General features: G+C 63.7%; 57 protein-coding genes and 1 riboswitch. Of the genes, 34 read left to right on the top strand and 23 right to left on the bottom strand.

What is annotated here, in order from left to right:
* Positions 1-78: 78 nt before the first annotated feature.
* A complete protein-coding gene (locus U1E20_RS16360) occupies positions 79-663 on the top strand; it encodes an NUDIX domain-containing protein (RefSeq protein ID WP_409981696.1) in 585 nt (194 codons plus the stop codon).
* Here U1E20_RS16360 and U1E20_RS16355 read toward each other — a convergent pair.
* On the bottom strand, positions 644-949 hold the full coding sequence (locus U1E20_RS16355; RefSeq protein ID WP_409981692.1) for a TonB-dependent receptor plug domain-containing protein: 306 nt from the start codon (positions 947-949) through the stop codon (positions 644-646). The two genes, U1E20_RS16360 and U1E20_RS16355, sit on opposite strands and share 20 nt — an antisense overlap.
* A gap of 78 nt (positions 950-1027) precedes the next feature.
* On the bottom strand, positions 1028-1240 hold the full coding sequence (locus U1E20_RS16350; RefSeq protein WP_409981691.1) for a hypothetical protein: 213 nt from the start codon (positions 1238-1240) through the stop codon (positions 1028-1030).
* A gap of 202 nt (positions 1241-1442) precedes the next feature.
* On the opposite strand from U1E20_RS16350, the gene U1E20_RS16345 reads away from it, so the two are divergent.
* The 6 genes from U1E20_RS16345 to U1E20_RS16320 all read left to right on the top strand — a co-directional run bounded on the left by U1E20_RS16345 (position 1443) and on the right by U1E20_RS16320 (position 7178).
* Positions 1443-2219 carry a DUF1499 domain-containing protein gene (locus U1E20_RS16345; protein WP_409981690.1) on the top strand — a complete coding sequence of 259 codons (777 nt, stop codon included), beginning with the start codon at positions 1443-1445 and terminating at the stop codon, positions 2217-2219.
* Between the two features lie 237 nt (positions 2220-2456).
* The gene (gene pdhA, locus U1E20_RS16340; protein ID WP_409981689.1) at positions 2457-3461 is read left to right on the top strand and encodes a pyruvate dehydrogenase (acetyl-transferring) E1 component subunit alpha; all 1005 of its coding nucleotides are present in this window, start codon (positions 2457-2459) and stop codon (positions 3459-3461) included.
* A gap of 12 nt (positions 3462-3473) precedes the next feature.
* Complete coding sequence (locus U1E20_RS16335) at positions 3474-4874, top strand: pyruvate dehydrogenase complex E1 component subunit beta (RefSeq protein WP_409981688.1); 1401 nt, start codon at positions 3474-3476, stop codon at positions 4872-4874.
* A gap of 2 nt (positions 4875-4876) precedes the next feature.
* Positions 4877-5815 (top strand): 2-oxo acid dehydrogenase subunit E2, encoded by a 939-nt coding sequence (locus U1E20_RS16330; RefSeq protein WP_409981687.1) that lies wholly within the window; start codon positions 4877-4879, stop codon positions 5813-5815.
* On the top strand, positions 5815-6048 hold the full coding sequence (locus U1E20_RS16325) for a GDCCVxC domain-containing (seleno)protein (RefSeq protein ID WP_409981695.1): 234 nt from the start codon (positions 5815-5817) through the stop codon (positions 6046-6048). Before U1E20_RS16330 ends, U1E20_RS16325 begins: the two co-directional genes overlap by 1 nt.
* A 53-nt stretch (positions 6049-6101) precedes the next feature.
* Entirely contained in the window at positions 6102-7178 is a 1077-nt protein-coding gene (locus U1E20_RS16320) for an Mrp/NBP35 family ATP-binding protein (RefSeq protein ID WP_409981686.1), read from the top strand.
* Positions 7179-7209: 31 nt separating this feature from the next.
* Here U1E20_RS16320 and U1E20_RS16315 read toward each other — a convergent pair whose 3' ends face one another.
* The 3 genes from U1E20_RS16315 to U1E20_RS16305 form a co-directional block, all read right to left on the bottom strand.
* Complete coding sequence (locus tag U1E20_RS16315; RefSeq protein WP_409981685.1) at positions 7210-8541, bottom strand: OmpP1/FadL family transporter; 1332 nt, start codon at positions 8539-8541, stop codon at positions 7210-7212.
* Positions 8542-8865: 324 nt separating this feature from the next.
* Positions 8866-10251 carry an OmpP1/FadL family transporter gene (locus tag U1E20_RS16310; RefSeq protein WP_409981684.1) on the bottom strand — a complete coding sequence of 462 codons (1386 nt, stop codon included), beginning with the start codon at positions 10249-10251 and terminating at the stop codon, positions 8866-8868.
* A 208-nt stretch (positions 10252-10459) separates the two neighbouring features.
* Positions 10460-12976: a cation-translocating P-type ATPase gene (locus U1E20_RS16305; RefSeq protein ID WP_409981683.1), complete on the bottom strand. Its 2517-nt coding sequence runs from the start codon at positions 12974-12976 to the stop codon at positions 10460-10462.
* Positions 12977-13060: 84 nt separating this feature from the next.
* Positions 13061-13154: riboswitch (TPP riboswitch) on the top strand.
* Between the two features lie 96 nt (positions 13155-13250).
* On the opposite strand from U1E20_RS16305, the gene thiC reads away from it, so the two are divergent.
* Positions 13251-15077, top strand: coding sequence for a phosphomethylpyrimidine synthase ThiC (thiC, locus tag U1E20_RS16300; RefSeq protein ID WP_409981682.1), 1827 nt, complete (start codon positions 13251-13253; stop codon positions 15075-15077).
* Between the two features lie 3 nt (positions 15078-15080).
* On the opposite strand, the gene U1E20_RS16295 is transcribed toward thiC, so the two are convergent.
* The 3 genes from U1E20_RS16295 to U1E20_RS16285 form a co-directional block, all read right to left on the bottom strand.
* Positions 15081-15503 (bottom strand): type II toxin-antitoxin system VapC family toxin, encoded by a 423-nt coding sequence (locus U1E20_RS16295; RefSeq protein WP_409981681.1) that lies wholly within the window; start codon positions 15501-15503, stop codon positions 15081-15083.
* Positions 15500-15709, bottom strand: a complete 210-nt coding sequence (locus U1E20_RS16290) for a hypothetical protein (RefSeq protein ID WP_409981680.1) — start codon at positions 15707-15709, stop codon at positions 15500-15502. Before U1E20_RS16290 ends, U1E20_RS16295 begins: the two co-directional genes overlap by 4 nt.
* A gap of 160 nt (positions 15710-15869) precedes the next feature.
* A complete protein-coding gene (locus tag U1E20_RS16285; RefSeq protein WP_409981679.1) occupies positions 15870-16319 on the bottom strand; it encodes a septal ring lytic transglycosylase RlpA family protein in 450 nt (149 codons plus the stop codon).
* Positions 16320-16657: 338 nt separating this feature from the next.
* Here U1E20_RS16285 and mog point away from each other — a divergent pair, with 338 nt between their 5' ends.
* The 3 genes from mog to U1E20_RS16270 all read left to right on the top strand — a co-directional run bounded on the left by mog (position 16658) and on the right by U1E20_RS16270 (position 18783).
* Positions 16658-17203 (top strand): molybdopterin adenylyltransferase, encoded by a 546-nt coding sequence (mog, locus tag U1E20_RS16280; RefSeq protein ID WP_409981678.1) that lies wholly within the window; start codon positions 16658-16660, stop codon positions 17201-17203.
* Between the two features lie 134 nt (positions 17204-17337).
* Positions 17338-18144 (top strand): 4-hydroxy-tetrahydrodipicolinate reductase, encoded by an 807-nt coding sequence (dapB, locus tag U1E20_RS16275; protein ID WP_409981677.1) that lies wholly within the window; start codon positions 17338-17340, stop codon positions 18142-18144.
* 21 nt (positions 18145-18165) lie between these two features.
* Positions 18166-18783, top strand: a complete 618-nt coding sequence (locus U1E20_RS16270; protein ID WP_409981676.1) for a 2,3-bisphosphoglycerate-dependent phosphoglycerate mutase — start codon at positions 18166-18168, stop codon at positions 18781-18783.
* 7 nt (positions 18784-18790) lie between these two features.
* On the opposite strand, the gene U1E20_RS16265 is transcribed toward U1E20_RS16270, so the two are convergent.
* Positions 18791-19804: a class I SAM-dependent methyltransferase gene (locus U1E20_RS16265; protein WP_409981675.1), complete on the bottom strand. Its 1014-nt coding sequence runs from the start codon at positions 19802-19804 to the stop codon at positions 18791-18793.
* 171 nt (positions 19805-19975) lie between these two features.
* On the opposite strand from U1E20_RS16265, the gene U1E20_RS16260 reads away from it, so the two are divergent.
* The 5 genes from U1E20_RS16260 (at position 19976) to U1E20_RS16240 (ending at position 25414) form a co-directional block, all read left to right on the top strand.
* Complete coding sequence (locus U1E20_RS16260) at positions 19976-20599, top strand: alpha-ketoglutarate-dependent dioxygenase AlkB family protein (RefSeq protein WP_409981694.1); 624 nt, start codon at positions 19976-19978, stop codon at positions 20597-20599.
* A gap of 200 nt (positions 20600-20799) precedes the next feature.
* A complete protein-coding gene (locus U1E20_RS16255) occupies positions 20800-21198 on the top strand; it encodes a cytochrome c-554 (protein ID WP_409981674.1) in 399 nt (132 codons plus the stop codon).
* A gap of 113 nt (positions 21199-21311) precedes the next feature.
* Entirely contained in the window at positions 21312-22721 is a 1410-nt protein-coding gene (gene cysG / locus U1E20_RS16250) for a siroheme synthase CysG (protein ID WP_409981673.1), read from the top strand.
* Between the two features lie 42 nt (positions 22722-22763).
* On the top strand, positions 22764-24314 hold the full coding sequence (locus U1E20_RS16245; RefSeq protein WP_409981672.1) for a serine hydrolase: 1551 nt from the start codon (positions 22764-22766) through the stop codon (positions 24312-24314).
* Positions 24315-24493: 179 nt separating this feature from the next.
* On the top strand, positions 24494-25414 hold the full coding sequence (locus U1E20_RS16240) for a right-handed parallel beta-helix repeat-containing protein (protein ID WP_409981671.1): 921 nt from the start codon (positions 24494-24496) through the stop codon (positions 25412-25414).
* Between the two features lie 101 nt (positions 25415-25515).
* Here U1E20_RS16240 and U1E20_RS16235 read toward each other — a convergent pair whose 3' ends face one another.
* The 4 genes from U1E20_RS16235 to U1E20_RS16220 form a co-directional block, all read right to left on the bottom strand.
* Positions 25516-25983, bottom strand: coding sequence for a hypothetical protein (locus U1E20_RS16235; protein WP_409981670.1), 468 nt, complete (start codon positions 25981-25983; stop codon positions 25516-25518).
* A 34-nt stretch (positions 25984-26017) separates the two neighbouring features.
* On the bottom strand, positions 26018-26710 hold the full coding sequence (locus tag U1E20_RS16230) for a uroporphyrinogen-III synthase (RefSeq protein WP_409981669.1): 693 nt from the start codon (positions 26708-26710) through the stop codon (positions 26018-26020).
* An 11-nt stretch (positions 26711-26721) separates the two neighbouring features.
* Entirely contained in the window at positions 26722-27651 is a 930-nt protein-coding gene (gene hemC, locus U1E20_RS16225; protein ID WP_409981668.1) for a hydroxymethylbilane synthase, read from the bottom strand.
* A gap of 166 nt (positions 27652-27817) precedes the next feature.
* Entirely contained in the window at positions 27818-28114 is a 297-nt protein-coding gene (locus U1E20_RS16220) for a hypothetical protein (protein WP_409981667.1), read from the bottom strand.
* Between the two features lie 403 nt (positions 28115-28517).
* On the opposite strand from U1E20_RS16220, the gene tsaD reads away from it, so the two are divergent.
* The 3 genes from tsaD to U1E20_RS16205 are packed head-to-tail and all read left to right on the top strand — an operon-like array spanning position 28518 to position 31133.
* Positions 28518-29582, top strand: a complete 1065-nt coding sequence (gene tsaD / locus U1E20_RS16215) for a tRNA (adenosine(37)-N6)-threonylcarbamoyltransferase complex transferase subunit TsaD (protein ID WP_409981666.1) — start codon at positions 28518-28520, stop codon at positions 29580-29582.
* A gap of 13 nt (positions 29583-29595) precedes the next feature.
* On the top strand, positions 29596-30147 hold the full coding sequence (locus U1E20_RS16210) for a phospholipase D-like domain-containing protein (RefSeq protein ID WP_409981665.1): 552 nt from the start codon (positions 29596-29598) through the stop codon (positions 30145-30147).
* Complete coding sequence (locus tag U1E20_RS16205; protein WP_409981664.1) at positions 30144-31133, top strand: NAD(P)H-dependent glycerol-3-phosphate dehydrogenase; 990 nt, start codon at positions 30144-30146, stop codon at positions 31131-31133. The genes U1E20_RS16210 and U1E20_RS16205 overlap by 4 nt, the downstream gene beginning before the upstream one ends.
* Positions 31134-31159: 26 nt before the next feature.
* Here U1E20_RS16205 and U1E20_RS16200 read toward each other — a convergent pair whose 3' ends face one another.
* The 3 genes from U1E20_RS16200 to U1E20_RS16190 form a co-directional block, all read right to left on the bottom strand.
* On the bottom strand, positions 31160-33034 hold the full coding sequence (locus U1E20_RS16200; protein WP_409981663.1) for a CHASE3 domain-containing protein: 1875 nt from the start codon (positions 33032-33034) through the stop codon (positions 31160-31162).
* A gap of 61 nt (positions 33035-33095) precedes the next feature.
* Positions 33096-34928 (bottom strand): dihydroxy-acid dehydratase, encoded by a 1833-nt coding sequence (gene ilvD / locus U1E20_RS16195; RefSeq protein WP_409981693.1) that lies wholly within the window; start codon positions 34926-34928, stop codon positions 33096-33098.
* Between the two features lie 189 nt (positions 34929-35117).
* Positions 35118-35375, bottom strand: coding sequence for an acyl carrier protein (locus tag U1E20_RS16190; RefSeq protein WP_409981662.1), 258 nt, complete (start codon positions 35373-35375; stop codon positions 35118-35120).
* 238 nt (positions 35376-35613) lie between these two features.
* Between U1E20_RS16190 and U1E20_RS16185 the strand changes: the two genes are divergently transcribed.
* From U1E20_RS16185 to U1E20_RS16160, 6 genes are all read left to right on the top strand, one after another.
* Entirely contained in the window at positions 35614-36369 is a 756-nt protein-coding gene (locus tag U1E20_RS16185; protein WP_409981661.1) for a tetratricopeptide repeat protein, read from the top strand.
* Between the two features lie 18 nt (positions 36370-36387).
* Positions 36388-36996 (top strand): malonic semialdehyde reductase, encoded by a 609-nt coding sequence (locus U1E20_RS16180; protein WP_409981660.1) that lies wholly within the window; start codon positions 36388-36390, stop codon positions 36994-36996.
* 11 nt (positions 36997-37007) lie between these two features.
* Positions 37008-37397 (top strand): DoxX family protein, encoded by a 390-nt coding sequence (locus U1E20_RS16175; protein WP_409981659.1) that lies wholly within the window; start codon positions 37008-37010, stop codon positions 37395-37397.
* 90 nt (positions 37398-37487) lie between these two features.
* Positions 37488-38096, top strand: coding sequence for a CDP-diacylglycerol--glycerol-3-phosphate 3-phosphatidyltransferase (pgsA, locus tag U1E20_RS16170; RefSeq protein ID WP_409981658.1), 609 nt, complete (start codon positions 37488-37490; stop codon positions 38094-38096).
* Entirely contained in the window at positions 38093-38344 is a 252-nt protein-coding gene (gene moaD, locus U1E20_RS16165; RefSeq protein ID WP_409981657.1) for a molybdopterin converting factor subunit 1, read from the top strand. Before pgsA ends, moaD begins: the two co-directional genes overlap by 4 nt.
* 1 nt (position 38345) lies before the next feature.
* Positions 38346-38813, top strand: coding sequence for a molybdenum cofactor biosynthesis protein MoaE (locus U1E20_RS16160; protein WP_409981656.1), 468 nt, complete (start codon positions 38346-38348; stop codon positions 38811-38813).
* Here U1E20_RS16160 and U1E20_RS16155 read toward each other — a convergent pair.
* Complete coding sequence (locus U1E20_RS16155) at positions 38810-39388, bottom strand: Yip1 family protein (RefSeq protein ID WP_409981655.1); 579 nt, start codon at positions 39386-39388, stop codon at positions 38810-38812. The genes U1E20_RS16160 and U1E20_RS16155 overlap by 4 nt on opposite strands.
* Positions 39389-39525: 137 nt before the next feature.
* Here U1E20_RS16155 and U1E20_RS16150 point away from each other — a divergent pair, with 137 nt between their 5' ends.
* Positions 39526-40509 (top strand): YbhN family protein, encoded by a 984-nt coding sequence (locus tag U1E20_RS16150; protein ID WP_409981654.1) that lies wholly within the window; start codon positions 39526-39528, stop codon positions 40507-40509.
* 52 nt (positions 40510-40561) lie between these two features.
* Here the strand turns inward: U1E20_RS16150 and U1E20_RS16145 are convergent, their stop codons facing one another.
* The gene (locus U1E20_RS16145) at positions 40562-40837 is read right to left on the bottom strand and encodes a DUF1153 domain-containing protein (protein ID WP_014889772.1); all 276 of its coding nucleotides are present in this window, start codon (positions 40835-40837) and stop codon (positions 40562-40564) included.
* Positions 40838-41201: 364 nt separating this feature from the next.
* Between U1E20_RS16145 and mobA the strand changes: the two genes are divergently transcribed.
* Positions 41202-41813 carry a molybdenum cofactor guanylyltransferase MobA gene (mobA, locus tag U1E20_RS16140; protein ID WP_409981653.1) on the top strand — a complete coding sequence of 204 codons (612 nt, stop codon included), beginning with the start codon at positions 41202-41204 and terminating at the stop codon, positions 41811-41813.
* A gap of 41 nt (positions 41814-41854) precedes the next feature.
* The gene (locus tag U1E20_RS16135; protein ID WP_409981652.1) at positions 41855-42424 is read left to right on the top strand and encodes a hypothetical protein; all 570 of its coding nucleotides are present in this window, start codon (positions 41855-41857) and stop codon (positions 42422-42424) included.
* Positions 42425-42545: 121 nt separating this feature from the next.
* Here U1E20_RS16135 and U1E20_RS16130 read toward each other — a convergent pair whose 3' ends face one another.
* The 4 genes from U1E20_RS16130 to U1E20_RS16115 all read right to left on the bottom strand — a co-directional run bounded on the left by U1E20_RS16130 (position 42546) and on the right by U1E20_RS16115 (position 47610).
* Complete coding sequence (locus U1E20_RS16130) at positions 42546-44993, bottom strand: TonB-dependent receptor domain-containing protein (RefSeq protein ID WP_409981651.1); 2448 nt, start codon at positions 44991-44993, stop codon at positions 42546-42548.
* Positions 44994-45139: 146 nt separating this feature from the next.
* Positions 45140-45601 carry a hypothetical protein gene (locus U1E20_RS16125; protein WP_409981650.1) on the bottom strand — a complete coding sequence of 154 codons (462 nt, stop codon included), beginning with the start codon at positions 45599-45601 and terminating at the stop codon, positions 45140-45142.
* A gap of 63 nt (positions 45602-45664) precedes the next feature.
* Positions 45665-46696 carry a cysteine synthase A gene (locus U1E20_RS16120; RefSeq protein WP_409981649.1) on the bottom strand — a complete coding sequence of 344 codons (1032 nt, stop codon included), beginning with the start codon at positions 46694-46696 and terminating at the stop codon, positions 45665-45667.
* Between the two features lie 29 nt (positions 46697-46725).
* A complete protein-coding gene (locus U1E20_RS16115) occupies positions 46726-47610 on the bottom strand; it encodes an aldose 1-epimerase family protein (RefSeq protein WP_409981648.1) in 885 nt (294 codons plus the stop codon).
* Positions 47611-47755: 145 nt separating this feature from the next.
* On the opposite strand from U1E20_RS16115, the gene U1E20_RS16110 reads away from it, so the two are divergent.
* Positions 47756-48448: a MarC family protein gene (locus tag U1E20_RS16110; protein WP_409981647.1), complete on the top strand. Its 693-nt coding sequence runs from the start codon at positions 47756-47758 to the stop codon at positions 48446-48448.
* Positions 48449-48470: 22 nt separating this feature from the next.
* On the opposite strand, the gene U1E20_RS16105 is transcribed toward U1E20_RS16110, so the two are convergent.
* Positions 48471-49661, bottom strand: a complete 1191-nt coding sequence (locus U1E20_RS16105) for a hypothetical protein (RefSeq protein ID WP_409981646.1) — start codon at positions 49659-49661, stop codon at positions 48471-48473.
* 318 nt (positions 49662-49979) lie between these two features.
* Between U1E20_RS16105 and recJ the strand changes: the two genes are divergently transcribed.
* The 5 genes from recJ to U1E20_RS16080 all read left to right on the top strand — a co-directional run.
* On the top strand, positions 49980-51776 hold the full coding sequence (gene recJ / locus U1E20_RS16100; protein WP_409981645.1) for a single-stranded-DNA-specific exonuclease RecJ: 1797 nt from the start codon (positions 49980-49982) through the stop codon (positions 51774-51776).
* Between the two features lie 279 nt (positions 51777-52055).
* Positions 52056-53063 carry a septal ring lytic transglycosylase RlpA family protein gene (locus U1E20_RS16095; protein WP_409981644.1) on the top strand — a complete coding sequence of 336 codons (1008 nt, stop codon included), beginning with the start codon at positions 52056-52058 and terminating at the stop codon, positions 53061-53063.
* Between the two features lie 80 nt (positions 53064-53143).
* Positions 53144-54331, top strand: a complete 1188-nt coding sequence (locus U1E20_RS16090) for a D-alanyl-D-alanine carboxypeptidase family protein (RefSeq protein ID WP_409981643.1) — start codon at positions 53144-53146, stop codon at positions 54329-54331.
* Positions 54328-55005 (top strand): dTMP kinase, encoded by a 678-nt coding sequence (gene tmk, locus U1E20_RS16085; RefSeq protein ID WP_409981642.1) that lies wholly within the window; start codon positions 54328-54330, stop codon positions 55003-55005. The genes U1E20_RS16090 and tmk overlap by 4 nt, the downstream gene beginning before the upstream one ends.
* The coding region (locus U1E20_RS16080) for a DNA polymerase III subunit delta' (protein ID WP_409981641.1) at positions 55002-56032 on the top strand (1031 nt) is incomplete at its 3' end. The genes tmk and U1E20_RS16080, both read left to right, overlap by 4 nt.

Below are 56032 nucleotides of genomic sequence, written 5' to 3'. Positions count from 1 at the left end.
GATCGACGTGGGAGCGCGGCAAAACTAAAAGGGGGCAAGAGCAGCGCTCTTGCCCCCTTGTTTTTGGACCCGCGCGCCATGAAACCCGCCGTCGTCAAACTCGAACAAACGCACAAGCGCTGGGCGACCATGTCGATCGCCACAGTCCGCACGCCGGATGGAAAAATCTTCCTGCGCGACGTAGAGGATCACGGCTGCGCCGCCGCGGTGTTGCCTTATGATCCCTCGCGCAGGACGGCGCTGCTCGTCGAGCAGCTGCGCGCGCCGCAGCTCGTGGCGGTCGGCGCGACGCAGTCGCTCGAAGCGATCGCCGGTCTCGTCGAGGGCGAGGATGATTTTGCGGCGACAGCCGAGCGCGAGGCGTTCGAAGAAGCGGGGTTGCGACTCGGCGCGCTCGAACATGTCGCCACCGCCTGGACAATGCCCGGCATATCGACCGAGCGCATGGCGCTTTACCTCGCCGAATACCGGCCAGAGGATCGCGTCAGTGACGGCGGCGGCGTCGCCGATGAAAGCGAAGAGGTATGCGTCGTCGAAATGGGCCTGACCGATCTCGCCGCGATGATGGCGGCGGACGCCATTGTCGACATGAAGACGCTGGTTCTGGTCCAGGCGCTGCGTATTCGCCGGCCCGATCTCTTCCTCAGCAACCAGACGTGCTGACGCCAGGAGCAAGTCGCAGCGAGTCGCACAGGCTGCGTGACTGGAAGTCGTCCATCATCTTGCGGGTGATGACGCTTGCCGAGCCTGGCACCTGCATGATCGGCGTCGGCGCTCCCGTCGGTCCGGTCACATAATTGGAGAAATAACCGTCGTCGGAATATCGCGGCGACGGCGCGCGATGGACCGTGGCGCGAAAGCCTCGAACGCGCGGGTCGGCGGGGGCGGACGCCGTCAGACCGGCGCTAGCGATTGCGGTGAGCAGGAATAGGGCGACAGCCTTGCGCATGGCTTAGTCCTCCTGGCGCGAACATATAGCCGCCTAGGAGCAAGCGCCAGGCCTGTCGCTACAACCTCTCGCCGCAGGTCAAGCGGCGAGTTCGTCGCCCAGAAGGATGGCAGGCAGGCGGCGGTCCTCGAGACGCTCGATCGTGGCGGTCGGCTGCCGCACGAAGTGCTCGACCTCAAGCGCCGCGGCGACGGCCGAAATGCCGATTTCGCGGTAAAGACGCGCGAGCAGGTCGTGAGGATGGCCGCCGGCCTGAGCTTCGTTAAACTCGACTGAATACTTGTCAAACATGGGCGTGCTCGACGCTGGGAGGGTGAACTCAAAGTGCGTTTTGTCCAGAATTGTCCCCACAGGTTAACGATCCGCTAAGGAACCGAGCCGCTAACGCGGCTCGCGCGATTTTTTTTGAAATTTTCGAGAGCCATTGCATTCCCTATAAATTTGCGAAAAATGCGGTGCCGCCGCGAAGGCGGTCACATGAGCCGTTGATCCGATGCGACGCCATCTTCCGCCCGAACCTTGGTCCAAAGTCGCGCTGTGGAGCCGGCGCTTCGCGATTTTCGCTGCGACTGTGGCGATTTTGGCGATCCTTTTGGGGCGACTTGGCGCCATCGACCCGCCTTCGGCTTTAGCGTCGCTTGGCGGCGCCATGGCTCTGGCGCTGATCGCGCTGCTTTTGTTTTGCGCCGCCTGCCGGGTGATCTGGCGAGAGGGACGGCGCGGCGCGGGCGCGGCGACCGCGGCGCTTTTCATCGCCGCGCTGACTCTCGGCTATCCCGCCTATCTCGCCTTCGAGGCGGTGCGCCTCCCGGTGCTGTCCGACATTTCGACGGATATCGCCAATCCGCCTCATTTCTCTTTCTCGAAATCCGCCGTCGAGGCGCGCAACGGCTTCCAGCCGCCGGGCCTGCCGGCGCGTATGCGCGAAGCCCAACGTTCGGCCTATCCGGACGTCGAACCGATCGTCGTCGACCTCGACACCGACGAGGCTTTCGCACTGGTTCTCAAAACCGCCAATGCGCGCGGCTGGACGCTGGTCGACAAACGGCCGCCCGGCGGGCGCAGCGGCGACGGCCATATCGATTTCATCGACAAAACTTTGGTGATGGGTTTTGACGACGACATCACGGTCCGCTTCAAGCCGCTGCCGGGCCAGACCCGCATCGATCTGCGGTCGGCGTCGCGCTATGGGCGCCATGACTTCGGCGCCAACGCCAAGAGAATCACCGCCTTCGCCGAGGAACTGCAGTCGCAGCTCGACGCGCGCTGACGCGCTCCCCAAATTGAACTGCAGAAGGGCGAACTCGAGTGAACGTTGGTTTTCCTCACCCTCATCCTGAGGAGCCGCCCGCAAGTCGGGTTTACCCGACTTGCGCATTTAATGCGCACGCTCCTCAGGATGAGGAAGCCCTCCACCCATCGCCCTGGATTTGAAGGGCGAGGCGCTCGTTTTTCGCGGCGTCTTCGATTATCCTGCACGGCGAAGCTTGGCGACGGGAGCGGTGAAATGGTCGAGGAAGCAGGCGGCGTCGCGACGGGCGCGCCAATCGTCCCGCCCTTTACCCGCGAGCAGGAGCTTACCGCCTTTCGCGACATGCTGCTGATTCGGCGCTTCGAGGAGAAGGCCGGACAGCTCTATGGCATGGGCGTCATCGGCGGATTCTGCCATCTCTATATCGGCCAGGAGGCGGTCGTCGTCGGCGTCAAGATGGCGGCGCAGGACGGCGACCAGTTCACGACGAGCTACCGCGACCACGGCCATATGCTCGCCTCGGGCATGGAGCCCAGGCGCGTGATGGCGGAACTCGCCGGCAAGCGCGGCGGCTATTCCAAGGGCAAGGGCGGCTCGATGCATATGTTCTCGCGCGCCGCCAATTTTTACGGCGGGCACGGGATTGTCGGCGCGCCGGCGCCGATCGGCACGGGCGTCGCCTTCGCCAACGCCTATAGAGGCGATAACCGCGTCTCCCTGACGTTTTTCGGCGAAGGCGCCTCCAACCAGGGCCAGGTCTATGAGGCCTTCAACATGGCGGCGCTGTGGAAACTGCCGGTCGTGTTCATCGTCGAGAACAACCGCTATGCGATGGGAACCGAAATCCACCGCGCCTCGGCGCAGACCGACTTCGCGAAACGCGGCGCGGCTTTTGCCATTCCCGGCAAGAAGATCGACGGCATGGACGTGCGGATCGTCAAGGCCGCGGCGGACGAGGCGATCGACTGGTGCCGCAAGGGCAATGGCCCCTATCTCATAGAGGCGCAGACCTATCGCTACCGCGGCCACTCGATGTCCGACCCGGCGAAATATCGCTCGAAGGAAGAAGTGCAGAAAATGCGCGAGGAGCATGATCCGATCGAACAGGTCCGCGCGCGGCTGCTCGCCGACGGGGTGAGCGAGGACGAACTCAAGAAGATCGACGCCAATGCGCGCAAGATCGTCGCCGAGGCCGCCGATTTCGCCATGGCCGACAAGGAGCCGGACCCGAGCGAATTATGGACCGACGTGCTGGCGTGAGAGATTGATTGAATGACCGTAAACGTCCTCATGCCCGCCCTCTCGCCGACCATGGAGCAGGGCAAGCTCGCCAAATGGCTGAAAAGCGAAGGCGACGAGGTGAAGGCCGGCGACGTCATCGCCGAAATCGAAACCGACAAGGCGACGATGGAGGTCGAGGCGGTCGACGAGGGCGTGCTGGCGCGCATTCTTGTTCCGGGCGGAACCGAGAATGTCGCGGTCAATACGCCGATCGCGGTGATCGCCGAAGAGGGCGAGGAGGTTTCCGACGCGGTCGCGCCCGCGCCTGCTGCGGCTCCCGTGCAGGGCGACGACGCAGCGTCCGCGAAGGCTGACGTCGAAGCCGTCGCGCCGCCGTCTCCCGCGCCGGCGCCGAGCGTCGCGCCGCCTTCGGCGAGCGTCGCGCCGGAGGTGCCGGAAGGCACGGCGATGGTCGCCATGACCATGCGCGAAGCCCTGCGCGACGCGATGGCCGAGGAAATGCGCCGCGACCCGAGCGTCTTCGTGATTGGCGAGGAGGTCGCCGAATATCAGGGCGCCTATAAGGTCACGCAGGGCCTGCTGCAGGAATTCGGCGCGAAGCGCGTCGTCGACACGCCGATCACCGAATATGGCTTCGCCGGCGTCGGCGTCGGCGCCGCCTTCGCCGGTCTGCGGCCGATCGTCGAATTCATGACCTTCAATTTTTCGATGCAGGCGATCGACCACATCGTCAATTCGGCGGCGAAGACGCTTTACATGTCGGGCGGACAGATCAACTGCCCGATCGTGTTTCGCGGACCGAACGGCGCCGCCGCGCGCGTCGCCGCCCAGCACAGCCAGGATTACACCGCCTGGTATTCGCAGGTGCCGGGATTGATCGTGATCGCGCCGTCGAACGCCAGCGACGCGAAAGGCCTCCTAAAGGCGGCGATCCGCAACGACAATCCGGTGGTGTTTCTCGAAAATGAGATTCTCTACGGCAAGACGTCGGACGTGCCGGCGCTGGAGGATTTCGTCCTGCCGATCGGCAAGGCCCGCATCGCGCGGTCCGGCAGGGATGTGACGATCGTCTCCTTCTCCATCGGCATGGTCTATGCGCTGCAGGCCGCCGACGAACTCGCCAAGGAGGGAATCGAAGCCGAAGTGATCGATCTGCGCACGCTGCGGCCGATGGATAGCGCCACGGTTATCGAATCGGTGAAGAAGACCGGCCGCTGCGTCGCCGTGGAAGAAGGCTGGCCGCAATGCGGCGTCTCGGCCGAAATCGCGATGCGCGTGCAGCAGGACGCCTTCGACTATCTCGACGCCCCGGTGCTGCGCGTCACCGGTAAGGACACGCCAATGCCCTACGCCGCCAATCTCGAAAAGCTCGCGCTGCCGAGCGCGGCGGAGGTGGTCGCGGCGGCGAAGTCTGTCCTATACAGGTTGTGATAATGGCGCTCGTCACACCTGACACCGGCGCGCCGCGCATTTTCGCTTCGCCTCTCGCGCGCCGGCTGGCGAAGGAGGGAGGCCTTGATCTTTCCGCGCTTTCCGGCTCGGGCCCGCACGGCCGGATCATCGAGCGTGACGTGCAGACGGCGCTCGCGCGTGGGGGCGCTGCGAAGCCGGCGACGCTCGCCGTCGCGCCCTCTAGCGACGTCACCCGCAAATTCTTCGAAGCCGGCTCCTACGAGGAAATCCCCCACGACAATGTGCGCAAGGCGATCGCGCGGCGGCTGACCGAGGCGATCCAGACCATTCCGCATTTCTATCTCAACATCGACTGCGAGATCGACGCGCTCTTACGCCTGCGCGAGGATTATAATTCCGCCGCGCCGCTCGGCCAGGACGGCAAGCCGGTCTGGAAGACCTCGGTCAATGATTACATCGTCAAGGCGCTCGCCCTCGCGCTTCAGCGCAAGCCCGAGGCGAATGTCACCTATACGCCGGACGCCTTGCTGCGGCACAAATCCTCGGATATCGGCGTCGCGGTGTCGATCCCTGGCGGCCTCGTCACGCCGATCATCCGTAACGCCGAGGCGAAGTCGGTGCGAGAAATTTCCGACGAGATCAAGGAGCTGGCGGGCCGCGCCCGCGCCCGCAAGCTGAAGCCGCATGAATATGAAGGCGGCGTGTCGGCGGTCTCCAATCTCGGCATGTATGGCGTGCAGAGTTTTACGGCGGTGATCAATCCGCCGCAGACGACGATCCTGGCGGTCGGGCAGGGCGAGCAGCGCGTGATCGTCAAGAACGGCGAGCCGACCGTCGCGACGATGATGAGCGTGACGCTCTCCTGCGATCACCGCGCCGTCGACGGCGCGCTCGGCGCCGAGCTTTTGGCCGAATTCAAACATGTGATCGAACATCCGGCGATGATGTTCGCGCCATGATGGGCGGCTTGCGGCTTCAATCGACCCTGACCTGTCCGCTCTGCGCGCGCGCCGAAACGCTCGACATGCCGCAAGACGCCTGCGTCGTCGTGCATATTTGCGCCGGCTGCGGCGGACGGCTGACGCCAAAACCAGGCGACTGCTGCGTCTTCTGCTCCTATGGCGACATTCCGTGTCCGCCCGTGCAGAGCGCGGGAGATTGTTGCGGCCGCCCGATGGACGAGAGGCGCTAATCGCGGCATATGCCTTGCCTAGAATTGGTCTAAACTAGGCAAGGAGCGGGCGCGTGGCGACGGAAGCTGACATTCTGAAGGCGCTGGACGGGCTCTACGGGCCGGGCGGCGCGCCGCTTTCTGGCGCCGTGAGCGGGATCAATCTGTCCGGCGCCAAGGCCTTCGTCTCGCTCTCCGGCGATCCGAGCCAGGCGCAGGCGTGGGAGGCGGCGCGCATCGCCGCCGAACGGGCGATCAAGGCGGCGCCGGGGATCGAGCAGGCGGTCGTCACCTTGACCGCCGAGCGCGCGCCGCGCGCTGAAGCGCCGCCGCCGCCACAGCGCAGGGGCATTCCGGCGCTCGACAAAATTCGCTTCATCCTCGCGGTCGCTTCGGGCAAGGGCGGCGTCGGCAAATCGACGACCTCGGCCAATCTGGCGCTCGGCCTTGCTGCGCAGGGCTGGCAAGTTGGCCTGCTCGACGCCGACGTCTACGGCCCCTCGATGCCGCGGCTCTTCGGGCTTACCGAGAAACCGACGGTCGAGGGCGGCAAGCTCACGCCGCTCGAAGCTTATGGCCTGAAAATCATGTCGATGGGTTTCCTGGTCGACGAGAATATTCCGATGGTCTGGCGCGGACCGATGGTGTCGCAGGCGATTTCGCAAATGCTCGGCGAAGTCGTCTGGGGAGAGCTTGACGCGCTGGTCATCGACATGCCGCCGGGGACGGGCGACGTTCAACTCACCATCGCCCAGCAGGTCCCGCTCGCCGGCGCGGTGATCGTCTCGACGCCGCAGGATCTGGCGCTGATCGACGCGCGCCGCGCGGTGGCGATGTTCCAGAAGGTCGAAGCGCCGATCCTCGGCGTCATCGAAAATATGAGCTATTTCCTATGCCCCCATTGCGGCGGACGCTCGGAAATCTTCGCCCATGGCGGCGCCCGCCATGACGCCGAACAGATGGGCGTGCCCTTTCTTGGCGAAGCGCCGCTCGACATGAAAATTCGCGAGACGTCCGACGCCGGCCGCCCGGTGGTCGCCGCCGAGCCCGACAGTCCGCAGGCCGCCGTCTATCTCAATCTCGCCGCGAAAGTGAAGACGCTGCTCGAAACGCAGCAGCGGCGCGCGGCGCCGACGATCGTCGTCGGGTGAGGCGGCGCGTCGTCCCTGCGCCTTTGCCGAATCAAAAATGCGTCGGCAGCCAGGATTCGTCGTCAGCGTCGAATTTGTAATTGTAGCCGACGGTAAAGGCGCCGCCATAGGCCCACACATTAATGTTGGCGGCGGTGTTGATCCTGCCAAAAGGAAGCGTTGCGGTCTGGGGGATCGCCTCATATCCGGACACCGAGTTCTTGAACGCCCAAAGGAAGGCGAAATCGAAGGACGAGTTCCTGGTGACCGCGTAATTGAAGCCGGCGCCGAGATGATGCTTGGCGAGGCTCGGCGCGAGCGCCGCGAAGTTGAGCGACCGCGAACGCAGCGGGACGGTTGAGTAATGATAGCCTGCGCGGAGCGCGAGACCGGGCGTCGCGCGCCACTCGACGCCGAACGAAGCCGAGTCCGTGTCCTGGTAATCGAGGCCCGTGCCGGCGCCAAGCGAGCGCAATCGCAAGGGACCGCCTCCGTTGCCGATCGCCGGAACGGCCGAATAGAAGATGTGCCGCCAGTCCGCCATCAGCGTAAGGTCTGGCGTGAGGTCGTAGGCGAATCCGGCCTGTAGCTGGGCGGGGATGTCGAATCTGCCCTGTTCGGCGAAAAGGCCTGAATATTTGGCGAGAGGCGACATCAACATCGGCGTCGAGCCCGAAAAGCCGAAGCGAAGCTTGTCGGTGATCCCCCACAGCACCCCCAGTCGAACGCCGCCGCCAAAGGACCAGTCGAACCCCATGTCCGACATTTCCCAAGGATTGGTCGAATAGGGCGCGAGCGCCTGCAATCCTTGAATATTCACCATCTGAGCGGCGATTGTCGGCGCGAGTCCGATGGTGATCGGACCAATCGCGGTGTGAAAGCGACGCGCATAATCGATGCTGAAAAAGGCTTGTCTAATGTCGACGCCCGCGAAACCGCCGCCGTACGGTCCGCCGAGCGGCGCGCGAAAATTTCTGACGTCATAGGCGCTGTTGATTCCGCCATTCGAATAACTGACGAAGCTCCACGCCGAGTCGGCGTCGATCGGACGGATGCTGCCCGTGTTGGGGATGGGCGTCCAAGAACGGCCGCTGCGCACTTCTCCCGGCGCCACAACTCTGGGAAGCCCCGTGGTGCTGTAGCCGCGATAAAATAGATTGGCCGTAACGCCGATCGCGTACTGCCGATCAAGGCCAACAATGGTCGCAGGATTGACCGCCGCGGCCATGCCATCCCGTCCATCGGCCACGCTAGCGCCGGCAAGCGCTTTTTGCCTCGGGCCGTAGCCCGTCACAAAAAAACCGTCGGCGGCGAATGTCCCAGTGGGGATGGCGGCGGCAAGCGCAACGAACGTTACGAGGCGGCTTAGGGAAGTAATATGCATTGCTGGAATCCGGCTTGGTCATTTGATCGATGCAAACGATTGACGAAAAATGCCGCCTCCACGCCAAGATCGGCTTGCATCGGCGTTAGCAGACAAAACTAACAGTTCGCTTCGCTAAATGCAGTCCGACGCAGCGGGTTCGAACGAAATTCATTTGAGTAGTCGCCTATTTGCAACAATCGTTTACATTGAGCGGCCGCAGCAATAGCCGCTGCGTCGATGACGCAGGCTCGGCGCAAGCGAAGCGCGCAAAAAAGACGCGCCTCCAATTTAGGAGGCGCGCCAGGCAGGCCGGTCGCCGCCGGCCGTCAGGGAGCGCTAGTTTTAGAAATGACTTGGAATCCAGGAAGCGTCTCCTGCATCCCACTTGTAGTTGTAGCCGACCGTGAACTGCGTGGCGCGCCCCCATGCGGTGATGATCGCGTTGGTATTATAATGCGGAAGCACATTTAACGGAATCGCGGGAAAGAACGCGCGGCCGACGAAGGGCGCGTTTTCGAAATAGCTGACCGAATTCTTGAAGTCGTAAACCGCCGCGAAGTCGATCGACGAATTCTTGGTCAACTGATAGCCGAAGCCGCCGGTGACCGAGTGAGCGCCGACAAGCGGCGCCAGCGCCGCAAGCGTGGCGGCGCGCTGTCGCATCAGCAAGGTTGAGTAGTGGTAGCCGGCGCGCAGGCTCAGTTCGGGCGTAGCGCGCCATTCGGCGCCGAAGGAGGCGGAGTCGGTGTCGCGCCAATCGAAGCCGCTGCCGCCAGTTGAGCCGAATGATCCGTACCAGATCGGAAAACTCGCATTGCCGGCGGTGGTCGCCGAATAGAAAATATGCCTCCAGTCGGCCATCAGCGTGAGGTTGGGCAGCAGATCATAGGCGGCGCCGGCGATCAGTGTCGCCGGAATGTCGAAACTGCCTTGGTCCGCGATCAGTCCTCTATATTTATCCAACTTCGACATGAACATGGGCGTCGCGCCGGCGAGACCAAAGCGCAACTCATTCGTCGCGCGCCATTCGACGCCGACGCGGAACCCGCCTCCGACCGACCAGTCGTAGGCCATGTCGGAAAAATTGTACATGTTGGAGGAGTAGGGAGAGAGGATTTTCAGTCCCTGCGCGTTGAACATCTGAATCGCCAGCGTGGGTGAGAAGCCCACGGTGATCGGACCAAATTTTCTGGCGTAGGTGGCGCTCATAAAGGACTGTTGAAGGTCGAGGCCCGCCCAGCCGCCGCCGAGGATTCCGCCGAAGGAAGGAGAAACGGTGATTATGCCTCCTGGGCCCGCTTTGACCGGAGGCCTAAAATGCCCGAAGTCGTAGGACGTGTTGAGACCGCCATTGCCATAAGTGGCGACGCCCCATGCGGACTCGGCGTCGATCGGCTGGACATAGCCGCTGTTTGGCACCGGAAACAGCGGCCGGCCGCTCCGCACATCGCCAGGCGCGAGGACTAGCGGCTGACCGATGGTCGAATACCCGCGCTCGAGCACGGTCGCAGCGAGCCCCACTTGAAACTCTCGCTCGAGTCCCACAATGCCCGCCGGGTTGATCGACATCGCCATCGGGTCTCTGGAGTCCGCGACGCCGGCGCCACCCAAGGCTCTCTGACGGGCGCCATATCCAGTCAGGAAATAGCCGTCGGCGCCGAACGCGAGCGAGGGAGAAGCGACTGCCGCTAGGGCGAAGAAGAAGCTTGATGAAATCCGTCTCTTCATCGGCTGCAAGTCCCTAGGCGAAGCGTCTTATGAATTCGCCGGTAGCGTGCGCTCGCCTCTTGGAACTGTTTTACAGATTGCAAGACGCGTCCAGCCCTGGGACGCTATTATTTCTTCGCATCTACAGATTTCTGCTGCCTGTCACGTCTTTGCAACACAAGCGTTTTTTGCCTTTTCAGGCGCTCTGACCGGTGCGCGCCGGCCAAGGTCAAGCAATCGCGTTTTCTCGCAATCTCGCGGGCGCCGGAAAGAGCAGCCGACGCCAAACTTCGAACCAGCTTCCGGCGATCACGGCCAGCATCAGGGCCAAAACGAGTTTTGGCCATGTCGGCGGCTCGAAGCGCAGCAGCTCAGAGATCAGAGGAACGTAGAGGCTTGCCGCCAGCACCGAGGCGGCCGCTCCGGCAATCAGCCAAAATGCAAGATTGTCGCGTGAAAATAGCGAGACGCCGCGCGGCAACGCATCCGAGAGCGCGAGCACGAGATTGCTCACCACAAGCGTCGCGAAGGCGAGACCGCGCGCCTGCGCTCCGGGCGCGCCGAAACCATTGTCGATGACATAGACCGACATGACGGCCAAGAACACCACGAACCCCTGCAGAAAACCGAGCCAAAGTTGGCGCGATCCAAACAGCGGTTCGTCGCGCCGGCGAGGCGGTTTAAACATCGCGTCCGGGTCATTGGGCTGCGATTCGAAAACCAGCGCGCAGGTCGGGTCGATGATCAGCTCCATCAGCACGACATGCGCCGGCAGCAGCAGCGGCGGCAGACCCATGAGTATTGGCGTGAGAGCGACGCCGGCGATCGGAATATGAATCGCCGTCACATAGGTAAGCGCGCGCCGCAGATTGGCGAAAATGCGCCGGCCGAGCGCCACGCCCGCGACGATCGACGCAAAGCTGTCGTCAAGCAGCACGATATGGGCGGCTTCGCGCGCTACATCCGATCCGCGCCGGCCCATGGCGATGCCGATATGCGCGGCGGCGAGCGCCGGCCCGTCATTGACGCCGTCGCCGGTCATGGCGACGATTTGTCCGTCGGCTTTGAAGGCCTCGACGAGCGCCAGCTTGCTGGTCGGCGTCACTCTGGCGAAGACGCGCAGGTTGCGGATTTTTTCGGCAAGAAGGTCGCTTGGCGTCGCGGCGATCTCCGCGCCGGTGAATGCGCCGGCGTCACAATCGAGCCCCGCCTGGCGCGCGATCGCGATCGCGGTCGCGGGATAGTCGCCGGTGACCATCGCCACGGCGATCCCCGCGCGTCGCGCCGCCGCGACGGCGGCGGGGACGTCTTCGCGCAGCGGATCCTCGAAGGCCAGCAGTCCGACGAAGTCGAATGACGCCGCCTCGGGCGGCGGCGCTTGCGGCAGCGGCGCCGTCGTCGCCACGGCGAGCACCCGCAGGCCGCGACGCGCAAATTCGCCGATCTGAACGACGAGGCGTGCGCGATCTTCGACGCAGAGTCGCGCAAGGTTAGCGATCGCCTCCGGCGCCCCTTTCGCGGCGTAGCTCTCCCCTGATTCATCGCGCCAGCATTGAATGAAAGCGAGAAGGTCGGGACGGATCGGAAAGCTTCGCAGCGCTTCGCCATCGGGCGCGCAGCCCGCTTCCGCCGCGAAGGCGTGAACGGCGCGGTCCATCGGATCGACGGGGTTCAAAGACGACGCGCGCAAGGCGGCGCGGATGAGCTTGCGCGTTTCTTCGCCGAGCGTTTCGACGGCTCGTTCGTCCCCAGGAATCGCAAAGGCCACGCGCATACGATTCTGGGTCAGCGTGCCGGTCTTGTCGACGCAAAGGATCGATGTCGAACCCAGCGTTTCGGTCACCGACGTGCGGCGCACGAGCACATTGCGGCGCGCCAGCCGATAAGCGCCGAGTGCGAGAAAGATCGCCAGCACCATCGGGAATTCTTCCGGCAATAGTCCGATGGCGAGCGTGATGCCGGCGATGGCGCCTTCGAACCAATCGCCATGCACGAGCCAATAAGCGACAAACACCAGCAGACAAAACAGCAGGGCGAAGGCGCCAAGCGTCGCGACCAGCCGGCCGGTTCTCTGCTGCAGAGGGCTGGGCTCGCTCTCGATCGCCGCAAGCGATGCGCCAAGACGCCCCATCGCGGTATGCGCGCCGGTGCGGACGACCTCGGCCAGTCCCGAGCCGCGCGCGATCATGGTTCCGGCGAACAGGAATGGCGTATGCTCGCCGCCGGGATCGGGAGTTTCAGTTTGGCGCCGTTCGTCCGCGAGCGTCTTCGTCACCGGCGCCGACTCGCCGGTGAGCAGCGACTCGTCGACGATGAGCGCATCGCCGCCGATCAGCAACGCGTCGGCGGGCGCGCGCTCGCCTTCGCCGACCAGAATAAGATCGCCCGGCACGAGATCGCGCGCCGGCATGCGACACTCGACTCCGTCGCGACGGCAGATCGCGGTCGGCTCCGCCAGCCGGTTGAGCGCTTCCAGCGCCCGCTCGGTCCGCAGCTCCTGCATCACGACAAGCGCAATCGACGCGCCGGCGCCGGCCACCATGAACAGGCCCTCGCCAAGATCGCCGACGAAGAGATAAAGAAGCGCGGCCGAGGCGAGCAGAAAGAACATCGGTTCTTTCAGGGTGCGCAGCGTGATCGCCAATATCCCCGGCGGCGGCGGCTTCGGCTGCTCATTGGGGCCGAATTCGGCAAGGCGCCGGGCCGCTTCCTCGGATGAAAGTCCCTGAGAATTTAAATCCGGCATGTGTTCAAGCTCGTCAGGACCATACGCATTTTACCGGCGTCTCCGCGCGAACTTGCGACACGCATACGAACGCGCTAATTTTTTCATAATGGCGAGGGGCGCCGCAAGCGCGGCTGAGAAGCACCCGTCGAACCTGATCCGGGTCATGCCGGCGTAGGGAAGGCCAGCGAAATAGCGTATGGCGCACCCGCGTCCGACGCATTGACAGGTCGCCCCCTCCGTCTGCTGGCCCGCGTCCGCTTCCCTTGACGAAGCGCGATGAAGGAGCGCGAGCATGAATATTCACGACAAGCGCCTGCCAGCGAGCGTCACCACCGGCGCCATCGGCAAATCGCGCAAAGTCTATGCTTCGCCGAAAGGGCGCGACGACATTCGCGTTCCCTGTCGCGAAATCCCGCTGCACCCTTCTTCAGGCGAGCCGCCGCTTCGGGTCTATGATTCCTCCGGCCCCTATACATGCGCGTCCTTCACGCCCGACCTTTCGGCGGGCCTTCCGTCGGCGCGGCCCTGGCTCGCTTCGCGCGGCGGTCTGGAGGCCTACCAAGGCCGCGCCATCAAGCCCGAAGACAATGGCTTCGCCGAAGGCGAACGGCTTGTCCCGCCATGCCCGGCCGAGCGCAGGCTGTATCGCGCAGCGGGCGCGCAGCCGGTCACGCAGCTTGAATTCGCCCGCGCGGGGATCGTCACCGAAGAGATGATCTATGTCGCGCATCGCGAGAATCTCTGCCGCGAGCGCGCGCTCGATGTCGCGAAAGAACGCATCGCCGACGGCGAGAGCTTCGGCGCTTCTATCCCTGAATTCGTCACGCCGGAATTCGTGCGCGATGAAGTCGCGCGCGGCCGCGCCATCATTCCGGCCAACATCAATCACCCGGAGCTGGAGCCGGTCGTCATCGGCCGCAACTTCCTCGTCAAGGTCAACGCCAATATCGGCAATTCCGCCGTCAGCTCTTCCGTCGCGGAAGAAGTCGAGAAAATGGTCTGGGCGATCCGTTGGGGCGCCGACACCGTCATGGACCTCTCGACCGGCCGCAACATTCACAATATCCGCGACTGGATCATCCGCAACGCGCCGGTTCCGATCGGCACCGTGCCGATCTATCAGGCGCTCGAAAAGGTCGGCGGCGATGCGCTCAAACTCGATTGGGAAGTGTTTAAGGACACGCTGATCGAGCAGGCGGAGCAGGGGGTCGACTATTTCACCATTCACGCCGGCGTGCGCCTCGCCTATGTGCCGCTCACCGCGAGCCGCGTCACCGGCATCGTCTCGCGCGGCGGTTCGATCATGGCGCGCTGGTGCCTGTCGAAGCACAAGGAGAGTTTCCTCTATGAGCGCTTCGACGAAATCTGCGACATCATGCGCCGCTATGATGTGTCCTTCTCATTGGGCGACGGTCTGCGTCCGGGCTGCAACGCCGACGCCAATGACGCGGCGCAATTCGCGGAGCTAAAGACGCTCGGCGAACTCACCAAAATCGCCTGGGACAAGGGCTGTCAGACGATGATCGAAGGCCCCGGCCATGTGCCGATGCACAAGATCAAGGCCAATATGGAAAAGCAGCTCAGCGTATGCGGCGAGGCGCCGTTCTATACGCTCGGCCCGCTCGTCACTGACATTGCGCCGGGCTATGACCACATTACGTCAGGCATCGGCGCCGCGATGATCGGCTGGTTCGGCACGTCGATGCTGTGTTACGTAACGCCTAAAGAACACCTCGGCCTGCCGGATCGCGACGACGTGAAGACCGGCGTCATTACCTATCGCATCGCCGCTCATGCCGCCGATCTCGCCAAGGGCCATCCGGCGGCGCGCGAACGCGATGATTCGATGAGCCGGGCGCGTTTCGACTTCCGCTGGGAGGATCAGTTCGAGATCGGTTTAGATCCCGACACCGCGCGCGAATTCCACGACGAAACGCTGCCGAAGGAAGCGCATAAGGTGGCGCATTTCTGCTCGATGTGCGGCCCGAAATTCTGTTCGATGCAAATCACCCGCGACCTGCGCGAGGAAGCGAAAGAAATCGCCGCGCGCGAGAAGGGCCTGGCAGAGAAGGCGGAAGAGTTTCTGGAAAAGGGCGCGGAGATTTACGTGAGGGAATAGGCGCTACGGCGCCCGCCATTTCAGCCCGGGAAAGCGCGCGAAATCTCGGTCGAGCGTGATCCATTCGCAATCCCACTCGATGGCGAGCGCGGCGAACCATGCATCTGTCACCATTGGCCCGCGCGTCTGCGTGTCGAGGCACAGGCGCTCGAAGATGCGCCAATGGCTGTCGCCTGGCTCGACGATGCGACAGTTGGGCTGCGCCAATATGTCGGCGCAAAAACCAAATGCATCGTCGAGCGCGCTCGGCGATTGATAGAACCTCGCGTTGGTGGTGATTCTCACGACCGCGCTGAGAACGAGACGCGATACGGCGAAGGGCGCGCGACTGTCGAAGGCGTCGTTGAGCCATTTGCGACAGGCTCGATATCGCGGCGCATCGCTACGGAACGCTTCAACGAGCACATTGACGTCGGCGAGATTCAATTTTCGGCTTCGCGATCTTGCGATTTAAGGCGCGCGAGGCGCTCGACGTCGTCCTGCTCATCGATGTCGCGCATTCTTGGAAAATCGACGCCGGGCGCCGGGCCGCCCGTCGCTCGACTGACTCGCGCATAGCGCTGCGCCGTCGGCGCAGGGGGACGCTCTCCCGCGAGGATAAGGCGAAGTCCTTCCTCGATCATCGACGTCAAAGTGCGATCGTCGGCCGCCGCTTTTTTGCGTGCGCGGCGAAGGAGATCTTCAGGAAGACGGACGGTCGTGCGCTCAGTCACGCCGAGTGACATAACAATGATATGTCTATATGTCAAAGGAACGCGAGCGCCCGGAACGTGCCGGGCGCTCGCGATCTCGTCAGCTTTTCCCCAGCACCTCGACGCGCACCTGTCCCGTGCCGCGCTGGAGGAGGCCGAGCTGGGTCGCCGCGCCGCGCGACATGTCGAGGCTGCGTCCCGTCCAGGCCGCCGGGCCGCGATCATTGACGCGCACCACCACCGATCGTCCGGCATAGGTCAGGCGCAGCCGCGTGCCCATCGGCAGGGAGCGGTGGGCGGCGGTCAGGCCCCACATGTCGAAGATTTCGCCATTGGCGGTTTTGGCGTTCGGCTCGTAGCGGCGCGGTCCGCCGCCGTAGAATGACGCCTTGGCGGTGAATTCCTGGCCCTGTGACGCCTCGGCGTGACGCAACGCATGGCGCAACGCATGGCGCGCGCCGTGATGCGCAACATGGCGCGCGCCGTGATGCGCCAGCGCCGGCGCGCTCGTCAGTCCAAGGATCGTCAGTACGCCAAAGATATGCTTCATTCAGGATTGCTCCGTTGACGCAAAATGCGTGAAGAACGCCGACGAGCATTTCGCATCGCCGAGCGCATAAGTTCCATCCGGATGAATGGCGGTGAAGATAAAATGGTTAATATTGAAATATGGCAAAATATGTATCGATATTAAGTGAATATGCATTCATAATTATTCTACGATATAACGTTGTATGTATTTATAATATTCACAAACTATGGAATTATATGCATTTTTATAATTTATTTTGTGCCTAACAAGTTCGAGCTAATCCAACTAAAGCGCTGCGGCGCCCGATAGTGACAAGGCCGAGGCTAAGCGTAAACATGCGCGGGGGAGAATCGCCAGTGACCGACCAACAGCGCGCCGCGATCATCGGCGTCGTCACCGCTTCGGACCGCGCCAGCGCCGGCGTTTACGAGGACGAGAGCGGCCCGGCGATCGAGGCCTATCTGCGGGCGACGCTGACCACGCCTTTCCGCATCGAGCGGCGCATCATTCCCGACGGGTTTGAAAGCGTGCGCGATACGCTGATCGACCTCGCCGACACTGTCGGCTGCGACCTCATCGTCACCACCGGCGGCACCGGGCCCAGTCCGCGCGATCTGACTCCGGAAGCGACGCTCGCCGCCTGTCCGCGGGAATTGCCCGGCTTTGGCGAATTGATGCGACAGGTCTCTCTGGCGCAGACGCCGACCGCGATCCTGTCGCGGCAAGTGGCGGCGCATCGCGGCAAATGCCTGGTGATCAATCTGCCGGGCAAGCCGAGGGCGATCGAGCTCTGCCTCGACGCAGTCATGCCCGCCGTGCCTTACTGCCTCGACCTCATCGGCGCCGCCTATATCGAAACCCATCCCGCCCGGGTGAAAAGCTTCCGCCCAAAGGCAAAATAACCGCCCGTTCGGGTAGCGTGCGACAGGCTGGACGAAGCTCCGCGCTTCTCATCGCGCCGCCTCGCCTGTATAGGGATGGCGCGTCACGAAAACTGAATCGAAGCCGCTGAGCTGCGGGGGGCGAGGGCGAGCGAATGAAGGAATTGCGTTTGGTGGTGGTCGGCGCGGCGGGCCGCATGGGCCGGATGCTGACCCAGATCATCCCCGATACTTTGGGCGTGCGCCTGACCGCCGCCCTCGAGCGCCCCGGCGCGCCGACGCTCGGCGCCGACAGCGGCGGCGCGACGCCGAACGGCGTGCCGATCACGAGCGACATTCGCGCCGCGCTCGCCGACGCCGACGCCATCGTCGATTTTTCGTCGCCGAGTTCGAGCGTCGAATTGGCGAAGGCGGCGGCGGACGCAGAGGTGGCGGCCGTTATCGGCACGACCGGGCTTTCCGCCGAAGACCTCGCCGCGATCGCGGATTGCGCCACGAAAACCACGATCGTTCGCTCCGGCAATATGAGCCTTGGCGTCAATCTTCTGGCCGTTCTGGTCGAGCGCGCCGCGCGGGCGCTCGGGCCGGCCTGGGACGCCGAGATCGTCGAGATGCATCATCGCCTGAAGGTGGACGCGCCCTCCGGAACCGCGCTGCTGCTCGGCGAAGCAGTCGCGCGTGGCCGCGGCGTCGACCTTGCCGAGAACAGCGCGCGCGGACGCGCCGGGCTGACCGGGCCTCGACGGACCGGCGAGATCGGCTTCGCCAGCCTTCGCGGCGGTACGGTGGTTGGCGATCACACGGTGATTTTCGCCGGGTCCGGCGAGAGAATCGAATTCTCTCATCGCGCCGAGGATCGCGGCGTCTTCGCACGCGGGGCCTTGGCCGCCGCGCTATGGACCCGCGGCAAGACGCCCGGGCTCTACTCCATGGCCGACGTGCTCGGCCTTTCCGGCGCCTGATAGCGACGAGCATAGACGCGCATGAATCGCACTCTCGTTCTGGTTCGCCACGGCCAAAGCGAATGGAACGCCAAAAATCTCTTCACCGGGTGGAAAAATCCCGATCTCACGCCGCTCGGAATCGACGAGGCGCGCCGCGCCGGCCGCGAGCTGAAGAAGCTCGACATTTTGTTCAGCGTGGGCTTCACTTCCGCATTAATACGCGCCCAGCACACGATCGATCTTATCTTTGAAGAACTGGGCCAGACCAATGTCCCCACGTTCAAGGACCGCGCGCTGAACGAGCGCCACTACGGCGATCTTTCCGGCCTCAACAAGGACGAGGCGCGCGACAAATGGGGCGAGGAGCAGGTGCGGCTGTGGCGGCGCTCCTATGACGTGCCGCCGCCCGGCGGCGAGAGCCTCAAGGACACGGTCGCGCGCGTCGTGCCGTTTTACGTCCAGCGTATCCTGCCGCCGGTGATGCGCGGCGAGCGCGTGCTGGTCGCGGCGCATGGCAATTCGCTGCGCGCGTTATGCATGGTGCTGGAGCAGATGACGCCGGAGAGCGTCACGACGCTCGAACTCGCGACCGGCGTGCCGATCATCTATCAACTCAACGCCGATTCGACGGTGGCGTCGAAGACAGTATTGGGATAGGCGCCGATCACGTCCGAACGAGCGACACGACGAACATCGCGGTCTCCGGCAGCGGCTCGAACATATGGTCAATGCGGAGCGGCGCCAGGTTCAGGGCTTCGATCGTCTCCCAGCATTCGAGCCATGACTGAGGGGTCCAGACATGGCAGTGCATGTCGAGATATTGGCCGTCCCGCTCCGCCGCCTGGCCAATGCCATAGGCGCGTCGAATATTGTCGAGACGGGTTTCGCGATCCGGCGCCGGCGCGCCAAGCGGCGCGACGCCGGTGACATGATCGAATATCTGCCGAAAGTTCGGCCTCTGCAGGCCGCGCAAATGATCGTCGAGCATTTCCGCGGGCGACGTCAGCCGGCGCCGATGGTCAAACGTCATCGTCGGCTCCGGTATGGCGAGATTGAGTCGGCCGCCCGGCTCTAGGACGCTGGCGATCTGGGTCAGCCATCCGATCGGATCGCCGATATGTTCGATCACCCCGGAGGCGAGCGCGAAGGAGAAGCGCTGGCCGCCGACGACCGCGTCGAGGGCGCCCCCCGGCCAGACAAAATCGACGTGGACGATACGCTCGGGATTGACCAGGCTGACGTCATGCGCGGCCTGATATTTCTTCACGAGATCTTCGCGGCTCGCGTGATCGACGAAGAAAACGTCAAATCGTTCGCGCGAGAGCATCGGCCGGTCCAGCGCGCCGAACTCCAGTCCGCGACCGCCGGCGACGCCGTGCAGCATCTGATCGAGATGGCGCACATGCTGGCGCGAAGGCGAGTTTTCGATGTGCTCGCCGCTGCGGAAGCGGACGGACGCCACATCCGTCGGCGACAGCGGCGAGGGAAAGTGAAAGAAGAAACCCGCCGAGGGCAAGATGTTGAATTGCGCGAGTTCCGGACGAGGATAGTTGCAGTCGATCTGCGCGATACGCTCGTCATTAATGAAGATATCGAGGACGGCCGGACCGCCGTCCTCCATGGCCCAGCCCGCGACATGGGATTGCAGGCATACGTCCAGAAATCCGTGTCGGCTCATCAGCATTCGCTTTCGGTTGGCGCCGGATCATTCCGAATTCGGGGGATGCCTCCCAAACATAGCAATCGAGGCGGCGGGGCGGCGCGCCGCATCCTTGGTTGGCCACGGCGCGCGCGCGCCTGCCTCCCGATGCGATGGACGAAACGCCCTTTCGGCGCCACATGTCGCATGATGTCGGAAATCGCGCTAGGCGTGTTTTATTATGCTGGCCTCCTCGACCCGGCGGCGCAGGCGGCTCTGGCTGACGAGATCGCTCGGGTCGTCGCCGCCGCGCCGCTCTATGTCTCGACCATGAAAAAAACCGGCGCGCCAATGTCGGTGCGGATGACCAATTGCGGCGCGCTGGGATGGGTCAGCGACAAGGAGCGGGGCTATCGCTATGAGGCGCGCCATCCGGTGACGGGCGAGCCCTGGCCGGCCATGCCGCCGCGTCTGCTGGAGCTCTGGAACGAGCTTACGCGATACCCCAGACCGCCCGAAGCCTGCCTGGTGAACGTCTATGACGAACAGGCGCGTATGGGGCTCCACCAGGACAGGGACGAAGAAGATCTAGCGGCGCCAATCCTGTCGCTGTCGCTCGGCGCCGATTGCCGGTTCAGGCTCGGCGGAACGCGGCGCGGCGACCGGGCGGTCGCCTTCCCGCTGTCGTCAGGCGATGCGCTCGTGCTCTCTGGACCCGCCAGGCTGCGCTATCACGGCGTCGACAGAATTCTGCCGACGGTCAATGCGCCGCTGCCGCCGGCGCTCTCCGCCTTCGGCGTTCGCGTCAATCTGACGCTTCGGAGGGTCGCCTAAGCCTCCGGTTCAGGACGTGTTCACAACATTCGACATAATGTCCGATAGAGCTGGACATAAACTCTGGCGTATTGTCTTGAGCGGCGGCTTCGTTGTAGTTTCGAAACCGTCTAAAGAGCGCCGGGAGGCGCCAAGATTGGCCGGTCGCATTCAATAAGGGCGGGCGCGACGCGAACGCCGTGAAGAGGAAAGGAACAAGGATGAAGACGATTTCCCTGCTGACGTTCGCCGCGAGCGTCGCTTTCGCCGCTTCCGCCGGCCAGGCTTCCGCCGCGGGCGACGCCGCCGCGGGCGAAAAAATCTTCGCCAAATGCAAAGCCTGCCATCAGGTGGGAGAAACCGCGAAGAACGCCATCGGTCCCGAGTTGAACGGCGTCGACGGCCGCAAGGCCGGCACCGCGGCCGACTATAGCTATTCGGAGCCGATGAAGTCCTCAGGCATCACTTGGGACGAGGCGAGCTTCAAGGAATTCATCAAGAGCCCCAAAGCCAAAGTTCCCGGCACCAAGATGATCTTCCAGGGCCTGCCCAGCGAAGGCGACGAGGAGAATGTCTGGGCCTATCTCGCTCAATTCGGCGCCGACGGCAAAAAGAAGTAAGCGCTTTTTTTCAAAACGCGCTTTTGGCGGCCCTGTTTCAGGGCCGCCTTTTTTGTTGCAGAAAGCGCATTGGGCGAATCCCCAGAAATTCAGATAATATTGTCAAGGACGCCGTGACCCGAAAGCCTGACGAAGTCCCTGCCGATCTCATGCAGCCGCTGGCGACGCTGCCAGTGTTCTATGCTCTGGCGGGTCGACGCGTCATCGTCATTGGCGGCGGCGAAGCGGCGGCCTGGAAGGTGGATCTCGCCGCCGCGACCGGCGCGAAAGTCGACGTCTTCGCGAAGGAAGCCTGCGAAAGGCTTCACGAGATTGCGCGCGCGCGCGACAATGTTTGCTTGCACGCGCGCGACGTCGAATCTGATGATTTCGTCGGGGCGGCGATGGCGCTTGGCGCGATCGCGGACGACGCTCTCGCGCAACAAGCGCATGAATGGGCGCGCGCGGCCGGCGCGCCGCTCAATCTTGCCGATCGCCCGGCGCTCAGCGATTTCATCATGGGCGCCATCGTCAATCGCTCGCCGCTCGTCATCGGCGTCTCGACCGGCGGCGCGTCGCCGGTTTTCGCCCAGGCGGTGCGCGGCCGGATCGAAAGCCTGGTGCCGGCGACATTCCAGGCCTGGGCGCGCGCCGCGCAGGTCTGGCGGCCGCTGGTGCGCGCGTCGGGACTGGACTTTCTGGCGCGGCGCGATTTCTGGCGCCGGTTTACGCGGCTCGCCTTCCGCGACATCGAACGAAAGCCGGTGGACGAAGACCGCGTGGCGTTGATCGAAGAGGCGCGCGCCGGCGCCGAAGCCGCGTCACGCGGACGCGTCACGCTGGTCGGGGCGGGGCCGGGCGATCCCGAACTCCTCACCTTGAAAGGCATGCGCGCGCTCGCCGGCGCGGATGTCGTGCTGTTCGATGATTTGGTTCCGGCGAGCATTCTCGATCTTGCCCGCCGCGAGGCGACGCGGATCAATGTCGGCAAGCGCGGCTACGCGCCCTCCGTGCGCCAGGAAGAAATCAGCGCGCTGCTTGTCGACCTCGCGCGCGAGGGCAAGAATGTCGTGCGGCTGAAAGGCGGCGACCCGCTCATCTTCGGCCGCGCCAATGAAGAGATCGCCGCGCTGCGCGACGCGGGCTTTTCGATCGAGATCATACCCGGCGTGACCGCCGCCTGCGCCGGCGCCGCCGCGATCGGCGCGTCGCTGACCAACCGCGAGACGGCGCGGCGTCTGCAGTTCATTACCGCGCACACCAAGGACGGCGAATTTCCCGAAGACTTCGATTGGGGCGCGCTCGCCGACGAACGCGCCACCACGGCCGTCTACATGGGCAACCGCACGCTGCCGGAATTGTCGCGTCGCCTTCTCCAGGAAGGCATGTCGCATGATACGCCCGCCTTCCTGATCGAGCGCGCCTCGACGCCGCATGAGCGCATCGTCAAAGGCACGATCTCGGATTTGCCGTCGCGAGTCGCCGGGCAGGCGATCGTCGGTCCGGTCATGGTGTTGATCGGCTGGGCGCTGGCGGAGAACTGAGGCGGCGCTATTGTTAGGGGAAGGCGCGAGCGGAGACGCATTATGTCCTTCACCAGACGATCGGCGCTGCTTGCATCGGGATATGGGGCGTTCAGCGCCGCGGCGTTCGCGAGGTCGAATCCCCAATCGCTCCCCGTGCGCGAACCGACCGAGAAACAGCTAAAGGTTCTCAACGCGCTCATCGTCGACGTGATGAAAAAGACCGGCGTTCCGGGATTGTCGGTCGCTGTCGTCACACAGGACCGCGCGCCTTATTTGAAGGGCTTCGGCCTGCGCCGAGCGGACTCGGCCGATCAAGTCGACCCCGACACAGTCTTTCAGCTCGCTTCCTTATCGAAGCCGCTTTCCGCCACGGTCGTCGCGGGCCTGGTCGGAGATGGCGCAGTGTCATGGGATCATCCGATCGCGCGGAGCCTGCCGGACTTTGCGATGAGCGATCCTTGGGTCACGCGCGAAATCACCCTGCGCGACATGTTCTGCCATCGCAGCGGTCTTCCCGACCACGCCGGCGATCTCATCGAGGACATTGGCTACGGCCGCGACGAGATCATGCGCCGGCTGCGCTACATCAAGCCGGACACGAGCTTTCGCACGCATTACGCCTATAACAACATGGGGTTTTCGGCGGCGGGCTTCGCGGCCGCGAAAGCCGCTGGAAAATCCTGGGAGGAGGTGTGCGAGCAGCGTCTTTACCGGCCTCTCGGAATGGCGAGCGCCAGCTCGCGGCACGCCGATTTCGTCGCGCATAAGAATCGCGCCTTCGGCCATGTCCGCCGTGGTGGCAAATGGGTGGTCGGCGAGCAGCGAAATCCCGACGCGCAGGCGCCGGCGGGCGGCGCGTCGGCGTCGGCGCGGGACATGGCGACTTGGATTCGCATGCAGCTGGGCGGCGGAACCCTCGACGGCCGCGAAATCATCAGGGCGGAGGCGCTCACGGAAACGCATTTCCCCCATATCGCCACCGGCCCCGCCCATGATCCGAAACGCGGGCCGACCTTTTACGGACTCGGCTGGGACATCGACTATGGCGGTCCGGCGCAATTGCGTTGGAGCCACTCCGGCGCATTTTCTCTTGGCGCCTCGACATGCGTCTATGTCATGCCAGCCGAGCGGTTTGGAATCGTCGTGCTAAGCAATTCCGCGCCGGTCGGCGCGCCAGAAACGATTTGCCGCAGCTTCCTAGATATCGTCCTGACAGGAAACATCGAACGGGACTGGCTCGCGCTTTTTGGCGAGGCCTTCGCGAAAATGGCGGCGCCGACCTACGGTCTGGACACTGATTACGCAAAGCCGCTGGCCATCGCGCCGGCGCTTGGATCGCGCTCGACCTATGTCGGCGAGTACCGCAACGCGCTTTACGGACCAATCGGAGTCGTCGATAAGGCGGAATGGCTTTCGCTCAATCTCGGCCCGGCGCCGACTTCCTATCCGCTGCATCATTATTCGGGCGACATCTTCACCTTCCAGCCGAGAGGAGAAAACGCCGGCGGCCTCAGTCCGGTGAGGTTTTCCCGAAGCGGCGAAGAGAAGGCGACGAGCGTCATCATCGACTATTTCAACGCCAACGGTCAGGGCGTGTTCGTGCGCGACTGATCGATCGAAACGACCGCGCCTTGTCAACAGAGGTAAATCGGAAGAGAGTCGCCTTAAGACCGGCGTGTTGTCCGGCGAATTCCAGACCTATTGAATCGATTCATCCCTGATTTGCTAGCTTATATCCGAGGTCAACGGCGGCCGTCGCAGCTTTTGCCCCGGAAGAGGGGGAACGCAACATGAAACGCATCGCATCGATGTCGGCGTCGCTCATTTTCGCCAGTGTCGTCTTCTACGCCGCGCCGGCGCTTGCACAGGCGACTCGCACCTGGGTTTCCGGCGTCGGCGACGACGCAAATCCCTGTTCGCGCACCGCGCCGTGCAAAACCTTCGCCGGCGCCATTTCCAAAACCGCCGCGCATGGCGAGATCAACACCATCGATCCGGGCGGCTTCGGCGCCGTCACCATCACTAAATCGATCACCATCGACGGGGGCGGCGGCCATACGTCGAGCATCCTGGCGTCGCTGGTGAATGGCGTAATCGTCAACGCCGGCGTGAATGACGTCATTCAGCTGCGCAACATCGACATCAACGGCGTCGGCAATGGCTTGAACGGCATCCGCTTTCTTGCCGGCTCTACCCTGATCGTCGAGAATGTGAAGATATTCGGATTCACGCAGAAGGGGATCGATTTCGAACCTGCGGCGGCCTCCAGACTTGTCGTTTTGCGCACGACGATCTCCGACAATCAGGGAGCAAGCGGCGGCGGCATATTGGTTCAGCCGGGCGCGGCGGGCTCCGCGCTGGTCGAACTCGTCGGCGTCAAAACCAGTCTCAACACCGAGGGCCTGCGGATAAGGGATCGCACAAACGCCAACGTTCAAGACAGCGTCATGAACGAAAATTCACTCGGCGCCATTGCTCAATGCGCGACGGCGAACTGTTCGCTCAACCTCGAACGCTCGATGGTCTCCAGCAACCTTATCGGCGTGAGAGCCTCCGGCGCTTTCGCCACCGTAAGGTTGGCGAATGTGGGCATTTTCGGCAATACCACCGGCATCAGCCCTCAGGGCGGCGCGGTCATTTCCTTCGGCAACAACCAGGTCGGCGGGAATGGGACGGATGGCGCGCCCACTTCGACGGTTCCCCAGCAGTAATTCGTCCGGCGCGCCTCGCGCATTGCGCGGGGCGCCTTTTCACAAGAACTCGGCGCAGAAAAACGCGGCGCCGATCGCCGCGGGCGCGTTAGCAGGCCCGGTCATTCGAGCGGCTTCCAATTCTCGGCGATGAAGCCGCGCGGGTCGACGGCGGCGCTCTGGCGCAAGATCTGAGCGTTCGGGCCGACGCATTTCCATTCATAGATCGTATCATGCCCCGTCGCGGCCATCGGGATCATGTCCGAGCCGGGATTGTCCTTGCAGAAGGCGGCGGCGCCCGGCAGGCTTTTCGAGGCGTTCGCCTTGCCGCAAACGAGATTCGCGCCGACATTGCAAAGCCAGGTCTTGCCGCCCATGCAGCGATAGCTCGTTCCGTTGCGAATGAAGGCGTTCGGCGTGTCTTTCGAAAAGCCGAAGACTTGGCGGGCCTGCGGAACGAGCGCGGCGGGAATGGGCCTCTCCTTGTCGTCGTTTCCGATCTTGGCGCAGCGCGCCGCGACGTCCTGCGCCTGAGCGATTGATGGAAGAGCGATGAAGACCAGGAAAGAAAAAAGCGCCGGTCGCAACATTTCCTTTTCCCCCTTATTCTTTGGACGCCGCAGCTTAAGCAACGCGCCTGGCGAGCAGCTCCAGCAAATGTTCTTCGTCTGGCCGTTCGGCCACGCCGACATTCGGAATTTTCGCGTCGACAAGCGGCTGAGCGACCTCCTGCGACAGAGCGCAATGTAGGGCGGCGCGCGCCTTTTCGATGATCCCCGCGGCCTTCGCGAGCGCGAGAAAAATGTCCGCGCTGCGTCGGGAGTAATGGAGAACGGCTTCAACCGCGCCCGCGGCGATGGCGTCGACCGCCGCTTGCGAGAGCGCCGTCGCCGCGCGCGCTTCATAAACTTCCACGGCGGCGACCAGATGTCCCGCCGCCTTCAGGCCCGCCTCCAGCGTGGGCTGACGGTCGCGCCCGGCGAGATAGAGAAAATGCGCCGGACGCGGATAGCGCGCGAGCAGAAGCGGCAGGATCGCTTCGGCGTTTCCCGCGACGATGTCGGCGCGCCAGCCAAGCGCGCGCGCCGCCTGCGCCGTTCTTTCGCCGACGGCGTGGAGGGGCAGGGCCTTGAATGCGTCTGCGCCTTTTGCGAGTTCGACGCCCTTGGCGCTCGACGCCAGCGCGGCGTCATATGCGCCTTGCGGCAATTGCGCGCCGGTCGCGACGATTTCCAGCACAGGCGACAGCACGGGTTCAAATTGCCGAGCGCGCAGCTTTTGCGCCGTGCGCGCGGCGTCGTCGGCCGCGCGCAGCAAAAGAACCCGCCTCACATAAGCCCCGCGACGCCATGCGGCAGGCGCAGCAAGATTTCCTTGCCGGCGTCGGCGCCGATGAGCGCGGCGTCAATGGCGCGCCCGCGGCGGCGCACGACATAGGCCTCGGCGCCGTCGGCGGTCAGCACCTCGCCGAGGAAGGACAATTCGGCGCCGTGAATCTGCGCATGGCCGGCGATCGGCGTGCGGCAGGAGCCGTCGAGCGCCGCAAGGAAAGCGCGCTCGGCGGCGAGTGCAAAGCCGGTCGCGTCGTCAAAGAGCGGCGCGAGCAGGTCGCGCGTCGCGTTGTCTCCCGCGCGTCGCGTCACGCCGATCGCGCCCTGGCCGCAGGCCGGCGGAAACTCATCGAGCGGAAGCAACGCCGTGGCGCGCTCGGCGAGACCCAGGCGTTTCAATCCGGCGACGGCGAGAAGCGTCGCGTCGATCTCGCCGCTCTCGACCTTCTTGAGACGCGTCTCGACATTGCCGCGAAGCAGCGTCGTCTTAATGTCGGGTCGTCGGCGCATCACCTGGGCGGCGCGGCGCAGCGAAGCGGTTCCGACAACCGCGCCCGCCGAAAGTTCGTCGAGCGACAGACCATCGCGCGCGATCCAGGCGTCGCGCGCATCTTCACGCGGCAGATAGCCGGCGATGACGATTTCGCTCGGCAGATGAGTCGGCAGGTCCTTCGAGGAATGCACCGCGAGATCGATCGCGCCAGCGATTAACGCCAAATCGAGTTCCTTGGTGAAAAGTCCCTTGCCGCCCGATTCGGATAGCGGCCGATCCTGAATCTGGTCGCCGGTCGTGCGGATGATTTCGATGGGAAAATCCGTTTCGCGCGCGTCATGGGCGCGCCTCAGCGCGTCTCGGACCATATGGGTCTGCGCGAGAGCGAGCGGGCTGCCGCGCGATCCGATGCGAAGGGAAAAGGAAGCTGTCATGATCCGCCGCCGCTTGTCGCGCGCGACTATAGGCGGGAGTGCGTGAAGGGCAAGCGGTGCGGACGCGACAAGCCTTCGTCCGAAAAGAGAACGTCCGCCAGAAAAAGCGGACGTCCCTTTTTTAGCTCGCGGGCGGACTGAAGCGGCCCGCGGACTGCCAATTCGATCAGAATATGCCGAACAATCCCGCGCCGAGCAGGCCCGCGCCTGCGCCGAGGGCGCCGCCATATCCCCAGTAACCCGCGTTGTTGTAGCCATAGTAGCCCGGCCAATTCACGCCATACCATCCGCACCTCGGACGCCAGCAGGTGCCGGCGGGGCGGTAATAGCCCCAATAGGTCGGGCGAGCATAGCCGTAATAGGTCGGCCTGCAGGCGCTGGTGTAGCAGTGCCGGTGCCAGCCATAATGGGCGCGGCAGTAACGCGCTTCCGCCAGAGTCGTGGAGCCAATCACGGCGGCCATCGCAATTCCAGACGTTAACGCCAATGCTTTAATTTTGTTCGACGCCATTTTCACCTCCATACAGTTTAGACCGGAGCCAACCTCAACCGGGACGTTTTTTACCTATTCGCCTGAGCCGCAATATACTCAGCTCAAGATATCGCCCCATCGGGGAAGCAACGATCTTTTGTGCCAACTTGCATTCGCCGAGATCTTGTCAAGTGGCGACTATGAGAAATCTGCAAAAATAATCATCCTATCTTTAGCGTTGCATTATGAGATGAGCTGTCCACAAGGATACGCCGATTATTGCTGTCAACGATTTGCCAACCGCAATTTTCTAAACTTCTCCTCGCGCAACGGTATAAGCTTCACAACGTCGATCGAACATCGGCGGACTGATTCCTTGCGCCAGGGAGTGCGCATGCGCGTTTTGGGCATTGAAACCACCTGCGACGAGACGGCGGTCGCGGTCGTATCGGAGCGTCTCGGTGAGGAGGGCGGCGCAATCCTTTCCAATGAGGTTCTGAGCCAGATCGCCCGACATGCGGCCTACGGCGGCGTCGTGCCGGAGATCGCGGCGCGCGCCCATATTGACGTGCTCGACCGGTTGATCAGGCGCGCGCTGGAGCGCGCCGCTACCGAGGCGAAGGACCTCGACGCGATCGCCGCGGCGGCCGGTCCGGGACTGATCGGCGGCGTCCTGGTCGGACTTACGGCCGGCAAAGCCCTGGCGCTGGCGCTGGGCAAGCCTTTTATCGCGGTCAATCATTTGGAGGCCCATGCGCTGACCGCGAGACTGACCGACCGGCTCGACTTTCCCTTTCTTGCTCTTCTGATCTCCGGCGGTCACACCCAGCTCGTCGCGGTGAAGGGCGTCGGCGATTATCGGCGGCTGGGCTCCACCGTCGACGACGCCGCCGGCGAAGCCTTCGACAAGGTGGCCAAAATGCTGGAGCTCCCCTATCCGGGCGGCCCGCAAATCGAAAAGCTGGCGCTTGAAGGCGACGCGCATCGTTTCGATTTTCCGCGCCCCATGCTCGGCCGGGAAGGGGCGGATTTTTCGCTCTCTGGCCTGAAAACCGCGGTGCGGCAGGAAATCCTTAAGCTGCAAACGCCGACTGAAAAGGACGTGAGGGATCTCGCAGCCTCCTTCCAGGCCGCGATCGTCGACGTGATCGTGGACAGGGTGCGCGCTGGCATGCGGCTCTTCACCGAAACCGAGGGGCGCGCCCCGCAGGGCCTGGTCATCGGGGGCGGCGTAGCCGCCAACGGCGCTATTCGCCGCGCGCTGGTGCGGCTTTGCGCCGAAAGCGGCCTGCGGTTCGTCTCACCGCCTGCGACGCTCTGCGCCGACAATGGCGCGATCATCGCCTGGGCGGGGCTCGAGCGCTTGAAGCGCGGACTGATCGATGAGTTGGACTTTGCGCCGCGTCCGCGCTGGCCGCTCGACGCCGAGCCGAGCCGATCGCATCACGGCAAGGCTTGAGGCGCGCCGCGCGATGCGATTTCTTTTCCTGGCGGCGCTGGCGGCGATGACGCTCGCGCCGACGCCGCAACCCGCCGGCCTACTCGCCGAAGAGCCGACCTTCGCCGGCGTGCGCGTGCTTTACGGACCCGGCGAGGGCTTCGGCTCGGTCGACGCGCGTCTGATCGGCGAGGCCCGCCGCACGATCGACATGGCGGCCTATGTCTTGACCGACCGCTCTTTGCTGACGGCGCTCGGCCGCGCCGCCATGCGCGGCGTCAAGGTGCGCATCTATCTCGACGGCGAGGAGATGGGCCGCGGCGCTTCGGCGATCGAGGAGATCGCCGACACGCCCAATATCGACATCCGCCGCAAGGGCCGCTCGCGCGATCTGATGCATCTTAAGTCCTATCAGGTGGACGGGCGCGTCTTGCGCAGCGGCTCGGCGAATTTCTCGATCTCCGGCGAAGTCTATCAGGACAATGACCTTATCGTGATCGACAGTCCGCAAATGGCGGCGCGATTTCGCGACGCCTTCGAGAGGCTGTGGTCGCGTCCGGACAACCAGCGGATTGGCTTCAGATGACGCGGGCGCCGGTCGCAGTGCTCGGCGCGGGCGCATGGGGCGTCGCGCTCGCCAATGTCGCCGCCCAAGGCCGCGCGCGCGTGCCGCTATGGGCGCATGATCACCGGACGGCGGAAGCGCTGGCGCGCGATCGCGAGAACAAGCTTCGGCTGCCGGGCCTGAAGCTCGCCGGCGCCGTCGCGCCGACGGCCGACATGTCGATTTTGCGCGACGCGGAAATCATTCTCGCGGTCACGCCCGCTCAAGCGATGCGCATGACGGCGCGCGCCGCGCGGCCTTATCTGCGCGAGGGCGCCGCCTTTGTGATTTGTGCCAAGGGCATCGAACGCGAGGGCCGCAAATTCTTGAGCGAAGTGGCGCGCGAGGAACTGCCCCAGGCCGGCGTCGCCGTGCTCTCTGGACCGAGCTTCGCCGCGGACGTTTGCCGAGGTCTGCCGACTGCGGTCACGCTCGCGGCGCATGACGAGCAGCTGGCGCGACGCCTTTGCGAAGAGCTTTCGACGAAGACCTTTCGACTTTATCGCTCGACCGACGTTCGCGGCGTCGAAATCGGCGGCTCGGCGAAAAATGTTCTCGCCATCGCCGCCGGCATGAGCCACGGCCGCGGACTCGGCGCGAGCGCGCAGGCGGCTCTCATTGCGCGAGGATTCGCCGAGCTGATGCGACTCGGGCGCGCGCTCGGCGCGCGACAGGAGACGCTGATGGGACTGTCCGGACTGGGCGACCTCGTCCTCACCTGCGGTTCGGCGCAGTCACGCAATTTCGCGCTCGGCGAAGCGCTGGGGCGGGGGGAGTCGCTGGAAGACGCCGCGCATGGCAAGCTTGCGGAGGGCGCCTTCACGGCGCGCGTGCTGGTTGAAATGGCGCAAACCCACGACGTCGAACTGCCAATCTCCGAGGCGGTCGACGCCATTCTTGCGGAGCGCCTGAGCGTCGACGGCGCCATTGAAGCGCTCCTGATGCGTCCGCTCAAAGCCGAAGACTGAGCGCGCCGCGCGGGCGGTTGAACTTCCTACTTCGAATCCAGAATCTCGCGGATTTTCACCGCGAGCTGCTCCAAGGTGAACGGCTTGGTGAGCAGATTCACGCCCGCGTCGAGAACGCCGTTGTGCACAATAGCGTTGCGTGTATAGCCGGTAACGAAAAGAACGCGGAGATTATGTCGTCGAAACACCGCTTCGCGCGCCAGATGCGCGCCATCCATGTCCGGCATGATAACGTCGGTCAGCATTAAGGCGATGTCGGCGCGCTGGCGGATGATGTCGATCGCCGCGCGGCCGTTCTCCGCCTCCAAAACGGAATATCCCAATTCTTGCACGCCTTGCGCGGTCACGTGACGCGCCATCTCATCGTCCTCGACGATGAGCACCACTTCTTCCGGCTTCCCAAGCGGCAGATCGATCGGCTTTGACGGCGACGCCAATGCGACGGCGGGCGTTTCGACGCGATTGAAGCGCGGAAGATAGAGCTTGACGCAGGTTCCGCGCCCCGGTTCGGAATAGATTTTGACGTGGCCGCCCGATTGTTTGACAAAGCCATGGACCTGCGAGAGGCCCAGTCCCGTGCCCTTGCCCACAGGCTTGGTGGTGAAGAACGGATCGAAGGCCTGGTCCACGACCTCCGGCCGCATGCCCTGTCCGGTGTCAGTGACGGCGATCATGACATATTGGCCGGGCTTCACGTCCGTGTTTTCGACGGCGTAGCCGTCGTCGAGGTATGAATTGGCCGTTTCGATCGTCAGCTTGCCGCCGTCGGGCATCGCGTCGCGCGCATTGACGGCGAGATTGACGACGGCGCTTTCCAGTTCGTGCTGATCGATTTTCGTCGTCCAGAGTCCGCCGGCAAGCACGGTTTCGAGTTCAATCTTATCGCCGATCGCGCGGCGCAACATGTCGGACATGATGGAAACAAACCGATTGGGGTCGAGCGGTCGCGGCGATAAGGGCTGACGGCGCGAAAACGCCAGGAGCCTGCGCACCATCGCAGCCGCGCGATCGGCGCCGTCCATCGCCGAATCGATCAATTGCGCATAACCGCCGTCAGCTTCGGCAAGCTTTCGCTTCAGCAGATGGAGACTTGCGACGATGATGCCCAGCATATTGTTGAAGTCATGCGCGATGCCGCCGGTCAGTTGGCCGATGGCCTCGAGCTTATAGGCCTGCCGCAACTGCGATTCGAGCGCTTCGCGGCGCGTCGTTTCCGAGATCAGCTGGTCATAGGCGGACTTTAGAGAATCGCGCGACGTCTGCAGCGCCTGCATCTGCTTTTGCGCGTTAAGCAGCGAAAATGCGCCAAGCGCCAGAATGACGCCGCCCAACGCCCAAATGGCCGCGTCGAACTGGCCGCCGGCGGCGTGCAAGTCGCGCTCGTGCGAATCGAGCAACGCTTCCTCAGTTTCGTTCATCGTCTGGATGACGACGCGCAGCCGCTCCATCAGCGCCTTGCCGCGCTCTGACTTTGTGAGCTGAACCGCCTTGTCGACCTTCCCTGCGCGCACATCGGCGATCCCCTCATTGATGAGCACGAGCCTTTCGGCAAGCAGCGGCCGCAGTTCGGCGATCGCGTCGAGTTGCTTTGGATTTTCTCTCGTGCGCTCGGAAAGTTTGTCGAGAACGTCGCCTAAATTGCGCTCCGCTTCGCGGCATGCGTCGAGATAGCGTTCGTCTTGAGTGATGATGAAACCGCGCTGACCGCTCTCGGCCGCCTGCAGCATTCCGTAAAGCTGATAAAGATCGCGTTGCACCTGAATCGTATGGCGCAACCATAGGCCTGCCGCGCGGCGCCGGAATTCGGCATGCACGGCGATATAGCTGGCAAGCGCCAGCACGGCGAATCCCAAAGCGACGCCAAATAGTCCGGAAGCGACAAATTTGCGTGACGGAGACATGTTGTTGCGGCGACGAGATGAACGCGCGTCACTCTACGACACGCGCCAACTTTGCGATAGGTCAAGGAATCTGTCGTACCGCGCCCTTCGCCGCGCTCGTCGTCATCGACGCATAGGCGCGCAGCGCGGTGGTAATTTTTCGCGGTCGAGGCTTAGCTGGCGCAAAGCCCTTGGCCGCCTGTTCAGCGCGCCGCGCCGCCAGCTCATCATCGCTCACCGCCAATTTGATCGTGCGCGACGGAATGTCGATTTCAATACGGTCGCCTTCTCTCACCAGAGCGATTGCGCCGCCTTCCGCCGCCTCGGGCGACACATGGCCGATGGAGAGCCCCGCCGTGCCGCCGGAAAATCGTCCGTCGGTCACCAGCGCACAAGCCTTGCCGAGACCCTTCGACTTCAAATAGCTCGTCGGATACAGCATCTCCTGCATGCCCGGCCCGCCGCGCGGGCCTTCGTAACGGATGACGACGACGTCGCCGGCCTTTACGTGGCCCGTAAGAATGCCGGACACCGCGGCGTCCTGGCTTTCATAGACCTTGGCGGGGCCGGCGAATTTCAGGATCGAATCATCGACGCCGGCGGTTTTCACGATACAGCCATCGAGCGCGAGATTGCCGGTGAGCACCGCGAGACCGCCATCCTTCGAGAAGGCGTGCGCGGCATCGCGGATCGCGCCCTTTTGGCGATCGTCGTCGAGCGCTTTGTAGCGGCGGTCCTGGCTGAAGGCGACTTGCGTCGGCACGCCGCCGGGCGCGGCGCGAAAGAATGTGCGGGCGGTCTCGCTCTGCGTCACCGCGATGTCCCAGCGCGCCACCGCGTCGCTCACCGAAGGGCTGTGCACCGTCGGAAGTTCGCCATGCAGCAGACCGGCGCGCAGCAGTTCGCCGAGGATGGCGATGACGCCGCCGGCGCGATGCACGTCTTCGAGATGCACGTCGGGCGCGGAGGGCGCGACCTTGCACAGAACCGGCACGCGCCGCGACAGCCGGTCGATATCGGCCATGGTGAAATCGACCTCGGCCTCATGCGCCGCCGCGAGAAGATGCAGGACGGTGTTGGTCGAGCCGCCCATCGCGATGTCGAGCGTAATCGCGTTCTCGAAGGCTTCGAATGTCGCGATCGAACGCGGCAGCACGCTTTCGTCGTTCTGCTCATAATAGCGGCGCGCGAGATCGACGATGAGATGGCCGGCTTCGACAAACAGTCGGCGCCGATCGGCATGGGTGGCGAGAATCGATCCGTTGCCGGGCAGCGACAGGCCCAGCGCCTCGGTCAGACAATTCATGCTGTTCGCGGTGAACATGCCCGAGCATGAGCCGCATGTCGGACAGGCGGAGCGCTCGATCGTCGCGACATCCGCCTCGCTGACGGTATCGTCGGCGCCGGCGATGATCGCGTCGACGAGATCGAGCGCATGTTCCTTGCCGGCGAGCACGACCTTGCCGGCCTCCATCGGACCGCCGGAAACGAACACTGTCGGAATGTTGAGACGCAACGCCGCCATCAGCATGCCCGGCGTGATCTTGTCGCAATTCGATATGCAGACCAGCGCGTCGGCGCAATGCGCATTGACCATATATTCGACGCTGTCGGCGATGAGGTCGCGCGAGGGCAGGGAGTAGAGCATCCCGTCATGGCCCATCGCGATTCCGTCATCGATCGCGATGGTGTCAAACTCTTTCGCGACGCCGCCCGCCTTTTCGATCTCGCCGGCGACGAGCTGGCCGAGATCCTTCAGATGGACATGGCCGGGCACGAATTGCGTGAAGGAATTGGCGACCGCGATGATCGGCTTGCCGAAGTCTTCCTCCTTCATGCCCGTCGCGCGCCACAGGCCGCGCGCGCCGGCCATGTTGCGGCCGTGGGTCGTCGTGCGTGAACGATAGGGAGGCATCGAATTCTCGTCGTCGCGAAGGTCCGTCATTCGAACCTTTCCAGAAACGACGACTAGCGCAGCGAGGGAAACGCCGCAACCTTTGGCGGCGCCGAACCGCCGCGACTTTCAAGGCGCTTGGCTTGGTGCCTCGCGGCGGTCGCATACGCGCAGCGAGCGACTCGACCGACGCCTCGCGCTCCGAGTCGTTTAAGCGGCGCGGCGCTCGGTCGCGGACAACAGCCGGTTGACGCAATCGCCAACGGCGTTGATCGAAGCGAAGCTTTGCCGACGCAGCATGGCGACGGGAAATTCTATGTCGAAGGCTTCTTCAAGCGCGAGCATTGTGCGGATGGCGGCGAATGGCGTCAGTCCTGCGCCGTAAAGATCGTCGAAGTCCGACAATTCCGCCACCGGCATATGCAGACGGCCATGCTCTTGCAACAGACGGCGTATGGTATCCATCATCGATTCCAACTCCAGGAGCTCCACGGCTTCAATCGCGGGGCTGCGGCAACGTTGGCGCGATAAGCGCGGGTGGTCGCTAACATTCGTAACTACCGCACAAAGGATTCGTCCGCCTCGCCTGAACGCAGGATGAATTTGCCGGGATTGCGTCGCGTTTTGGCTGACAAAAGGTTAATCAAATACGCCGACGTTCGCTCTGCTGTGGCCGTTTATGTTTAGTCACGCTATGTTAGCCGCGATGCGAGTGCTGTGGCTTCTTCCCCTGACGTTCATCGCCCTCGCGGCGATCTTGCCCATCAGCCTGGCGACGGCCGAGGGTTGGGGACCGCCGTCGATCGAATCGTTTGGACAGGAGGGCGAAAATTTCCTGTTCATTCCCGGCATTGGGCGAATTCCGCTGCCCCCGGGGAGCCGCGCGCTTGGCCCGGGTCGAGGAGGCGACGAATCGGCACCAGAGCGGCGGACGCCCGCCGCGGGACCGCCGCCGCAGCCGAGAAACCCCGAGGAACGGCGCGCGGAAGAGATCGACCGGCTCTATCTGCGGCTGGAACAGGCCGAGGACGAGCGCGAGGCGAAAGGCGTCGCCGCGGCGATCGCCAGCCGCTGGTCGAAATCGGATTCGGACACGGTCGATTTGCTCGCGGCGCGAGCGGCGGCGGCGGACGCCGCCGGCGCGCCCGCGCTCGCGCTGCGGCTCATAGATTATGTCATCGCGCTCTCGCCCGAATGGGCGGAGGGTTTTGCGCTGCGGGCGAAAATGAAGGCGGCGCAAGGCGACGACAGCGGCGCGATCGCCGACTTCGAAACCGCGGCGACGCTCGAGCCGAAACGGTTCGACGCCTTCGCCGCTCTCGGCGCGCTTAAGGAAAAGTCCGGCGACAAGAAGGGCGCGCTCGCCGCCTATCGAAAATCGCTCGCGATCTCGCCTCAGCAGGAATCGCTTCGCAAGATCGAGGAGCGCCTGCATATCGAAGTTGACGGGCGCGACATCTGAAGCTGCGCGGGGAGTGGGATGACGACCGACAAACAGGACGCGGCTCCGATTGCGCCGCAAGCTCTGGAGCGGCTCTTTACCCGCGCGCGGACCCACAATGGCTGGCTCGAGAAGGAGGCGCCCGACAGCCTTCTCGAACGCGCGGTGGATTACGCCAAATGGGGCCCAACGAGCGCCAATTGCTCCCCGATGCGCGTCGTATTCGTGCGCTCGGCCGAGGCGAAGGCCCGGCTCGCGCCAGCTCTATCGGACGCCAATCGCCCCAAGACCTTGGCCGCGCCGGCGACCGCCATCGTCGCCTATGATCTTGATTTTCCAGACTATCTGCCGCGCCTTTATCCGGCGACGGACGCGCGCGCCTGGTTCGTCGGCAATGATGCGTTGATCGAGGAAACGGCCTTTCGCAACGGCTCGCTGCAGGGCGCCTATCTGCTGCTGGCGCTTCGCGCGGTGGGTCTCGACTGCGGACCGATGAGCGGTTTCGACCGGGCCAAGGTCGACGCGGAATTCTTCCAAGGAACCAGAATAAAATCAAATTTCTTGATCAACATCGGCTATGGTGATCCGGCTAAGCTCTATCCTCGCGGCCCGCGGCTCGACTTCGAGGAAATCGCCAGCATTCTCTAGGAGGCCAACCGATGACACTGCGAATTTTTCCGCAACGCTTCAGCCCGCACGCGCAGGGACTGCTGCGCATCGCCGCCGCCCTGCTGTTTCTGCAGCACGGAACGGCCAAGCTCTTCGGCGTTCCACATGTCGCGATGTTTGACGGGCTGCAACTGATTTCGCTGCTGGGCGCGGCAGGCGTGATCGAACTTGTCGGCGGCATATTGATTCTGCTCGGCCTGTTCACCCGGCCTGTCGCCTTCATTCTTTCAGGCCAAATGGCGGTGGCCTATTTTCTGTTCCATGCGGGGAAGGCGTTCTGGCCGATCCTCAACGGCGGAGAACTCGCGGCGCTCTACTGCTTCGTTTTTCTGTTCTTCGCGGCGGCGGGACCTGGCGCCTTCGCGCTCGACGGCGAGTAAGGCCGCGACGGCAACGACTCGCCAATGGATGTGAAGCTCCTGGCGCTCTGTCTATTGACATTGGACGCGGGGGACATATTCCCTTGCGCTATGTCCGAGACGGCTGTCACCGGTAAGCGTCGGTCCCAAGCGCTGGCGCTGCCCAATCTGCTTACCTATGGCCGCGTCGTCGCCGTTCCGGTGGTCGCTGGCCTGCTTCTGGGCTTTACCGAACATTGGGCGCGATGGACGGCGCTGGGGATTTTCAGCGCCGCCGCCGTAACCGATTTTCTCGACGGCTATTTCGCCAGGATCTGGCAGCAGCACTCGCGCCTCGGCCAGATGCTCGATCCGATCGCCGACAAGCTGCTCGTCGCGACGACGCTGATGGCGCTCGTCGCCGACCAGACGCTCGCCGGCTGGACGATCTGGGCGGCGATCATCATTCTTTGCCGCGAAATACTGGTGTCGGGCCTGCGCGAACATCTTGCCGAGCTCAAGGTGCGGCTGCCGGTCTCCGCCATCGCCAAATGGAAAACGACGGCGCAGCTCGTGGCGCTCGGCTTCCTGATCGCCGGCCCGGCGGGCGAAATCGTGCTTCCCGGCACGGTCAAGATCGGCGCGTCGCTCCTCTGGGCGGCGGCGATCCTGACGCTTTACACCGGCTTCGACTATCTGCAGTCGGCTTGGGACCATTTCGGGGAAGACAGGCCGGGATGAAGGCGCTCTATTTCGCTTGGGTGCGCGAACGCATCGGTCTATCGGAAGAAGAAATTGCCCCGCCGGTCGAAGTGGCCACGGTCCGTCAACTGATCGACTGGCTGTCGGCGCGCGGCGAAGGCTATGCGATCGCTTTCGCCAATCCGGCGACAATCCGCGCCGCGGTCGACAAGAGCCATGCGGCGCCGGACGCGCCGATCGGCGCCGCCCGGGAGATCGCCTTCTTCCCGCCGATGACGGGAGGTTGAAATGGCGCCGCGGCCGGCGCCCAATGTGCGCGTTCAGGCTGAGGATTTCGATCCGGGGCGCGAACAGGCGCAGCTGACCTCAGACCGTCGGGACATCGGGGCGCTCGTCAGCTTTATCGGTCTCTGCAGGGACGAGAACGGCGCCCTCGAGTCCCTGGAGCTCGAACATTATCCCGGCATGGCGGAAGCCGAGATCGCGCGGGTCGCCGATCAGGCGCTCGAGCGCTGGCCCTTGCAGGGGCTCACCGTCATTCATCGCTACGGCCGCATCCCGGCCGGCGAACGGATCGTTCTGGTGATCGCCGCGGCGCGCAGCCGCGCCGACGCCTTCGCCGCTGCGGAGTTTCTGATGGATTACCTCAAGACCCGCGCGCCCTTCTGGAAAAAAGAGCGCCGCGCCGACGGCGCGTCCGGCGACTGGGTCGAGGCGAAATCCGAGGATGACAACGCCGCTGAGCGGTGGCGCTAGATCAGCTGCTGCGGCGCGATCAAATGCACGAGCCAACCGTGGAGCGCGACGGTGGCGACGATGAGAAAAAGCGTCGCGAGGGTGAAGACGTCGAGATTTTCCCTTGGCACGCGCATCATCGTCGGCAGGCCGACGGAATAGACGTAGATTCCATAGAAGCCGAGCACGTCCAGCCAGCGAAGGCCGGGAATCAGCCCAAACAGCGACGCGAGCCAGACCGGCGTGAAGGAATAGGCGGTCAGCATCAGCGCGCGGCGATCATCGGTTTTTCCTTCGAAATGCGGCGCGATCGCCGAAATCACGAAGGCGACCAGAAAGAACGCCGGCAGGCTGAAGAGATATTGAACAAAGGCGCGATATAGCCCGCCCGACAAGCTCGGGTGCATGATTTCCTGCGCGCCGTACGAGAAACCGAAAAGCCAGGAGCCGAAGAAGCTCGCGAAGGGCGGGAGGAGCGCCAGTATGGCGATATAATTGCGATAAAGATCGAAGACCGACGTATCTTCCTGCGAAATCTGCGCCCATTCGGACTGCGGCGTCAGAATTAAGCCTTTGATCCGCGTGAGCAATCTCATTCCCGTCTCCATTGATTCGCCGCAAGCGTCATAATAATCGGTGCGGGCTTGCGGGCGCTGGGCGCTCCATGCGAGGGAGAATGCGGCCACTGCGGCCGGTTTGGTGATCGACGGTGCAATCTAACGCGACGGGCCGCATGAGAAAACTGCTGGAATATTTTTGGCCGACTGTCGGCCTCATCGCCGTCGTCGCGTCATTCTTCCTTCTCTATCGCGAATTTAGAGGGGAATCCGTCGGCGTCGAGGTTTGGGCGAATCTGAAGGCGATACCGACCGCACACTATCTTTTCGCCGGCCTGTCGACGCTTGTCGCCTATGCGGCGCTCGCCTGGTACGATCGCATCGCGCTGCTGCATCTGGGCGTCAAACATATCAACTGGCTGTTTATTTCGGTCTGCTCGTTCACGACCTACGCGCTGTCGCACAATATCGGCGCAAGCGTCTTCTCTGGCGCCATGGTGCGCTATCGCGCCTATTCGACGAAGGGGCTGACCGCGACGCAAGTCGCGACGCTGGTGGTCTTGTGTTCCTATACGTTCGGCTTCGGCAATGTGCTTCTCGCCGGGCTTTTGCTCGCCTATGACCCGGCGATCGTGCAACGGCTGTCGGGCTTCCTGCCGGATGTCGTGACAAACCCCAGCACCGCGCTCGTCGTCGGCCTGGCCTGCCTTGCCTTCGTCATTCTCTACATCATCGGGTCGCTGATGCATTTCCGCCCGATCCACCTCTTCGGGCGCTTCGAGATTCTCTACCCGCGGCCGGGCATCATGTTGCGCCAGCTCTTCGCCGCGCCCCTCGAACTCATCGGCGCGGCCGGCATCATTTATTTCGCGCTGCCGGAGCAGGGCAATCCGGGCTATCTCGTCGTGCTCGGCGCCTTTCTCCTGTCCTTCTCGGCGGCCCTGGTGTCACATGCGCCGGGCGGTCTCGGCATATTCGAATTGCTGTTCATCAAGGTGATGCCCGACGTGCCGCGTCTAAAGGTTTTGGCCGCGCTCTTGGTTTGGCGGCTCTTCTATCTCATCATCCCCTTGCTGATCGCGCTCGTCGTCGTGGCGCTGTTCGAGCGCAAGAAGCTCGTCGAGCGCTGGCGCGGGATCGAGGAGCAGCTGCAAAAGTAAAAACGCCGGACATCCCTGACCGGCGTTGAATGATTCGGCGCCGGCGCCGAGGCTACATTCGATATTGCTGGAGACGCGTCGTTCGCAGCCCCGCGAGCCCGTGCTGGTCGATCGACATCTGCCAGCTCAGGAATTCGTCCACCGTCAGCGTGTAGCGACTACAGGCCTCGTCGAGCGAGAGAAGGCCGCCGCGCACCGCCGCCACCACTTCCGCCTTGCGCCGAATGACCCAGCGCTTGGTCGAAGCGGGAGGTAAATCCGCAATGGTCAGCGGGCTGCCATCCGGGCCGATGACATATTTGACACGGGGACGGTGCGTCTCGGTCATTTCACTCACTCGCTACTCAAACAGCCATGTAGTAGCGATCCTTATAGAACCGTCGCTTTAAGAATTGCCTAAACCAATAGCTTCTATAAGCAATGGAAAATAAACCAATTTTTAGGAAAACGCGGCAACCGGGAGACTTGGCGGCCCGCCGATTGACTCGCCGACGCCGCAATCGGCGCCTGATTTCGCCGGGTTTTGCTTGTGTCGAGCCTTTTTTGACGGCGCGTGCAAGTTTAGGAACGCCAATGGCGAGGTTTGATTTTGGCGAAGCTTCAAAACATGTCGTTAACTGTCTCAACCATTCAGGCGAAAAAGTGACGAGCGTGGACGGGGCCGCGCGGCCCCATGCCGATCCGGATCGCGCATGACCTGCATTGGCGTCATCCTCGCCGGCGGATTAGCGCGGCGCATGGGCGGGGGCGACAAGCCGCTCGCCGAAATCGCCGGCCGACCGATCCTTCGACATGTGATCGATCGGTTGACGCCGCAATGCGCGGCGCTGGCGATCAACGCCAATGGCGATCCGGCGCGCTTTTCGGCATTTGGCCTGCCGGTCGTCGCCGACAGCGTCGAGGGCTTCGCCGGGCCGCTCGCCGGCGTTCTTGCGGGGATGGACTTCGCCGCCGCAAGGGGCGCGGCCGATGTGCTCAGCGCGCCGGGCGACACGCCTTTCCTGCCCGCCGATCTCCTCTCGCGGCTCGACGCCTCGAGAACGCATGCCGGCGCGCGCATCGCCGTCGCCGCGTCGAATGCCCGAACCCATCACGCGGTGGCGCTATGGCCGGTCGCGCTGCGCGAGGAGCTGCGGCGCGCGCTTGTCGAGGAAGGCGAACGCAAAGTGTCATCCTTCATCGCGCGCTTCGCCAATGTCGTCGTCGACTGGCGCACCGAGCCTTACGACCCCTTCTTCAACGTCAACAGGCCGGAAGATCTGGCCCGCGCCGGAGCGATAGCCAAGGAGAAATCGCGCGGCTAGATTGTCGCGCGACGACGCCTTGGGGGGGACCGACGCCGGCGATGAGCGCGCAAGCCAAAAAGAGCTTTAAGGAAAAAATCGAAGAGGAAGCCAAGGGCTTCCTTCCGGTCTTCCTCTATGTGTGGTTCCTGCTCGCCGTGCTCGGCGTGCATAAGTCGATTGTCCTGTCTCAGGCGCATATCGTGCAGCACCAAGGCTTCGCCGTCGCCAAGGCGCTCGCATTCGCCAAGGTGCTGTTCGTCGCCAACAAATTCGGCGTCTGGCGCGTCTTCGACAAGATGCCGCTGATCGCGCCCATATTGGCCAAGTCGCTGCTCTTTGGCGTGCTGCTCATCGACATGGACCTGATCGAGCAGGCGCTGCTCGAACATTTTTGGCCGTCCCATGCCGACCATGACGGCGTGAACCTTTACAATTTGCGCATCTTGCTTTCGGTCGGGCTGGTGACCTTCGCCGCGCTCATTCCCTTCTTCGGCTATCGCGAATTCGCCAAGCTGATCGGGGAGAAGGAGTTGCGGAAGGTTCTCTTCCTGCGTCGCGAGACTTTCGTTCCGCAGCGTGACGCCGAGCGCGCCGCGACTCCTGCGCCGGCGGAAACCGTCGAAAGCTAGATCGCCCCGTAAAAACGGAATCCTGCCGCATCCGCCACGAGCGGCGGACCCAAGGGCGCGCTGGAAGCGTCCGCCGCCATCCGTCGCTGACGTTCTCCAATGGCGCCGCTTTGGACAGGGACTAAAACGGCCGTGGCGCCAGATAGCCATCAAATATCGTGAGCGGCCCGCTGAGCGTCACGCGCACCGCAGGCGGGTCGACAGGCTTGAAATGGCGATCCATGATTCCGATCGACTCGCCGGGATGCGGGAACAGCAGCAGGTCCTGTCTGACAAAAGAGCCATAGCCATAGGCGACCGCGTCGCCGCGATTGTCGAGGATGTTGAAACCGTCGACTTGCGCCTTCCACCCGTTGTCGAAGCGATAGCCGAGGCGAGCGTTCAGCGTGCCCGCCGGAATCGATTGAATTTGTCCGTCCTCGGTCAGCGGCCGCGCGCCGAAGTAACGGTAACGCAGCGCGCCGAACCAGCCGGTCTTTTCGCCGACCTCGAGGCCGCCCGTCGCGACAACCGTCGGCGCATTGGTTAGAAAATTGCCAGGACTGTTGCCGCGCAAATTCCAGGGAAAGAGCATGTCTTCCGTCCCGCTCGTTACGACGCTGGAGTAGATCGCCTGCTGAACGGCGTCGTAGCCTCGAAACCGCGCGTGAGTGGCGGAGACTTCGCCGTCGAGACTGAGCCAGCTCGTCGGCGTGTAGCGTCCGGTCCATTCGAAGCCATACCTGCGGCTCGGCCGCCCGAATACCGTGGTGCCTTCGTCGCCCTCAAACAAATTCTCGGAGTCGAAGTCCTGCCACCACAGCGACAATGTTGTGTCCAAGCCCTCGATCAGGGCTTTGGTGCGGATGCCTGTTTCCGCGCCGCGGGTCTTCACCAGCAATGGCGTTGGAATGACCAGGCCCTGATCCGAAAATGGCGTTCCGTTGTGGGGGTCGAGCCGCTCGACCGAGCCGCGCGCGTCGCTGCTTTGCAGCCCTTCGCCGAAGTTGAGGAAGAACTCGGTGTTGTTGAAGGGTCCCAGCACCGCCCCGGCTTTCGGACTGCCCATGGTTTGCGCCTTGCTCCCAGAGTTGAATTGCCTCGTCCAGGCGAAGCAGTTCTCCGGATCTGCTCCGGTGACGCAGAAGCCGCCGCTGCCATCGCCGAACAATGGCGCGCCAAAGGGAGTCTGGAGCGAATTTGCCGAAGCCGCGAGATAGTCGAAGCGTCCGCCGACCGTCGTGCGCAACCATGGCGTCCAAAACAGCGTCGTGTCCGTCCAGAGGCTGACATTGCCTTCCTTGACATAGTCGTCACGGGGCGTGTCGAACGGGTTTCGCATAAAGGAATCCTGCAGACCGTTGCGAATATCATCATATCGCGCTTGCAGACCCACGCGGGTAACGACCGAGGTTTCGCCGAGCTTCCAGTTCAATCCATGTACGGCGTTCATGCCGATGATGGTGCGCCGGTCGAAGTTCTGGAACTGATCGCCAAGGACTGGATGCTCCAGAATGCCCGTCGTCATGTCCCAAAGATTGAGAGTCGTGCGAATGAGATAGCCTTCAACCCGCGAAAAGCCGTTCTCGTTTTTCTCGCTCCAGCGCGCCGACAGGCTGTAACGAGTCGAATTGCCATGCTGAGTGGGATCGAGCGTGCCCCAGCGGGAAAGCAGGCCTTCGTCGACCGTTCGCGCCGGAATCTGGTCGGTGGCGTTCCAGTGATTGCTATAGGCCATCGCGGTCAATGAAACGCCATCCGCCTGAGTGCCCCGACTCCAGCGAATGAATGAGTTGAGCTTCTTGGTGTTCTCGGCGATTTCCCAGGGGCCGTTATAGTGATTGGCCTCGGCGACGGCGAGCAGGTCGCCGCCCTGGACCGCCCACGAATTGGCGACGACCGAACGCGCCCATCCGAAGCTGCCGCCGGTGACCGACAGCAGCCCGCCAGGAACCTTGTCGACATATTGCATGTTCACCTGGCCCGCCGAGGCGAAAATGCCGCCGTCTGCGAAATAGGGGCCCTTGCGCACCTCGACCGTGCTGAACAGTTCGGGGATGACGAAATTGGCGTCGGCGTAACCCTGTCCATGCGCATGCGACGGCGCATTAATCGGCATGCCGTCGATCCACAGGGCAAGATCGTTGCCGTGGTCGAGCGCGAAGCCGCGGAGGAAATACTGCATCGCCTTGCCCGAACCCGAGTGCTGAGCGACGAGCAGACCGGGCGCGATTTCAAGAGCCTCGGTCGGTTGCGCGAAAGGTATCGCGTTGACCTGCGCCCCGGTGAAAGTTCTCGCGCTAGAGGAGGTGTCGGGCGCCTTGGGCTGCGACAGGGGCTTTCTCGCATCAGCCAAAGACCAGGGCACCGCCGCATTGGGGCCAAGGTCTGTGCTCGGCGTCGGGGCGCTGGGAACGCCGGCGGGAACCGCCCTTGCGGGACGCGGTCCAGGGGTCGCCGCGACCCTGGAAACGCGGGGCTTTTTGCCGCCGACGTCGATCGTCGGGAGACGCTGCTGAGCGAAAGCTCCACCGGCGGCGAGCGTCAGAGCGAGCAGGCTCGAGTTGAAGGCGAGCAGGTGGCGTGACATGGCGAATTTCCTAAACGGACGCGGACGACGCGCATGGAACATGGCGGCCGCGGAATGACCTAAAACGGGTTCGGACGCTTACGCTGAAGTGGCGGCTAGATTGCTGCTCGGGCGTAGCGCGTCGCGCGGCCAGGCGAGCAATCCGATCAGCAAATGACCGGCGGCGCGCGCGCGCGGTTCGCCTCGGCGAGAGTCGTAACCGGCTTCGATGAAGCGGGCGGCCTTGGGATGGCTCGCGCGGAAGTTCGTGTGGGAGCGCCAAGCCCGACGGCGAGGGGCGGAAACTCGACGCTGTCCGGGTCGCAACACTGGCAAAACGAACAGCCGCAATCATCCTTGGTTTTATTCGTGGGAGATTCATTGCTCCCCAAACTGGCGCCGGCGCAATGGTGAGCTTTAAGGATCAGCGTCGTCGTGACGGGCGCAAACTCGATCCGCCCGCCGATAAACATGGTCAGCGCGACAAGAATTAAGCAAAGCTTTGGGGTCAATCGCCGCATAACGAATCCAGCACAACCGCCCACGAACACATTGTTTAAATGAATAATTGAAGCAGAACTTGGCAAATGAACGAGGGAGGCGCCGAAGCGGGCATATTTCCGCGACATGTGGCGCTTTTGCCACTATCACGGCGCAGGACCGCTTCCCTCATCGAAAGCTTGCAACGCCGCTTATGCGAAGCCCGGATCGATCTCGATCGCCCCTCCGAGCCAGGGCGGCGCCGGCAGCTTCTGACTGCGCAGAAAGGCGGGGTTGAACAGTTTCGAGGCGTAACGCGCGCCGCCGTCGCACAGCACGGTGACGATCGTATTGCCCGGTCCCATGTCGCGCGCGAGGCGGATCGCGCCGGCCACATTGATTCCCGAAGAGCCGCCGAGCAGCAGTCCTTCCTTCTCGGCGAGATCGAACACGACTCGCAGCGCCTCGTCGTCCGGAATGCGATAGGCGACGTCGACCGGCGCGCCTTCGAGATTGGCGGTGATCCGGCCCTGGCCGATCCCTTCGGTGATCGACGCGCCTTCGGCCTTCAGCTCTCCGGTCGTGTAATAGGAGTAGAGCGCCGCGCCGAATGGATCGGCGAGCCCGATCTTCACGTCCGGATTTCTTTCCTTGAGCGCCATGCCGACGCCGGCGAGCGTTCCGCCCGTCCCACAGGCGCAGATGAAGGCGTCGACCCCGCCGTCGAGCTCTTCGTAAATCTCCGGCCCGGTGGTGGTGAGATGCGCGACGCGATTGGCGACATTGTCGAATTGGTTGGCCCAGACGGCGCCGTTCGGCTCTTCCTTGGCGAGGCGCTCGGCGAGCCGGCCGGACAGCTTCACGTAATTATTGGGATTGGCGTAGGGAACCGCGGGCACTTCGACGAGCTGCGCGCCTTGCAGGCGCAACATGTCCTTCTTTTCCTCGCTTTGCGTTTCGGGGATGACGATTACCGTCCGAAAGCCCAGCGCATTGGCGACGAGCGCGAGGCCGATGCCGGTATTGCCGGCGGTGCCCTCGACGATCGTTCCGCCCGGCTTCAACAATCCCTTGGCGCAGGCGTCTTCGACGATCGACAGCGCCGCGCGGTCCTTCACCGAGCCGCCGGGATTCATGAATTCGGCCTTGCCGAGAATGCGGCACCCGGTCGCCTTCGAGGCGGCCCGCAATTCGATGAGCGGCGTGCGTCCGATAGCTGCGATGACGCTGGAGGCGACGGTCATTCTCGATCCCCATTAGTGGCGGATCGTTCCTAACCGACCCATGCCTGACGCTCAAACGCGAAAATCGCGCCATGCCGGGCGCGCTCGCCGGGCGTCAGCAGCCTCATCGAGGGCTTTTCATAGAGATCGCCGCGAAATTCCTCTGGGTCGCCGTAGCCGGTCCACGGCTCGATGCACAGATAGGGCGCGGGCGGCAGCGTCCAAAATCCGACATGGGGGAAGTCTTGCAGCGTCACCGCAAGCCGCCCGCCCGCGCCATTGTCAAAAACGAGGCTGTGGCTGGCGAGGTTGAGAAAGCACAGCGCGTCATGCGCGAACATCTCCAGTTCGAGCGGCAGCCGCCGGCCCTCGAGCGGGGTTTTGCGGAGCGGCTTCGAGAACAGTCCGCCGGGGCCGATGATTGGAACGTCGGGGCGCTCCTCGGTCTCGAAGATGATCGCATGCGGGGCGTTGGAGCTGGCGAGCGGCCAGCGAAAGGCGGGATGCAGGCCGCAGGCATAGGGCAGGGGCCGCGAGTCGGTATTCGCGACGATCAGACTGTTTTCCAGCGCGCCGGCGTGGAGCCGGAATTCGACTTCAAAGCGGAAGGCGAAAGGATAGAGCGCGCGGGTCTCGTCATCGTCGACGAGCGCAAGGCGCAGATAATCGTCGCGGCGCTCCGCGACCTCGAAGCGCTTCTTCCACGCGAAACCGTGAAGCGCCAGCGGATAGGTTCGACCGTCGACGCGGATGCTTCCGTCGCGCGTCCAGCCGACGATTGGAAATAGCACGGGCGCCGTCTGATCCCAGATGTTCTGGTCCTTCGCCCAGATCATGTCGACGCCTTGCGCGCGCCAGGCGGCAAGCTCCGCGCCATGGGTCAAAATCTCCGCGCGGTCGCCGGAGAGATGGGTGAGCGCGATCATGTCGGTCATGGGCCAATCCTATCGTGACGGGCTAGCCCGAGCGAATGCTTAGAACAACGGCAATCTGCCGCTATGCCGCTTGAGCGGCTGCAGTCGCCGCAATATTGTCGCGCCGCCATGCCTCCCGCATGTCGAATGTCAATGAGAAGGGCTTATGACGATTAGCGGTTTGGTTGCGGATGTCGGCGCCGGGGTTTTCAGGATGGAAGTGACGCTCTTTTTCTCGACATTCACCACCTTGCTGGCGGTGATCAATCCGTTCGAGGTGCTGCCGGTCTTTCTGATGCTCCAGAGCGACAAGAGCAATGCGGAGCGACGTCACGTCGCTTTCATGGCCTGCCTTTATGCGCTGCTGCTGATCCTGTTCTTCCTGTTCTTTGGCGCGGTGATCTTAAAGATATTCGGCGTCTCGCTCGCCATGGTGCGCATCGCCGGCGGCATCGTGCTGACGCGAATCGGATTTGAACTGTTTCTGCCCTCGTCCGATGGAGAGAGCAGCCTCGCGCCCTCCGGCGCTGACGCCAATATCGCCTTCATGCCGCTTGCGATGCCGCTGATGATCGGACCAGGCCCGATCGCGACGGTTCTCGGCATGACGGCCACCATCGAGCATTCTTCCCATGAAGCGCTGGCCTTCGGCGCCATTCTCGCCGCGATTTTTCTCGCGGTCGCCGTGACCTACGGCTGTCTGATTTTCGCGACGCGATTGACCAAGACGCTGGGGCCGCACGGCATCGACGCGGCGACCAGAATCGTCGGCTTCTTCGTCTCGGCGATGGGCGTGTCGCTGGTGTTCAGCGGCGTGATCGACGCGTTAAAGTCGAACGGCGTCGGCGGACTGCATTAGGTCGGATCTTCGCCGCGGGAGATCAAAGCCCGCGCAAGGTCTCGCCCAGCCGCAGATAAATCTCGCGATGCGCGAGGCGCAGGCCGGGCACCCAGGGTTTGAGCTGCGCCCCGATCACGGCGTCGAAATGGTCGAACCGGGCTCCGATCGCCTTGTCGAGATATTCGTAATACCAGCGCCCCGGCTTCAGTCTTTGGCGTCTGAAGACGCCTTCGCCTCCCACCGGCTCCTCGCGCGCCGTAAACGGAAAGCGCTGCGATATGACGCTGACCGCGCCATCGTTGGGGCGCCACTGCGGCAGCGAAAGATCGCCGTCGCCCCAGCCATCGATCGGCGCCTTGGCGAATTTCGCCTCACGCGCCTGATACAGCGCCGGCTGCCAGAGCACCGGGTGAATGGTCGGATCAGGCCGCCAGCTCCTGCCAAAAAAGCCCGACGGGCGCGCATGTGTGGCGTTTGTGACGAGCGAGAAATAGTAGGTGCCGGGATGCGATCTGAACCGGGCGTTGGCGTTGCGGCAACCCTGCAGAGTCATGTCGAAGAGCAGATTGTCTTCGCCGGCGACAAAGGCGCCCGCGTCCAGACGCGCCATCGCCTGCGCACAGTCCGCTTCGCCTTCCGTCCACTGATCGAGATGAAGATCGAAAGGCTTGCGCATCGCGCTCGGAACGCCGGCGGCCATTCCCAGGAAATTGAATGACTCGGCGATGAGCTGGCTCGGCTTGCGCCTGAAACGGCCGTCTGCGTGGTCGCAGCCAAATCCATAGGGCAGCAAGGAGCCATTGATCGCGCCGGCGACGCTGACGACGCCTTCGATCCAGCCCGCGTTCGTGTTCCGGTCCCAGAAGTTCTCCTCGAGCAGCGCCTGCAACTGCAGGACGGTCTGGGCGCCGGCGCCATGGCCGACGAGGATCACGGGGTTCTTCTCCGACCAATCAGGGGCGAAAGGACTCGCATATTCCCGCGAATAACGGGCGTGGCGCGCCTCAATGCTGTGCAGTTCGCCATAGTCGACCCGTCCGCCGCCGATTTGGGCGAAAAGTTCGCAGGCGCGGTCGTGAAACGAACTGACCGGACCGACTTTCGCTTCATGGACCACGAAAGGTTCCCCGATCTGGTCGAGCGCGTCGCCCCAATAGGGCAGTCCGAACTCTCGAGGCCCCCAACCGAAGAAATCATGCACGAATATGACGTGCGTGGATTTAAGCGACATTCTCAGGTCCGACGTCGATAGAAAATCGAAATGACTAGGCGCTCGATGTAATGCGCCGAAGAGACGAAACGCTTTCGCCGAGCCTCGCTACGGCGTCGCGCCGCGACTAAACTTTATGGAATTCCCCCAGCCCAACGCCTCATCCAAATGCATGGAGAAAAACATCTATTATGACGCAACCAATTGACATAGGTGTCAAGTGAATTTTAACAGCGCAAGAACTGGTGATTTTTTTGCGTCGACGCTTTCTTCCCAGCTGGCGAGCGATGACGCTTGCGTCAGTTGCGGGCGACGCTTAGCCACTGTCTCGAGGCGGCAATGTCCGATTCGATCACTCCAGCTTTTCTCGGGGTCGAGCGTTCCGTGCTCGGCCGACGGTGGCGCGGGCGGCTCGACGCCAGAGGCGAGGCGCAGGCGCTTGCGCTGACCCAGGCGTATGGGATCGATGATTTTCTGGCGCGGGTGATCGCCGGGCGCGGCGTCACGGTCGCCGACGCCGAAAGCTATCTCGACCCCAAGCTGCGGGACCTGATGCCGGACCCGTCATTGCTGCGCGACATGGACGCCGCGGCCGCCCGGCTGGCGCGCGCGATCGAAACTTTTGAGCAGATCGCCATTTTCGGCGACTATGACGTTGACGGCGCCTGTTCCGCCGCGCTGCTCGTCGACTTTTGGCGCGCCGCCGGCGCGCCGACGCCCTTTCTGCACATTCCCGACCGGATCATCGAAGGCTATGGCCCCAATGTCGAAGCGATCCGCGACCTTTCGGCCCGCGGCGCGACGCTCCTGGTCACCGTCGATTGCGGAACCACCAGTCACGAGGCTTTCGCCACGGCGCGCGCCCTCGGCCTCGATGTGATCGTTCTCGATCATCACCAGGCGCCCGAGGTCTTACCCGAGGCGCTCGTCGTCAATCCCAACCGCCTCGACGAACTCTCGGGGCAGGGCGCGCTCTGCGCGGCGGGCGTAACGTTTCTGGCGCTCGCCGGCCTGTTGCGGATGCTGCGGACGCGCGGCTGGTGGCGCGAGGATCGCCCCGCGCCGGACCTCCTCGCGGCGCTCGATCTCGTCGCGCTGGCGACGGTCGCCGACGTGGCGCCGCTCGCGCGACTGAACCGGGCGCTGGTCGCCAAGGGGCTGATGGTGATGGCCGGACGATCGCGTCCGGGGCTTGCCGCGCTCATGGACGCCGCCCGTTTGGACGGGCCGCCACGCGCGCGCGACCTCGGCTTCCTGCTCGGTCCCCGCATCAACGCCGGCGGTCGGATCGGCGACGCCGGCCTCGGCGCGCGACTGTTGACCCTCTCCGACGAGGCCGAAGCGCGTCGCATCGCCGTCGAGCTCGATCGGCTAAACGGCGAGCGACAGATCGTCGAAAAGGCGACCTTGGAGCAGGCGAGCGCGCTCGCCGAAGCGCAATTGGCGAAATCGAATTTGCTTTCATGCCTCGTCCTTGAGGGCGAGGACTGGCATCCGGGCGTTGTCGGACTGATCGCGTCACGCTTAAAGGAGCACTTTAATATTCCAACATTTATTATTGCTTTTAATGGACAATATGGAACAGGTTCAGGAAGAAGTTTAAGCGGTGTCGATCTGGGTTCGGCGGTGCGCCGCGCCGTCGATCTGGGATTCGCGGTCAAGGGCGGCGGTCACGCCATGGCCGCCGGCGTGACGCTCGCGCGCGATCGGGTCGACGATTTTCGAGTGTTTCTCAACGAGACGCTCGAAGCTTCCGTCGAGGCCGCCCGGCGCGAGGACGCGCTGATCCTCGACGGCGCCCTGGCGGGGAGAGGAGTCAGTCTCGATCTGCTGCGGCGGGTCGAACGGGCGGGGCCGTTCGGGCAGGGCAATCCCGAGCCGATCTTTGTTCTGCCTGAACAACAGGTCGCCTTCGCACGGATCGTCGGCGCCGATCATGTCCGCGCCCGGCTGCGCTCGCGCGACGGCGCGACGGTCGACGCTATCGCCTTCCGCGCCGCGAATTCGCCGCTCGGCGGCGCGCTTCTTAAAGGGGAGGGCGCCGCGTTTCACGTCGCGGCGAAACTGTCCGGGAACGTCTTTCGCGGGGTTGAGCGCGTCGAGACACGAATCGTCGATCTCGCTCGGGCTCAATGACGTCGAATGCACTGTGGCGCGTTCGCCACAGCTTCTTTCAATCTCTCGACGCGAAGCCGTTTTGAACGCGACTGTCGCATTTTGGTCCCAATTGGGCAGCCTCCTGTCGCGAGCGTAACGGCGTTTAACGACAACTTCATACATCAACGAGAAAATCCGCGGGTCGCATTCGCGCGACAGTTTTACGTCGCGCCGAAAAAATGGAGAGGCGTCGCCATGCAACGCGTCTTTCATTGCTGACCGGCGGCGGCTCGAAGGATGAGGGCAAGGACCGTCAGGATGCGATCTGTCGTCTTCAAGACCGTTGTTTGTGAATGGCGCCCCATCCCCAGCCCGAAAATCTTCGCCAAACTCCTGCCTCTGCTCTGCATCGGCGCGCTCGCCGGCTGCTCTTCGACCGGATCGCACCGGACCGCGGGACTCGGCGGACTTGGCCAGATCGATCCCCGCTACGGCGTGCGGCCCAGTCCTCGGGTGATCGCGGAAGGCGAGGAAGTGCCGAAGGGCGGCGGCGCCTATATGGTCGGCAAGCCCTATAAAATCGCCGGCCGAACCTATTATCCGAGCGAAAAGCCCTATTCGGCGGTTGGAACCGCGTCCTGGTACGGTTCGGATTTCCACGGACGCCGCACCGCCAATGGCGAAATCTTTGACCGCGCGTCGATTTCCGCCGCTCATCCGACCATGCCGCTGCCGAGCTATGCGCGGGTCACCAATCTGCGCAACGACCGTTCGATGGTGGTGCGGGTCAATGATCGCGGGCCCTACCATGGCGGACGCGTGATGGACGTATCGCAGCGGGTGGCTGAGGCGCTCGATTTCCATGGCGTCGGGACGACGCGCGTCAAGGTCGACTGGATCGGACGCGCCGATCTTGAAGGCGACGACGACGCCAAGCTTTTGGCGACCCTGCGCGACGACGGCGCGCCCGCGCAGCTCGACGCCTCGCCATGGACAATGCTGGCTTCGGCGAGCGAGGCGCCGGCGCAAGCGGCGCGCGATGACGAAAGGGCCGAGGCGGCGGAACCCGCGGCGCGCGGCGCATATGAAAACCCTCAGACTTCCCGCGATCAGGCTCTCGCCTATGCCGGGGAGGATAAGCCGGCGCCGCTGCCGCCGTCGCGCGAGCAGGCGGGGGTCGACGAAGAGCCGGTCGCGTCAACCCGCAAGGCGCGGATGGCCGTCGCGCCGCTGCCGCCGGTCCGGCCCGCGCATTTTGGCGCCCGACAGGCGTCGTCGCGAGACGCCATCCGGCAGGCGCTGAACTCCTCGGTCAGGACCAACTGACGCGAGCATATCGAGATTGCATTTTTTGGCGCTGCGCGCCATCTTCTCCGCGCTGCGGCGTCAATTAGGGGAGCGCGCCCTTGCCGAAATTTCCGGTGCGATGCCTGATCCTGTCTATCCTTGCATTGGCGGGGCTGGGCGCCGATTTCGTCCGCGCCCAGGGCTTTCAAACCAGCGCCCCGAGCGCGATTCTGATCGACGCCGGCACCAACACGGTGTTGTTCGAGAAGGGCGCCGACGATTATCAGAAGCCGGCCTCGACCGTTAAAATTCTGACGGCTGAGCTGATCTTTCAGGCCCTGGCCGAAGGCAAGCTGAAGCTCGACGACCAATTCACCGTCTCGGAACACGCCTGGCGCACCGGCGGCGCGCCGGCCGGCGGATCGGCGATGTTCCTGCCGCTCAACAGCAGCGCCCGCGTCGAAGACCTGCTTCGCGGTCTGGTGATCCAATCCGGCAATGACGCGGCGATTACGCTGGCGGAAGGCTTCGCGGGTTCCGAAGAGGGATTCGTAACCCGGATGAACAAGCGCGCCGCCGAACTCGGCCTTGTCAAATCGCGCTTCGGCAATCCCTGGGGCATGGACGGTCCCGACCAGAAGGTGACGGCGCGCGAGATGGCGAAGCTCGCCGCCCATGTCATCAAGACTTATCCGCAGTTCTATGGCTATTTCGGCGAGAAAGAATTCACCTGGAACAAGATACGCCAGCAGAATCGCAATCCGCTGCTCACCATGAGCATCGGCGCGGACGGGCTGAAGACCGGCAATATCGACAAGGAAAGCGGCTATGGTCTGGTCGGTTCCGCGACTCAGGACGGCCGGCGCCTCATCGTCGCCATTTATGGCGCGAAGTCTGCCAAGGAGCGAGCCGAAGAAGCGCGGAAATTGCTGCAATGGGGATTCCGCAACTTCGAAGAGAAGGAACTGTTCAAGGCCGGCGAGCCGATCGGGCCGGCCCAGGTCTACGGCGGCACGCAGGGGTCCGTGCAGCTGACGGCCAAGGAAGACATCAAGGTGCTATTGCCGCGCGGCGCGAATGAGAGGCTGATGGGCAAGATCGTCTACGAAGGTCCTGTGCTGGCCCCGGTCGAAGCGGGGGCGGCGGTCGGCCGGCTCGAAATCAAGCGCGGCAATGCGGTGGTGCTGGAACAGCCGCTGCAGACCTCTGAAGCGGTCGAGCAGGGATCGCTGCCGCGGCGCGCCTTCGACGCCATCTACGAATCCGCCGCCGCCGCGATTCACCAGAAACTGTCCGGCAAGAAATGACCTTCCAGGCGACGCCCGAAAAAGGCCGCTTCATCACCTTCGAAGGCGGCGAGGGGGTCGGCAAGTCGACGCAGCTTGCGCGCCTCGCCGATCATCTGCGCGACTGCGGCTTGGAGGTGGTGACGACGCGCGAGCCGGGCGGCACGGATAAGGCCGAGAAGCTGCGCGATTTCCTGCTGTCCGGACGGGCCGCGCCGCTTGGCCCGCTCGCCGAGGCGGCGCTGTTTTCGGCGGCGCGCGCCGACCATGTCGAGAAGCTGATCGCGCCGGCCCTCAAGCGCGGGGCTTGGGTGCTGTGCGATCGCTTCGCTGATTCGACCAGCGCTTATCAGGGCGCGCGCGGCGGCGTCGACGCCAGGAGCCTGGCCCTGCTCGAAAGCGCGGCGGCAGGCGAGACGCGGCCGGACCTGACGATCGTGCTCGATCTCCCGGCGCGGGAAGGACTGGCGCGGGCGGCGTCGCGGCGTGACGGCGGCGAAAAGGTCGACCGTTTCGAGAGCGAGGACCCTTCCTTCCATGAAGGGCTTCGGCAGGCTTTTCTCGACATCGCTGAAAGCGAACCGGAGCGCTGCTGCGTGATCGACGCCGCCAGATCGGTCGACGACGTCGCGAGCGCGGTGCGCGCCGCGGTTCACGACCGTTTCCTTGCGCATGCCGCGCAAGCCGCTCAATGAGCCGCGAGGAAGCGACTCCCGAAAGCGACCGCTACGACGACGCCCCGCATCCGCGGGAGACTCTCGCTCTGTTCGGCCACGTCGAGGCGGAGCGCGAACTCCTCGACGCCTACCGCCGCAACAAGATGGCCCAAGCCTGGATCATCGGCGGGCCGGACGGCGTCGGCAAGGCGACGCTCGCCTGGCGGCTGGCGCGATATCTCCTCGCTCATCCTGAACCCGGCGCGGCGGCCGTGCAGTCCGCCGAAAGTCTCGCGGTCGCGGCGGACCATCCGGCTTCGCGCCGCATCGCGTCGCTGGCGCTCGCCGATATTTTTCTGCTGCGCCGCGCCTGGAACGAGAAGACCAAGAAGCATTTCACCGAAATTCGCATCGAGGAGGTGCGCAAGGTCATCCAGTCCTTCCATCAGGCGTCGGGAACCGGCGGCTGGCGGATCGCCATCGTCGACTGCGCCGACGATCTCAATCGCGCCAGCGCCAACGCGCTTTTAAAACTCATCGAAGAGCCGCCCGAACGCTCGCTGTTTCTGCTCGTCGCGCATCAGCCCGGCCGCATTCTGCCGACGATTCGCTCCCGGTGCCGCCGGCTGATGCTCGGCGCGTTGTCGCCTGAGGACACGATCGCCGCGGTGAACAGTCTCGGCCCGCCATGGTCTGAGGCGCCGGAATCCGATCTCATCGCCGCCACGGCGCGCGCCGAAGGCTCGGTGCGCGAGGCGCTGCGGTTGCTGGGAGATGACGGGGTCGCCTTCGACGCCGTCGTGCGAAAGCTGTTCGAAAGGCTGCCGCAGGTCGATTGGCTCGGCGCGCATATGCTCGCCGACAAGCTCACCGGCCGCGACAATGAAGCCGCCTATGAGACTTTTATGCGCGCGACGCAGCGGCATCTCGACGCGCGGGTAAGGGAGCTTGCGGGAACCAGCGCGCCGCCGATCCAATTGGCCGGCTACGCCCGCGCCTGGGAGGAGATTCGCGACGCCGCGCGCGAGACGGAAGTGTTCAATTTCGACAAGCGCGCTTTAGTGCT

The sequence above is a fragment of the Methylocystis sp. genome, assembly GCF_046349115.1.
In the GTDB taxonomy this organism is placed as follows: domain Bacteria; phylum Pseudomonadota; class Alphaproteobacteria; order Rhizobiales; family Beijerinckiaceae; genus Methylocystis.
This window is presented reverse-complemented; position numbering and strand designations above follow the sequence as displayed.

Bases quoted from the DNA above. Each gene is read 5' to 3' on its own strand.
- pgsA (WP_409981658.1), top strand. From the start codon at position 37,488: ATGTCCGAGACGGCTGTCACCGGTAAGCGTCGGTCCCAAGCGCTGGCG.
- U1E20_RS16350 (WP_409981691.1), bottom strand. From the start codon at position 1,240: ATGTTTGACAAGTATTCAGTCGAGTTTAACGAAGCTCAGGCCGGCGGC.
- hemC (WP_409981668.1), bottom strand. From the start codon at position 27,651: ATGACAGCTTCCTTTTCCCTTCGCATCGGATCGCGCGGCAGCCCGCTC.
- mobA (WP_409981653.1), top strand. From the start codon at position 41,202: ATGACCTGCATTGGCGTCATCCTCGCCGGCGGATTAGCGCGGCGCATG.
- U1E20_RS16315 (WP_409981685.1), bottom strand. From the start codon at position 8,541: ATGCATATTACTTCCCTAAGCCGCCTCGTAACGTTCGTTGCGCTTGCC.
- U1E20_RS16265 (WP_409981675.1), bottom strand. From the start codon at position 19,804: ATGAGCCGACACGGATTTCTGGACGTATGCCTGCAATCCCATGTCGCG.
- U1E20_RS16155 (WP_409981655.1), bottom strand. From the start codon at position 39,388: ATGAGATTGCTCACGCGGATCAAAGGCTTAATTCTGACGCCGCAGTCC.
- U1E20_RS16115 (WP_409981648.1), bottom strand. From the start codon at position 47,610: ATGACCGACATGATCGCGCTCACCCATCTCTCCGGCGACCGCGCGGAG.
- tsaD (WP_409981666.1), top strand. From the start codon at position 28,518: ATGCGCGTTTTGGGCATTGAAACCACCTGCGACGAGACGGCGGTCGCG.
- U1E20_RS16200 (WP_409981663.1), bottom strand. From the start codon at position 33,034: ATGTCTCCGTCACGCAAATTTGTCGCTTCCGGACTATTTGGCGTCGCT.
- U1E20_RS16110 (WP_409981647.1), top strand. From the start codon at position 47,756: ATGACGATTAGCGGTTTGGTTGCGGATGTCGGCGCCGGGGTTTTCAGG.
- U1E20_RS16175 (WP_409981659.1), top strand. From the start codon at position 37,008: ATGACACTGCGAATTTTTCCGCAACGCTTCAGCCCGCACGCGCAGGGA.
- U1E20_RS16125 (WP_409981650.1), bottom strand. From the start codon at position 45,601: ATGTCGCGGAAATATGCCCGCTTCGGCGCCTCCCTCGTTCATTTGCCA.
- U1E20_RS16255 (WP_409981674.1), top strand. From the start codon at position 20,800: ATGAAGACGATTTCCCTGCTGACGTTCGCCGCGAGCGTCGCTTTCGCC.
- U1E20_RS16190 (WP_409981662.1), bottom strand. From the start codon at position 35,375: ATGATGGATACCATACGCCGTCTGTTGCAAGAGCATGGCCGTCTGCAT.
- U1E20_RS16205 (WP_409981664.1), top strand. From the start codon at position 30,144: ATGACGCGGGCGCCGGTCGCAGTGCTCGGCGCGGGCGCATGGGGCGTC.
- U1E20_RS16360 (WP_409981696.1), top strand. From the start codon at position 79: ATGAAACCCGCCGTCGTCAAACTCGAACAAACGCACAAGCGCTGGGCG.
- thiC (WP_409981682.1), top strand. From the start codon at position 13,251: ATGAATATTCACGACAAGCGCCTGCCAGCGAGCGTCACCACCGGCGCC.
- U1E20_RS16210 (WP_409981665.1), top strand. From the start codon at position 29,596: ATGCGATTTCTTTTCCTGGCGGCGCTGGCGGCGATGACGCTCGCGCCG.
- U1E20_RS16145 (WP_014889772.1), bottom strand. From the start codon at position 40,837: ATGACCGAGACGCACCGTCCCCGTGTCAAATATGTCATCGGCCCGGAT.
- U1E20_RS16135 (WP_409981652.1), top strand. From the start codon at position 41,855: ATGAGCGCGCAAGCCAAAAAGAGCTTTAAGGAAAAAATCGAAGAGGAA.
- U1E20_RS16335 (WP_409981688.1), top strand. From the start codon at position 3,474: ATGACCGTAAACGTCCTCATGCCCGCCCTCTCGCCGACCATGGAGCAG.
- U1E20_RS16310 (WP_409981684.1), bottom strand. From the start codon at position 10,251: ATGAAGAGACGGATTTCATCAAGCTTCTTCTTCGCCCTAGCGGCAGTC.
- U1E20_RS16285 (WP_409981679.1), bottom strand. From the start codon at position 16,319: ATGAAGCATATCTTTGGCGTACTGACGATCCTTGGACTGACGAGCGCG.
- U1E20_RS16235 (WP_409981670.1), bottom strand. From the start codon at position 25,983: ATGTTGCGACCGGCGCTTTTTTCTTTCCTGGTCTTCATCGCTCTTCCA.
- U1E20_RS16305 (WP_409981683.1), bottom strand. From the start codon at position 12,976: ATGCCGGATTTAAATTCTCAGGGACTTTCATCCGAGGAAGCGGCCCGG.
- U1E20_RS16180 (WP_409981660.1), top strand. From the start codon at position 36,388: ATGACGACCGACAAACAGGACGCGGCTCCGATTGCGCCGCAAGCTCTG.
- U1E20_RS16240 (WP_409981671.1), top strand. From the start codon at position 24,494: ATGAAACGCATCGCATCGATGTCGGCGTCGCTCATTTTCGCCAGTGTC.
- U1E20_RS16130 (WP_409981651.1), bottom strand. From the start codon at position 44,993: ATGTCACGCCACCTGCTCGCCTTCAACTCGAGCCTGCTCGCTCTGACG.
- U1E20_RS16120 (WP_409981649.1), bottom strand. From the start codon at position 46,696: ATGACCGTCGCCTCCAGCGTCATCGCAGCTATCGGACGCACGCCGCTC.
- moaD (WP_409981657.1), top strand. From the start codon at position 38,093: ATGAAGGCGCTCTATTTCGCTTGGGTGCGCGAACGCATCGGTCTATCG.
- U1E20_RS16245 (WP_409981672.1), top strand. From the start codon at position 22,764: ATGTCCTTCACCAGACGATCGGCGCTGCTTGCATCGGGATATGGGGCG.
- U1E20_RS16150 (WP_409981654.1), top strand. From the start codon at position 39,526: ATGAGAAAACTGCTGGAATATTTTTGGCCGACTGTCGGCCTCATCGCC.
- dapB (WP_409981677.1), top strand. From the start codon at position 17,338: ATGAAGGAATTGCGTTTGGTGGTGGTCGGCGCGGCGGGCCGCATGGGC.
- U1E20_RS16330 (WP_409981687.1), top strand. From the start codon at position 4,877: ATGGCGCTCGTCACACCTGACACCGGCGCGCCGCGCATTTTCGCTTCG.
- U1E20_RS16325 (WP_409981695.1), top strand. From the start codon at position 5,815: ATGGGCGGCTTGCGGCTTCAATCGACCCTGACCTGTCCGCTCTGCGCG.
- U1E20_RS16270 (WP_409981676.1), top strand. From the start codon at position 18,166: ATGAATCGCACTCTCGTTCTGGTTCGCCACGGCCAAAGCGAATGGAAC.
- U1E20_RS16095 (WP_409981644.1), top strand. From the start codon at position 52,056: ATGCGATCTGTCGTCTTCAAGACCGTTGTTTGTGAATGGCGCCCCATC.
- U1E20_RS16160 (WP_409981656.1), top strand. From the start codon at position 38,346: ATGGCGCCGCGGCCGGCGCCCAATGTGCGCGTTCAGGCTGAGGATTTC.
- pdhA (WP_409981689.1), top strand. From the start codon at position 2,457: ATGGTCGAGGAAGCAGGCGGCGTCGCGACGGGCGCGCCAATCGTCCCG.
- U1E20_RS16345 (WP_409981690.1), top strand. From the start codon at position 1,443: ATGCGACGCCATCTTCCGCCCGAACCTTGGTCCAAAGTCGCGCTGTGG.
- U1E20_RS16185 (WP_409981661.1), top strand. From the start codon at position 35,614: ATGCGAGTGCTGTGGCTTCTTCCCCTGACGTTCATCGCCCTCGCGGCG.
- U1E20_RS16355 (WP_409981692.1), bottom strand. From the start codon at position 949: ATGCGCAAGGCTGTCGCCCTATTCCTGCTCACCGCAATCGCTAGCGCC.
- U1E20_RS16105 (WP_409981646.1), bottom strand. From the start codon at position 49,661: ATGTCGCTTAAATCCACGCACGTCATATTCGTGCATGATTTCTTCGGT.
- ilvD (WP_409981693.1), bottom strand. From the start codon at position 34,928: ATGCCTCCCTATCGTTCACGCACGACGACCCACGGCCGCAACATGGCC.
- U1E20_RS16260 (WP_409981694.1), top strand. From the start codon at position 19,976: ATGTCGGAAATCGCGCTAGGCGTGTTTTATTATGCTGGCCTCCTCGAC.
- recJ (WP_409981645.1), top strand. From the start codon at position 49,980: ATGTCCGATTCGATCACTCCAGCTTTTCTCGGGGTCGAGCGTTCCGTG.
- tmk (WP_409981642.1), top strand. From the start codon at position 54,328: ATGACCTTCCAGGCGACGCCCGAAAAAGGCCGCTTCATCACCTTCGAA.
- U1E20_RS16220 (WP_409981667.1), bottom strand. From the start codon at position 28,114: ATGGCCGCCGTGATTGGCTCCACGACTCTGGCGGAAGCGCGTTACTGC.